At 45.0% G+C, this 57,671-nt stretch carries 55 protein-coding genes and 1 tRNA gene (2 of these 56 running past the window's edge); 26 read left to right on the top strand and 30 right to left on the bottom strand.

Going from position 1 to position 57,671, the window contains the following annotated elements; all coding sequences use genetic code 11:
- The 3 genes from V7723_RS02665 to V7723_RS02675 all read right to left on the bottom strand — a co-directional run.
- Nucleotides 1–521: the 5' portion of an MlaC/ttg2D family ABC transporter substrate-binding protein gene (locus V7723_RS02665; protein ID WP_335682871.1), read on the bottom strand. It extends 106 nt beyond the left edge of the window; 521 of the gene's 627 nt are visible here — the first part of the coding sequence; its start codon is at nucleotides 519–521; the stop codon falls past the left edge of the window.
- 131 nt (nucleotides 522–652) lie between these two features.
- Nucleotides 653–907, bottom strand: coding sequence for a hypothetical protein (locus V7723_RS02670; protein WP_335682872.1), 255 nt, complete (start codon nucleotides 905–907; stop codon nucleotides 653–655).
- A 127-nt stretch (nucleotides 908–1,034) separates the two neighbouring features.
- Nucleotides 1,035–1,122 (bottom strand) — tRNA-Leu (locus V7723_RS02675).
- Nucleotides 1,123–1,391: 269 nt separating this feature from the next.
- Between V7723_RS02675 and V7723_RS02680 the strand changes: the two genes are divergently transcribed.
- Entirely contained in the window at nucleotides 1,392–1,916 is a 525-nt protein-coding gene (locus V7723_RS02680; RefSeq protein WP_335682873.1) for a fasciclin domain-containing protein, read from the top strand.
- Between the two features lie 128 nt (nucleotides 1,917–2,044).
- Here V7723_RS02680 and V7723_RS02685 read toward each other — a convergent pair whose 3' ends face one another.
- Nucleotides 2,045–2,824 carry a competence/damage-inducible protein A gene (locus V7723_RS02685; protein WP_335682874.1) on the bottom strand — a complete coding sequence of 260 codons (780 nt, stop codon included), beginning with the start codon at nucleotides 2,822–2,824 and terminating at the stop codon, nucleotides 2,045–2,047.
- Between the two features lie 110 nt (nucleotides 2,825–2,934).
- Here V7723_RS02685 and sfsA point away from each other — a divergent pair, with 110 nt between their 5' ends.
- The 4 genes from sfsA (at nucleotide 2,935) to purB (ending at nucleotide 6,723) form a co-directional block, all read left to right on the top strand.
- On the top strand, nucleotides 2,935–3,636 hold the full coding sequence (gene sfsA, locus V7723_RS02690; protein WP_443024171.1) for a DNA/RNA nuclease SfsA: 702 nt from the start codon (nucleotides 2,935–2,937) through the stop codon (nucleotides 3,634–3,636).
- A 50-nt stretch (nucleotides 3,637–3,686) separates the two neighbouring features.
- Nucleotides 3,687–4,511, top strand: coding sequence for a type I methionyl aminopeptidase (gene map, locus V7723_RS02695; RefSeq protein ID WP_335682876.1), 825 nt, complete (start codon nucleotides 3,687–3,689; stop codon nucleotides 4,509–4,511).
- A complete protein-coding gene (gene radC / locus V7723_RS02700; protein WP_335682877.1) occupies nucleotides 4,501–5,280 on the top strand; it encodes a RadC family protein in 780 nt (259 codons plus the stop codon). Before map ends, radC begins: the two co-directional genes overlap by 11 nt.
- 147 nt (nucleotides 5,281–5,427) lie before the next feature.
- On the top strand, nucleotides 5,428–6,723 hold the full coding sequence (purB, locus tag V7723_RS02705) for an adenylosuccinate lyase (RefSeq protein ID WP_335682878.1): 1,296 nt from the start codon (nucleotides 5,428–5,430) through the stop codon (nucleotides 6,721–6,723).
- Between the two features lie 48 nt (nucleotides 6,724–6,771).
- Here the strand turns inward: purB and V7723_RS02710 are convergent, their stop codons facing one another.
- On the bottom strand, nucleotides 6,772–7,095 hold the full coding sequence (locus tag V7723_RS02710) for a DUF1476 domain-containing protein (protein WP_335682879.1): 324 nt from the start codon (nucleotides 7,093–7,095) through the stop codon (nucleotides 6,772–6,774).
- Nucleotides 7,096–7,393: 298 nt separating this feature from the next.
- Here V7723_RS02710 and purC point away from each other — a divergent pair, with 298 nt between their 5' ends.
- The 7 genes from purC to V7723_RS02745 all read left to right on the top strand — a co-directional run bounded on the left by purC (nucleotide 7,394) and on the right by V7723_RS02745 (nucleotide 13,093).
- Entirely contained in the window at nucleotides 7,394–8,158 is a 765-nt protein-coding gene (purC, locus tag V7723_RS02715) for a phosphoribosylaminoimidazolesuccinocarboxamide synthase (protein WP_335682880.1), read from the top strand.
- Nucleotides 8,159–8,197: 39 nt separating this feature from the next.
- Nucleotides 8,198–8,440 (top strand): phosphoribosylformylglycinamidine synthase subunit PurS, encoded by a 243-nt coding sequence (gene purS / locus V7723_RS02720; RefSeq protein ID WP_335682881.1) that lies wholly within the window; start codon nucleotides 8,198–8,200, stop codon nucleotides 8,438–8,440.
- 21 nt (nucleotides 8,441–8,461) lie between these two features.
- Nucleotides 8,462–9,151 carry a phosphoribosylformylglycinamidine synthase subunit PurQ gene (purQ, locus tag V7723_RS02725; RefSeq protein ID WP_335682882.1) on the top strand — a complete coding sequence of 230 codons (690 nt, stop codon included), beginning with the start codon at nucleotides 8,462–8,464 and terminating at the stop codon, nucleotides 9,149–9,151.
- Nucleotides 9,152–9,159: 8 nt separating this feature from the next.
- Complete coding sequence (purL, locus tag V7723_RS02730) at nucleotides 9,160–11,361, top strand: phosphoribosylformylglycinamidine synthase subunit PurL (RefSeq protein WP_335682883.1); 2,202 nt, start codon at nucleotides 9,160–9,162, stop codon at nucleotides 11,359–11,361.
- Between the two features lie 12 nt (nucleotides 11,362–11,373).
- Entirely contained in the window at nucleotides 11,374–11,610 is a 237-nt protein-coding gene (locus V7723_RS02735) for a BolA family protein (RefSeq protein ID WP_335682884.1), read from the top strand.
- 30 nt (nucleotides 11,611–11,640) lie between these two features.
- Nucleotides 11,641–11,979: a Grx4 family monothiol glutaredoxin gene (gene grxD / locus V7723_RS02740; protein WP_335682885.1), complete on the top strand. Its 339-nt coding sequence runs from the start codon at nucleotides 11,641–11,643 to the stop codon at nucleotides 11,977–11,979.
- A gap of 88 nt (nucleotides 11,980–12,067) precedes the next feature.
- Entirely contained in the window at nucleotides 12,068–13,093 is a 1,026-nt protein-coding gene (locus V7723_RS02745) for an alpha/beta hydrolase (protein ID WP_335682886.1), read from the top strand.
- A gap of 119 nt (nucleotides 13,094–13,212) precedes the next feature.
- Here V7723_RS02745 and prfB read toward each other — a convergent pair.
- The 3 genes from prfB to V7723_RS02760 all read right to left on the bottom strand — a co-directional run bounded on the left by prfB (nucleotide 13,213) and on the right by V7723_RS02760 (nucleotide 18,131).
- Nucleotides 13,213–14,326, bottom strand: a protein-coding gene (prfB, locus tag V7723_RS02750; RefSeq protein ID WP_335682887.1) for a peptide chain release factor 2 whose coding sequence is annotated in 2 segments (ribosomal slippage) — nucleotides 13,213–14,262 and nucleotides 14,264–14,326 — 1,113 coding nt in all. Because the reading frame shifts where the segments join, the coding sequence is not laid out codon by codon here.
- A 55-nt stretch (nucleotides 14,327–14,381) separates the two neighbouring features.
- Nucleotides 14,382–16,814 carry a penicillin-binding protein 1A gene (locus V7723_RS02755; protein WP_335682888.1) on the bottom strand — a complete coding sequence of 811 codons (2,433 nt, stop codon included), beginning with the start codon at nucleotides 16,812–16,814 and terminating at the stop codon, nucleotides 14,382–14,384.
- A gap of 114 nt (nucleotides 16,815–16,928) precedes the next feature.
- Nucleotides 16,929–18,131, bottom strand: coding sequence for an N-acetylmuramoyl-L-alanine amidase (locus tag V7723_RS02760; RefSeq protein ID WP_335682889.1), 1,203 nt, complete (start codon nucleotides 18,129–18,131; stop codon nucleotides 16,929–16,931).
- 508 nt (nucleotides 18,132–18,639) lie between these two features.
- Between V7723_RS02760 and V7723_RS02765 the strand changes: the two genes are divergently transcribed.
- The gene (locus V7723_RS02765) at nucleotides 18,640–21,249 is read left to right on the top strand and encodes an Rne/Rng family ribonuclease (protein WP_335682890.1); all 2,610 of its coding nucleotides are present in this window, start codon (nucleotides 18,640–18,642) and stop codon (nucleotides 21,247–21,249) included.
- A 34-nt stretch (nucleotides 21,250–21,283) separates the two neighbouring features.
- Here the strand turns inward: V7723_RS02765 and V7723_RS02770 are convergent, their stop codons facing one another.
- A complete protein-coding gene (locus tag V7723_RS02770; protein ID WP_335682891.1) occupies nucleotides 21,284–22,426 on the bottom strand; it encodes a pyridoxal phosphate-dependent aminotransferase in 1,143 nt (380 codons plus the stop codon).
- Between the two features lie 33 nt (nucleotides 22,427–22,459).
- A complete protein-coding gene (locus tag V7723_RS02775) occupies nucleotides 22,460–23,986 on the bottom strand; it encodes a gamma-glutamyltransferase (protein WP_335682892.1) in 1,527 nt (508 codons plus the stop codon).
- On the opposite strand from V7723_RS02775, the gene V7723_RS02780 reads away from it, so the two are divergent.
- Nucleotides 23,967–25,313, top strand: coding sequence for a M48 family metalloprotease (locus V7723_RS02780; protein WP_335682893.1), 1,347 nt, complete (start codon nucleotides 23,967–23,969; stop codon nucleotides 25,311–25,313). The genes V7723_RS02775 and V7723_RS02780 overlap by 20 nt on opposite strands.
- Before the next feature lie 21 nt (nucleotides 25,314–25,334).
- Here the strand turns inward: V7723_RS02780 and mscL are convergent, their stop codons facing one another.
- Nucleotides 25,335–25,748 (bottom strand): large conductance mechanosensitive channel protein MscL, encoded by a 414-nt coding sequence (gene mscL / locus V7723_RS02785; RefSeq protein WP_335682894.1) that lies wholly within the window; start codon nucleotides 25,746–25,748, stop codon nucleotides 25,335–25,337.
- A gap of 230 nt (nucleotides 25,749–25,978) precedes the next feature.
- Here mscL and V7723_RS02790 point away from each other — a divergent pair, with 230 nt between their 5' ends.
- The gene (locus tag V7723_RS02790; protein WP_335682895.1) at nucleotides 25,979–26,764 is read left to right on the top strand and encodes a DsbA family protein; all 786 of its coding nucleotides are present in this window, start codon (nucleotides 25,979–25,981) and stop codon (nucleotides 26,762–26,764) included.
- Nucleotides 26,765–26,779: 15 nt separating this feature from the next.
- Here V7723_RS02790 and hppD read toward each other — a convergent pair whose 3' ends face one another.
- The gene (hppD, locus tag V7723_RS02795; protein WP_335682896.1) at nucleotides 26,780–27,838 is read right to left on the bottom strand and encodes a 4-hydroxyphenylpyruvate dioxygenase; all 1,059 of its coding nucleotides are present in this window, start codon (nucleotides 27,836–27,838) and stop codon (nucleotides 26,780–26,782) included.
- Between the two features lie 98 nt (nucleotides 27,839–27,936).
- Between hppD and V7723_RS02800 the strand changes: the two genes are divergently transcribed.
- Nucleotides 27,937–28,386: a MarR family winged helix-turn-helix transcriptional regulator gene (locus V7723_RS02800; protein ID WP_335682897.1), complete on the top strand. Its 450-nt coding sequence runs from the start codon at nucleotides 27,937–27,939 to the stop codon at nucleotides 28,384–28,386.
- Here V7723_RS02800 and V7723_RS02805 read toward each other — a convergent pair.
- Nucleotides 28,383–29,141, bottom strand: a complete 759-nt coding sequence (locus V7723_RS02805; protein ID WP_335682898.1) for a DUF3750 domain-containing protein — start codon at nucleotides 29,139–29,141, stop codon at nucleotides 28,383–28,385. The two genes, V7723_RS02800 and V7723_RS02805, sit on opposite strands and share 4 nt — an antisense overlap.
- Before the next feature lie 255 nt (nucleotides 29,142–29,396).
- Between V7723_RS02805 and aroQ the strand changes: the two genes are divergently transcribed.
- Genes aroQ through aat form a run of 4 tightly spaced genes read left to right on the top strand, consistent with a single transcriptional unit; the run spans nucleotide 29,397 to nucleotide 32,337 of the window.
- Nucleotides 29,397–29,837 (top strand): type II 3-dehydroquinate dehydratase, encoded by a 441-nt coding sequence (aroQ, locus tag V7723_RS02810; RefSeq protein WP_335682899.1) that lies wholly within the window; start codon nucleotides 29,397–29,399, stop codon nucleotides 29,835–29,837.
- Nucleotides 29,838–29,857: 20 nt separating this feature from the next.
- On the top strand, nucleotides 29,858–30,316 hold the full coding sequence (gene accB, locus V7723_RS02815) for an acetyl-CoA carboxylase biotin carboxyl carrier protein (protein ID WP_335682900.1): 459 nt from the start codon (nucleotides 29,858–29,860) through the stop codon (nucleotides 30,314–30,316).
- A 15-nt stretch (nucleotides 30,317–30,331) separates the two neighbouring features.
- Complete coding sequence (accC, locus tag V7723_RS02820) at nucleotides 30,332–31,672, top strand: acetyl-CoA carboxylase biotin carboxylase subunit (protein WP_335682901.1); 1,341 nt, start codon at nucleotides 30,332–30,334, stop codon at nucleotides 31,670–31,672.
- Between the two features lie 14 nt (nucleotides 31,673–31,686).
- Complete coding sequence (gene aat, locus V7723_RS02825) at nucleotides 31,687–32,337, top strand: leucyl/phenylalanyl-tRNA--protein transferase (RefSeq protein WP_443024164.1); 651 nt, start codon at nucleotides 31,687–31,689, stop codon at nucleotides 32,335–32,337.
- On the opposite strand, the gene V7723_RS02830 is transcribed toward aat, so the two are convergent.
- Genes V7723_RS02830 through V7723_RS02840 form a run of 3 tightly spaced genes read right to left on the bottom strand, consistent with a single transcriptional unit; the run spans nucleotide 32,274 to nucleotide 33,583 of the window.
- Nucleotides 32,274–32,696, bottom strand: a complete 423-nt coding sequence (locus V7723_RS02830; protein WP_335682902.1) for a DUF2155 domain-containing protein — start codon at nucleotides 32,694–32,696, stop codon at nucleotides 32,274–32,276. The two genes, aat and V7723_RS02830, sit on opposite strands and share 64 nt — an antisense overlap.
- Nucleotides 32,697–32,720: 24 nt before the next feature.
- Entirely contained in the window at nucleotides 32,721–33,170 is a 450-nt protein-coding gene (gene mlaD / locus V7723_RS02835) for an outer membrane lipid asymmetry maintenance protein MlaD (protein WP_335682903.1), read from the bottom strand.
- Between the two features lie 38 nt (nucleotides 33,171–33,208).
- Entirely contained in the window at nucleotides 33,209–33,583 is a 375-nt protein-coding gene (locus V7723_RS02840; RefSeq protein ID WP_335682904.1) for an NADH:ubiquinone oxidoreductase subunit NDUFA12, read from the bottom strand.
- Between the two features lie 455 nt (nucleotides 33,584–34,038).
- Here V7723_RS02840 and V7723_RS02845 point away from each other — a divergent pair, with 455 nt between their 5' ends.
- Nucleotides 34,039–37,686 (top strand): vitamin B12-dependent ribonucleotide reductase, encoded by a 3,648-nt coding sequence (locus V7723_RS02845; protein ID WP_335682905.1) that lies wholly within the window; start codon nucleotides 34,039–34,041, stop codon nucleotides 37,684–37,686.
- 221 nt (nucleotides 37,687–37,907) lie between these two features.
- On the opposite strand, the gene V7723_RS02850 is transcribed toward V7723_RS02845, so the two are convergent.
- Together V7723_RS02850 and aspS are read right to left on the bottom strand one after the other, a co-directional pair.
- Nucleotides 37,908–39,590: an EAL domain-containing protein gene (locus tag V7723_RS02850; RefSeq protein ID WP_335682906.1), complete on the bottom strand. Its 1,683-nt coding sequence runs from the start codon at nucleotides 39,588–39,590 to the stop codon at nucleotides 37,908–37,910.
- A 143-nt stretch (nucleotides 39,591–39,733) separates the two neighbouring features.
- Nucleotides 39,734–41,515: an aspartate--tRNA ligase gene (gene aspS / locus V7723_RS02855; RefSeq protein WP_335682907.1), complete on the bottom strand. Its 1,782-nt coding sequence runs from the start codon at nucleotides 41,513–41,515 to the stop codon at nucleotides 39,734–39,736.
- 202 nt (nucleotides 41,516–41,717) lie between these two features.
- On the opposite strand from aspS, the gene rnd reads away from it, so the two are divergent.
- The gene (rnd, locus tag V7723_RS02860; protein ID WP_335682908.1) at nucleotides 41,718–42,869 is read left to right on the top strand and encodes a ribonuclease D; all 1,152 of its coding nucleotides are present in this window, start codon (nucleotides 41,718–41,720) and stop codon (nucleotides 42,867–42,869) included.
- Here rnd and V7723_RS02865 read toward each other — a convergent pair.
- The 8 genes from V7723_RS02865 to V7723_RS02900 all read right to left on the bottom strand — a co-directional run bounded on the left by V7723_RS02865 (nucleotide 42,853) and on the right by V7723_RS02900 (nucleotide 51,473).
- Nucleotides 42,853–44,367, bottom strand: coding sequence for a Ppx/GppA phosphatase family protein (locus V7723_RS02865; RefSeq protein ID WP_335682909.1), 1,515 nt, complete (start codon nucleotides 44,365–44,367; stop codon nucleotides 42,853–42,855). The two genes, rnd and V7723_RS02865, sit on opposite strands and share 17 nt — an antisense overlap.
- Nucleotides 44,368–44,401: 34 nt before the next feature.
- On the bottom strand, nucleotides 44,402–46,561 hold the full coding sequence (locus V7723_RS02870) for an RNA degradosome polyphosphate kinase (RefSeq protein ID WP_443024172.1): 2,160 nt from the start codon (nucleotides 46,559–46,561) through the stop codon (nucleotides 44,402–44,404).
- 114 nt (nucleotides 46,562–46,675) lie between these two features.
- Nucleotides 46,676–47,107, bottom strand: a complete 432-nt coding sequence (locus V7723_RS02875; RefSeq protein WP_335682911.1) for a DUF2147 domain-containing protein — start codon at nucleotides 47,105–47,107, stop codon at nucleotides 46,676–46,678.
- A gap of 27 nt (nucleotides 47,108–47,134) precedes the next feature.
- Entirely contained in the window at nucleotides 47,135–47,914 is a 780-nt protein-coding gene (locus tag V7723_RS02880; RefSeq protein WP_335682912.1) for an SDR family oxidoreductase, read from the bottom strand.
- Between the two features lies 1 nt (nucleotide 47,915).
- The gene (locus tag V7723_RS02885) at nucleotides 47,916–48,593 is read right to left on the bottom strand and encodes an HdaA/DnaA family protein (protein WP_335682913.1); all 678 of its coding nucleotides are present in this window, start codon (nucleotides 48,591–48,593) and stop codon (nucleotides 47,916–47,918) included.
- Between the two features lie 36 nt (nucleotides 48,594–48,629).
- Nucleotides 48,630–49,715, bottom strand: coding sequence for an AI-2E family transporter (locus V7723_RS02890; protein WP_335682914.1), 1,086 nt, complete (start codon nucleotides 49,713–49,715; stop codon nucleotides 48,630–48,632).
- 41 nt (nucleotides 49,716–49,756) lie between these two features.
- On the bottom strand, nucleotides 49,757–50,284 hold the full coding sequence (locus V7723_RS02895) for a CDP-alcohol phosphatidyltransferase family protein (RefSeq protein WP_335682915.1): 528 nt from the start codon (nucleotides 50,282–50,284) through the stop codon (nucleotides 49,757–49,759).
- Nucleotides 50,285–50,321: 37 nt separating this feature from the next.
- Nucleotides 50,322–51,473 (bottom strand): DUF2066 domain-containing protein, encoded by a 1,152-nt coding sequence (locus V7723_RS02900; RefSeq protein WP_335682917.1) that lies wholly within the window; start codon nucleotides 51,471–51,473, stop codon nucleotides 50,322–50,324.
- Between the two features lie 66 nt (nucleotides 51,474–51,539).
- On the opposite strand from V7723_RS02900, the gene purM reads away from it, so the two are divergent.
- The 4 genes from purM (at nucleotide 51,540) to V7723_RS02920 (ending at nucleotide 54,802) form a co-directional block, all read left to right on the top strand.
- Nucleotides 51,540–52,622, top strand: a complete 1,083-nt coding sequence (purM, locus tag V7723_RS02905; protein WP_335682918.1) for a phosphoribosylformylglycinamidine cyclo-ligase — start codon at nucleotides 51,540–51,542, stop codon at nucleotides 52,620–52,622.
- Nucleotides 52,610–53,272 (top strand): phosphoribosylglycinamide formyltransferase, encoded by a 663-nt coding sequence (gene purN / locus V7723_RS02910; RefSeq protein WP_335682919.1) that lies wholly within the window; start codon nucleotides 52,610–52,612, stop codon nucleotides 53,270–53,272. The genes purM and purN overlap by 13 nt, the downstream gene beginning before the upstream one ends.
- A gap of 106 nt (nucleotides 53,273–53,378) precedes the next feature.
- Nucleotides 53,379–54,449, top strand: coding sequence for an ABC transporter substrate-binding protein (locus tag V7723_RS02915; RefSeq protein WP_335682921.1), 1,071 nt, complete (start codon nucleotides 53,379–53,381; stop codon nucleotides 54,447–54,449).
- 122 nt (nucleotides 54,450–54,571) lie between these two features.
- Nucleotides 54,572–54,802: a DUF202 domain-containing protein gene (locus tag V7723_RS02920; RefSeq protein WP_335682943.1), complete on the top strand. Its 231-nt coding sequence runs from the start codon at nucleotides 54,572–54,574 to the stop codon at nucleotides 54,800–54,802.
- 73 nt (nucleotides 54,803–54,875) lie between these two features.
- On the opposite strand, the gene rpsD is transcribed toward V7723_RS02920, so the two are convergent.
- The 4 genes from rpsD to cimA all read right to left on the bottom strand — a co-directional run.
- A complete protein-coding gene (gene rpsD / locus V7723_RS02925; protein ID WP_335682922.1) occupies nucleotides 54,876–55,493 on the bottom strand; it encodes a 30S ribosomal protein S4 in 618 nt (205 codons plus the stop codon).
- A 95-nt stretch (nucleotides 55,494–55,588) separates the two neighbouring features.
- The gene (locus tag V7723_RS02930; protein ID WP_335682923.1) at nucleotides 55,589–56,500 is read right to left on the bottom strand and encodes an alpha/beta fold hydrolase; all 912 of its coding nucleotides are present in this window, start codon (nucleotides 56,498–56,500) and stop codon (nucleotides 55,589–55,591) included.
- Nucleotides 56,481–57,242 carry an RNA methyltransferase gene (locus V7723_RS02935; RefSeq protein ID WP_335682924.1) on the bottom strand — a complete coding sequence of 254 codons (762 nt, stop codon included), beginning with the start codon at nucleotides 57,240–57,242 and terminating at the stop codon, nucleotides 56,481–56,483. Before V7723_RS02935 ends, V7723_RS02930 begins: the two co-directional genes overlap by 20 nt.
- A gap of 7 nt (nucleotides 57,243–57,249) precedes the next feature.
- Nucleotides 57,250–57,671, bottom strand: partial view of a citramalate synthase gene (gene cimA, locus V7723_RS02940; RefSeq protein WP_335682925.1) — the 3' portion only. The gene runs 1,186 nt beyond the window's last position; the window shows 422 of its 1,608 coding nt (coding positions 1,187–1,608); its start codon lies beyond the right edge, outside the window — the gene reads right to left on this strand; the stop codon is at nucleotides 57,250–57,252.

Consider the following 57,671-nt stretch of genomic DNA (forward strand, 5'->3'; position numbering starts at 1 on the left):
CTCAATGCGACGCTGATATCGTCGATCATTATATCAATAACGTAAGGTTTTCCGTCATATTCGCGTATTCGCCAACGGAGTGTTACCGGGCTTCGTTTGGGTCGAAGCAGTTGCGCCCTAATAAAGCTGTCTCGGGTTCCTTTTTCAGCTGAGGATTCAATTTTAAATTTGTCGCCGGGATATCCACCTAATTGGCTACCATATGCTTGAAGAAAGAAATCACTAAACAGTTTGATGAAAACACTTTGTCGAGCTTTACTTAAAGTTTGCCATTTAGGGCCAACAACGAATTCACTGATCACCTCGAAATTAAATTTGTCTTCAATAGTTCTGGCGAGCCGAGCCTCGCGCTCCGACAAGCTGTCATCAGGTGAAGAAAGAATAGCCTTTGCTTGCTCGGACAGTTCTAGAATAAGCCGTTCAGCTCGATCAGACCTGTCACCTGCAGCCGCTGTCATTGCCGAAGTTTGGACAAGAAGTATACTTAGAATACTAAAAAATACGATACGAAGAACGGTCAACAACTGATCCTTTTTTAGGACATGTGAGCTAATGTTAATTTCTTGTTTTGTATTTTGGGGCTTTTATAGAAAATTGCAAACGACGTTCTCGAAAATGTGAACGCATGCTGCACATTTATCTAGCAAATCCGTTAATTTGGCTTTTGATTTGCAATTTCTTTTTCGAGTTTTGTCAATCGCTCTTCAATGTCATAAATTTGTGTGTCCCGTTTTGCCAGGATCTTTTTTAAGTCACCAATATTGAGATTTGCGAACCCAGATAGCCAATTTTCCAAGTCCTCAACCCGTTCACCATTGCTGTCTTCTCGCAATAAATCCAGTACCTTGGACAAGACATCCTTTTGTTCTGCGGTTACGCGGACATTCATTTGAATTTTGTCAGTCATCTGCTTTCCTTTTGGCCAGACTAAGCCCCGCAAAACGGAGATAGTAGCAACGCATAGCAATAGCTATACATGAAAAGCGTAACCAGACTCCTAACGAGTCCGAGGGAATATTTACTGACGTTTCGGATGGTGCCCGCACCCGGACTTGAACCGGGAAGCCCTTACGAGCGGCAGATTTTAAGTCTACTGTGTTTACCAAATTTCACCATGCGGGCAGCGGGGAACAACCTAATGCCAGCTGCTTGCGGAAACAAGTGGATATTGTCGCAAAAGTAATTTTTTTTTTACATTCATTTAGAAGTTCTTTTTGCCCACCTTTCTAAGGCTAGTGCTCGTTGTTCAAATATTATTTATGGGCAACTCTGGAAAATAATATTTTTTAAGTGATCTGTTTCGATCTCCCCGGCGTAAATATTTCAAAACACACTTCGCGAATGAGTTTTTTGTCAGTTCAAATACTTACTAAATACCTGAGGAGGGTTACATGTCACGTTTACTTAAAAACCTATCGGCTTTGTTAATTGTCGGTGTTTTCGCAGTTGCCTGCGCAAAAGACGATAAAATGGCCGATAAAAAAATGGATGCACCACAAAAAGATATCGTGGTAACAGCAATTGATGCGGGTCAGTTGACAACATTGGTTGCTGCTGTGAAAGCTGCCGGTCTAGTGGAAACGTTACAGAGCCCCGGCCCTTTTACAGTTTTTGCCCCAACAGACGAAGCCTTCGCGAAATTACCAGCCGGTACCGTAGAAACTCTTTTGAAGCCAGAAAACAAGGATAAACTTGTTGCTATCCTGACCTATCACGTTCTTGCCGGTGAAGTTCCTTCATCTGCGGTAGCAGGCAAAAAGCTCGATCCTGCAACAGTTCAGGGTAGTACAATCATGGTAGATGGCACCGATGGTGTTATGATTAACGGTTCAGCGAAAGTTGTTGCGGCCGATATTATGGCAAGCAATGGTGTAATTCACGTGATTGACACCGTTCTACTTCCACCCAGCAACTAAATAGATTGCGTTCTTGCTAGTAAGCTAGAGCACATTAGATACCGTGGCTCAATTTACCAGAAAAAGTTATTGTTCCCCCAAGAACTTTTTTGAAGAAATGGGTCGCGGTATTAACTTGTAAAAGTGAATTATGTTGTTTCAGTAATTTCCACTTTCATTTCAATTAATATTTCTTCGAGTTTTTTAAACGCATGATCTAGATTCGTTTGATCAATGGACCTTAAGACCAAATTAGTTCCAACCGATCCTTGTCTAAAGAATGGATAGGAACCCATGGACACATCTGGATATTCTTTTTGCAAAGCACCCAATTCACCTGCGATTTTCCCTTCTGGCAACCCGGCACCAATTGTCCTGCTTAACATTTGAGCGCCGCCACTGATCCGCGAAATAATTCCGTCAAACATTGCTTGCATTATTACGGGTACGCCTGCCATAACAAAGACATTTTCAATTTGAAAACCTGGCGCTTTGCTAACAGGATTATCAATTAATTGCGCCCCGTCCGGAATGCGAGCCATTCGCTTTCGTGCCTCATTGAATTCAATACCGCTTGTTTCGTAATGTCGCGTCAGTATTTCCATGGCCTCCGGGTGATGCCCGATGCCAATGCCAAAAGCGGCTGCGATAGAATCGGCTGTAATATCATCATGCGTCGGGCCAATTCCGCCCGTCGTAAAGACATAATCAAACTTCTTTCGCAGCGAATTTACGGCCGCCACAATTTCAGTTTCAATATCCGGAATTATCCGCGCCTCGCGTAGTTGGACACCTTGTTCAATTAGTTGCTCGGCGAGATAAACCATATTCTTGTCCTTCGTGCGTCCCGACAAGATTTCGTCTCCTATGACGAGAACAGCACCAGTTACTATCTTTAAGTCAGACGTTTTCTGATCTTGGGTGCTCATCGTAATCTCCAAATATCCGAGGTGTTATTTAAATCTATTTTTTCTTGAAGATAAACAGTTTAAAATGAATGTATATAGAGTAAATCCAGCCATTAATGTTAAAGGTTCTTATGCATTTTCCGTCTCCCCTATTCCGTGGCCAACTTATCAAACGATACAAAAGATTTCTGTGCGACATAGAGCTCGAAAGCGGCGAAATCGTCACAGCTCATGTTGCAAACTCGGGATCAATGATGGGTTTAAAGGAGCCTGGGCTTACTGTTTGGTTGTCTCCGGCAAATAATCCTAAACGAAAACTTCAATATAGCTGGGAGCTTGTAGAAATAAATCAGGGTTTGGTTGGTATAAATACAGCCCTGCCCAATGGGATTGTGGCTGAGGCTATTTCAACGTCGAAAGTTCCCGCGCTATCGGGATATGATACGCTTCGCCGTGAAGTTAAGTATGGCGAAAATTCACGCATAGATATTCTTCTTTCGGACAGTAATAAGGCCGATTGTTATGTTGAAGTAAAAAATGTCACATTGAAACGTGGTGAAAAATATGCAGAATTTCCCGATGCTGTTACGTCTCGAGGAACTAAGCATTTAAAAGAACTTGGCAACATGGTCCGCGACGGCCATAGAGCAGTAATGTTTTACTTGATACAACGGCAAGATTGTGAAGGTTTCAAACTTGCCAAGGATATTGATCCTGTTTATGCAGAAGCCTTTACGGTTGCACGAAAAATGGGCGTTGAAATATTATGCTATGACTGTCATATAACGACCAACAATATAGTAATTGGAACAGCCCAGCCGGTAATTGAATAACTTTTTTTTCGCGGCAAAATAGGGTAATATTCTGAAAAAGATGAGTCATTATGAAATATGTAAGTAGCAAAGATACACCTGAACGCAACACTGGCGTGATAAAACTTCATGGCCCCGAAGGCTTTGAAGGAATGCGTAATGCCGGCCAGCTCGCGGCTAAAACCTTAGACATGATCACGAAACATGTAGTCCCTGGAGTTACAACCGACCAACTCAATACTCTTTGCCATGACTTCATTACGGAACGCGGTGGTATCTGCGCCCCTTTGAATTATCGAGGCTTTCCAAAATCTATCTGCACGTCGATCAATCACGTGGTTTGCCATGGTATCCCCGGCCCTAAAAAGCTGAAGGAAGGAGATGTATTAAATATCGATGTGACCCCTACTTTAGAGGGTTGGCACGGTGACACTAGCCGTATGTTTGCGGTTGGAAAACCAAATGTTAAGTCCTCGCGCCTTATTGATATTACGTATGAATGTCTAATGCGCGGCATAGATGTTGTTAAGCCTGGTGCAACCACCGGAGATATAGGTTATGCTATTCAGAATTACGCAGAAGGCAAAAGATGTTCCGTCGTTCGGGATTTCTGCGGGCATGGTCTCGGACAGGTTTTCCATGATGTCCCTAACATTGTTCATTACGGAACTCCAGGTGAAGGAACCGAATTACGATCGGGGATGATTTTTACGATCGAACCCATGATCAACCTTGGAACCTGGCAAGTTAAGGTTCTAGAAGATGGCTGGACTGCAGTAACAAAAGATCGGTCCTTGTCCGCACAATTCGAACATTCTTTAGGTGTCACAGATATAGGGTATGAGATTTTTACTAAATCACCACGTGGCCTTGATTGCCCACCCTATGCCATCTAAACGGAAAACAGCTGAAGAAAAATTCCAACTCAAGGAACTTGAGCCTACTCGATATGATTTCAGGCTTGAGGAAGAGAAAACTGAAACACCAAAAGATAATTTTGATAAGATTGGCCATCGTGAGCGAATGCGCACACGAATACTTACGAACGGTGCTGACAGCCTCGCGGACTACGAAATTCTCGAAATGCTGCTATATGCGGCAATTCCGCGTCGCGATACAAAATCATTAGCCAAATTACTTCTTTCGGAATTTGGAGATCTTGCCAAAGTATTATCCGCAGAACCTCATGACCTTAGAAAAATAGATAGAGTTGGAAACGCTGTTATTGCTTCGCTAAAAGTTGCAGAGACATTGGGACAAAAGTTACTTCGCCATAAAGTCGAAAAGAAAAATGTCCTGAGCTCCTGGCAAGCCCTTCAAGATTATTGTCACGCAGTTATGCGGGACAAAAAAATCGAACATTTTAGAATTTTATTTCTTAATAATAAAAATCACCTGATATCTGACGAAGTACAACAAACCGGAACGGTCAATCATACGGCAGTGTATCCGCGCGAAGTAGTGAAGCGAGCACTTGAGCTTGGGGCAACGTCTCTGATACTAGTTCATAATCACCCGTCTGGCGACACCAAGCCCTCCAAAGCAGATATTGAAATGACGAAAGAAATTGTCATTGCGGCAAAGACCCTCAATATTAAAATTCATGATCATTTGATCGTCAGTAGTGAAGGGCAAACGAGCATGAAAGAGTTAGGCCTCTTCTAAACGCAATTGGCTGTTGAAAAACTTCTATTCTTAGAATTTGATGACAAGGTGTTGAGATTGTGAAGCATCTCTGCTAGTCAGTCACTCAATCGTCCAAGCCATTGAAATGGCGTTTTGTGCTTTTTTCTTTTCATAAGGTACCACATTATGATTCCCCGTTATGCCCGCCCCGAAATGACAGCCATTTGGGAGCCTGAAAGTAAATTCCGTATTTGGTTTGAAATTGAGGCCCATGCTTGTGATGCGCAGGCTAAATTAGGTGTCATACCAGAAAGCGCGGCAAAAGCGGTTTGGGAACGCGGCCAATTTGATATTGATAGAATTGACGAAATTGAGCGGGAAACGAAACATGATGTTATCGCATTTTTAACAAACCTCGCCGAGTATGTTGGAGACGAAGCACGGTTTGTACATCAAGGTATGACCTCTTCTGACGTTCTGGATACATGTCTTTCAGTACAGTTGACGAAAGCGACAGACATTCTTCTCGAAGATATGGATAAACTTCTCGAAACGTTAAAAGCCAAGGCAATCAAACATCAAAATGATGTATGCGTTGGCCGTTCTCATGGCATCCATGCTGAACCTGTTACATTCGGTCTTAAAATGGCGCAGGCCTATGCAGAATTTGACCGGAACCGAGCTCGGCTTTTAAATGCGCGCGAAGATATTGCCACATGTGCAATCTCCGGCGCAGTAGGTACCTTCGCCAATATTGACCCCTACGTCGAAGAACATGTAGCAAAGGCCCTAGGGCTCACTGCTGAACCAGCTTCTACGCAGGTTATCCCACGGGACCGGCATGCGATGTATTTTGCAACACTCGGTGTTATCGCCAGTTCCGTTGAACGGCTGGCTGTCGAAATTCGTCATCTGCAAAGAACAGAAGTGTTAGAGGTCGAAGAATTTTTCGCGCCCGGCCAAAAGGGCTCATCGGCAATGCCTCATAAGCGCAATCCAGTTCTCACAGAGAACTTGACTGGACTTGCTCGGTTAGTCCGTATGGCAACTATTCCAGCAATGGAAAATGTGGCGCTTTGGCATGAAAGGGATATTTCCCATTCATCCGTAGAACGCGGCATTGCGCCTGATGCGACTATTACTTTGGATTTTGCCCTTGCGCGATTAACGTCCGTTATTGAAAATCTGGTTATCTATCCAGAAAATATGATGGCAAACATGAATAAGCTAGGAGGTCTAATCCATTCTCAGCGGATCCTGTTGGCATTGACACAAGCAGGTGTTAGTCGCGAAAATTCTTATCGACTGGTGCAACGCAATGCTATGCGGGTCTGGCGCGAGGGGGCCGATTTCATGGGTTTACTTAAATCCGATGAAGAAGTTATGGACGCATTGTCAGAAGAAGATATTGAAGGTGTATTCGACTTGGAATACCACACCAAGCATGTATCAACTATTTTCAAACGTGTATTTGGCGAATAGCTAAAATGGAGCGCAGATGTTCTGCGCTCCGTGAATTCTTTCGATAGCCTAGCTGTTGTTCATCACTTGATCACGTGCGGTTCCCATCAACTCTTCCATTTGTCGACGAATTCTGTGATCGGACATTTCGATATTCTTCTCAGTCAAGTCACCTCGAACTTTCCGAAAAACATCATCGTCACCTTTTTCTTCAAGATCAGAAATAACAACTTCTTTGGCATAGGCATCTGCGGCATCACCTTGGATATCCATTAAATCAGCAGCCCACAAGCCCAACAATTTGTTACGACGTGCCATGACTTTGAATTCAAGATCTTGATCATGAGCAAATTTACTTTCGTGGCCTTTTTTGAGATCGTCTAAACCTGCCATAACTTCTTTCCTAGCATTTCAATAATTCTGTAAACTTAATTACTTTCAATCTGTTAACTAACCTTATACCTAAGATGGCGTTCCCCGCCTAGTGCTACAAGATTTTTTTTAAAAATAATCACGCTTTTCACCCTCGCCAATGGTTGTATTTACTGTATATCTGAATTATGTTCCGCTTGCCTGAAACTAATATTTTAGGCAAGACGACGACGAATTACCTCTGTTGGTTTCATATCGACGATGTCTTAACCGTAATTCAGGCGGAATTCCGCCTCCTCAATGAGTTGGAGTAACATCCATGACCCGACGTAGACGAGTCTACGAAGGCAAGGCAAAAGTTCTTTTTGAAGGACCAGAGCCTGGCACACTTGTTCAGTATTTTAAAGACGATGCCACTGCGTTTAATGGCGAAAAAAAATCGACGGTTACAGGCAAAGGCGTTCTGAACAATCGTATTTCAGAGCATCTGATGACGAAACTGTCTGATATCGGCATTCACAATCATTTTATTCGCCGTCTAAATATGCGCGAACAATTGATTAAAGAGGTAGATATTATTCCAGTTGAAGTCATTGTTCGGAATGTTGCAGCGGGTTCCATCTGCACAAGACTTGGAATCGCAGAGGGAACGGCCCTGCCTCGCACTATCGTGGAATATTGCTTTAAGTCCGATGAGCTTAATGATCCGATCGTATCTGAGGAACATATTACGGCATTTGGTTGGGCGAACCCGCTTGAGCTAGACGATATTATGAGCCAAACCCTTCGCGTAAATGACTTCTTGTTAGGTCTGTTCACTGCGATCGGCATTCGTTTGATCGATTTCAAACTGGAATTCGGACGGCTTTATGATGGCGAAGAAGTTCAAATTATTTTGGCGGATGAGATCAGCCCCGACAATTGTCGGCTGTGGGATGCCACGACGGATAAAAAACTTGATAAAGATAGATTTCGCCGCGATCTCGGCGGTGTTGAAGATGCATATCAAGAAGTCGCACGTCGCCTCGGTATTATGCCGGAAAGCGGACCTGGCGATTTAAAAGGTACAACTGCAATCCAATAGGCGCATCACAGCGCCTTTTTCTTTTTAGGTGAGTATGAAATGAAAGCACGTGTCCATATTTCATTGAAAAATGGTGTTTTAGATCCTCAAGGTAAGGCGATATCAAATTCTCTTCACGGGCTTGGTTTTGAATCTGTTCTCGATGTCCGCCAGGGAAAGACGATTGAACTGGATCTTACCGATATGAACAAAGAAACGGCTGAAACAGAAATTGACAAAATGTGTCAACAGCTTCTCGCTAATACCGTGATTGAAAATTATTCCATTGAATTGATTGATTGAAGAAAGAGGAGCCGCCTCACCATGAAAGCTTCTGTTATCGTATTTCCCGGTTCGAACTGCGACCGTGATTTAAAAGTCGCCCTCACCGCGTCTATGGATACCGAACCCGACATGGTTTGGCATGGTGACAGTGACCTCCCAGAAACTGATTTGATTGCGATTCCGGGAGGTTTTTCTTACGGTGATTACCTTCGATGCGGTGCCATGGCAGCCAATTCTCCAATCATGCGAGAAATCGTCAAAAAAGCGCAAAATGGAACACCCGTTGTTGCTATATGCAACGGTTTCCAGATCGCCACAGAAACAGGAATGCTTCCAGGTGCTCTCCTCCGCAATGCTGACCAAAGTTTCGTCTGTAAGGATGTGGATTTACTTGTTACATCAGAAAACAACCGGTTTGTTGGTGCGTTTCAGCAAGGTCAAGTCATTCGATTTCCAGTTGCCCATCATGACGGTAATTATTTTGCCGACCCGAAAACCCTCGATGAGCTAGAAGGCGAAGGACAGGTTGCCCTTAAATATGCGATGCAAAGCGGTGATTTAACTGATGAGGCAAACCCCAACGGGTCTTTGAATAATATTGCGGGAATATACAATAAGGCCGGCAATGTTCTTGGCCTAATGCCCCACCCCGAACGATTAATTAGCGATGCCCTTGGTGGAACCGACGGCAAACGCTTTTTCGATAATCTCGTGAATTCTATCGCCTGAGTAAAAACATGAATGAAATCACTAAAGATATTGTTGCTGAGCACGGCCTTACTGAAGGCGAATATGAAGAGGTTCTCTCAATTTTGGGCAGGACGCCTAATCTAACAGAATTGGGTATATTCTCTGTTATGTGGAGCGAGCATTGTTCATATAAGTCGTCGAAAAAATGGTTAAAAACGCTCCCTACAGAAGCACCATGGGTTATTTGCGGTCCTGGCGAAAATGCCGGAGTCATCGATATAGGTGATGGCCAGGCTGTCATTTTTAAAATGGAAAGTCATAATCACCCTTCCTTTATTGAACCTTACCAAGGCGCCGCTACGGGTGTTGGTGGAATTATGCGGGATGTTTTCACAATGGGTGCTCGGCCAATTGCAAACATGAATGCATTGCGCTTTGGGAGTGCGGACCATCCAAAAACACGGCATTTGTTGGCGGGCGTTGTCGCTGGTATTGGTGGTTATGGAAATTGCATGGGCGTTCCTACGGTAGGTGGTGAAACGAATTTCCACTCTTCCTATGATGGAAATATTCTTGTAAATGCCATGACCGTCGGCGTTGCGGATACGGATAATATTTTTTATTCCGCCGCTGCTGGTGTCGGAAATCCGGTTGTTTATGTGGGTTCTAAAACTGGCCGCGATGGTATACATGGGGCGACAATGGCCTCTGCTGAATTCGATGATGATAGTGATGAGAAACGTCCTACCGTGCAAGTTGGTGACCCATTTACAGAAAAACTCTTGCTTGAGGCGTGCCTTGAATTAATGGCAACGGATGCAATTGTCGCAATTCAGGATATGGGCGCAGCAGGACTAACCTCTTCTTCTTTCGAAATGGCGGACAAGGGAGGCGTCGGAATCGAACTAAATCTTGATTTGGTGCCGGTGCGCGAAGAAGCCATGACACCCTACGAGATTATGCTGTCAGAAAGCCAGGAGCGGATGCTTATGGTCCTGAAACCTGGCCGGGAAGAAGAATCTCGCAAAATATTTGAGAAATGGGAATTGGACTTTTCTGTAATCGGGAAAGTCACTGATACGGGTAGAATGGTCCTGACGATGCATGGCGGAACTGTTGCGGATCTTCCTGTCGCGCCTCTTGCTGACGCAGCTCCCGAATACGACCGCCCTTGGGTAAAAACTGAGACGCCGCCTGTCTTACGTGCTGAAGATGTCGACGCTCCAGGTGATCTAGGTCAGGTCCTTCTCAAGATTATGGGATCTTCCGAAATCGCTAGTCGAAAATGGATATGGGAACAGTATGACCATATGGTTATGGGCGATACAATCCAGCGTCCAGGAGGAGATGCTGCTGTTGTCCGGATACATAATACGGATAAGGCGCTTGCGATCACAACAGACTGTACACCACGGTACTGCTTTGCCGATCCAAAAACTGGCGGAGCGCAAGCCGTCGCGGAAGTTTGGCGCAATTTAACGGCGACTGGCGCGCAACCCCTTGCAATAACTGACTGCCTCAACTTCGGAAATCCAGAACGTCCCGATATCATGGGGCAGTTCGTCGGATGTATCGAAGGTATGCGTGAAGCCTGCGAAACGTTAGATTTTCCGGTAATTTCGGGGAACGTGTCTCTCTATAATGAAACAAACGGACAAGGCATTCACCCAACGCCAGCAATTGGCGGTGTTGGATTGCTTAAAGACACGTCGAAAATGGCGACTTTGGCTTTTAAAGATGAGGGGGACTTGGTTCTTTTACTTGGAACGCAAACCGGTGACATGGGGCAATCTATTTATCTGCGAGAAATTGAAGGCAGAGAAGAAGGCGCGCCGCCGATAGTTAATCTGTCAGATGAGCGCAAAAACGGTGATTTTCTAAGACAGATTATCGGCTTGGGAATAGTAACAGCGGCGCACGATATCTCTGACGGGGGTCTGGCCGTCGCATTATCTGAAATGGCGTTGTCTGGAAATATGGGCGCAGAAATCACTCTTTCGAGTAAATTACCACTTCATGCTACGCTTTTTGCTGAAGATCAAGGCTGTTATGTGATAACGATAAGCCCTGAGAATTGTGATGATGTTCTCAAAAAGGCCAAAAATGCTGATGTTTCGCTTCAACGAATTGGAACGATCGGTCATAATGAATTGAATATTGCTGGTGCTTTGACCATATCAATTGATATGTTGAGGCAAGAACATGCAAACTGGATGCCTAATTTGATGGCAAGCCAGTCACGTAAATAGGAGTTTTTGTCCATGGCAATGGATGCAAGTGAAATAGAGCGTTTGATAAAACAGGGTATCCCGGATGCCAATGTAGAAATTACGGATCTACGTGGTGATGGTGATCATTACGCAGCGATGGTTGTTTCGGCTAGTTTTGAGGGTTTACCGCGAGTTCGACAACATCAAATGGTTTATGAAGCCTTGCAGGGAAATATGGGCGAGGCTCTACATGCTTTGGCATTACAAACCTCTGTACCCAAGGCCTAATTAAGATTTTACATACAAAAGGATAAGCAAATGATTGATGAAGTTACTAAAGATCGCATTGGCCAAGAAGTCACTAATGGTGATGTCGTCCTCTTCATGAAAGGGTCAGCTGTCTTTCCTCAATGCGGTTTTTCTGCCACCGCTGTTCAAATTTTATCGCATCTGAACATCAAGTTCAGAGGCGTAGATGTTCTTAGTGATCCAGTTATTCGCGAAGGCATCAAAGAATACAGCCAATGGCCAACTATTCCGCAACTCTATGTTAAAGGTGAGTTTGTTGGCGGATGCGACATTATGAGAGAAATGTTTGAGACCGGCGAATTGCAGGAAATTTTTGCTGAAAAACAGGTTGCCTTAGCTTCTGCCTAGCCCGATAATCGATAATTATTAACGGCGCCGATAAGCAGGCGCCGTTTTTGTTGGTCGTTTCGGATCTTTAGAACAGTTTGGGCAAATTATGATCCAAGAGCTTCTTTTAAAATTGATCATGCACTTGCCGACGGGCTTTTTCGATCTGCTTTATATCTTTAGGCGACGACAAATTGACGGGTTAATTCTTGATAATAAGGCGCGATTTTTATGCTTTCTGGATATTTTATCATCAAAGCCTTTAAATCCTGAAACCTTGGATGCAAATCGGGAAAGCATGGAAAAGCTCGCTCGATCCCTGAGTGGTCCCATACCATTTGTCAATTCGATTTCGAATTTTACTGTTCCAAGCACAGCAAGTGGAATAAACGTCCGTTGTTACAAGCCGAGCACTAATTTTCCTCTTCCCGTTCTAATCTACTTTCATGGCGGTGGTTATGTTCGTGGATCTCTGGATAGCCATCATGACTTATGCTCGAGATTAGCGACGTATGGAGGATTTGCAGTTCTCTCTGTCGATTATCGGCTCGCGCCAGAATATAAATTTCCAGCAGCGACAGAAGATTCTATTGCTGTGTTTAAATGGGTGCAGTCTCACGGTGCAGAAATTGGGCTCATGCAAGACAAAATTGCCATCGGAGGCGATAGTTCTGGAGGATGCCTTGCTATCGTGACCGTGCAAGAAGCCAAACGGCAACAGTTAGCATTACCTGTTTTCCAACTTCTCCTATATCCAACGACCACGGCTTATTTCGATAGCCCCAGTCATCAGTATTTTTCAAAAGGTTTTTTTCTTACTACAGAGCGAATGGAAAATTACCGTGATTTATATCTAAATTCTGCGGCGGAAAGAGATGATTTTCGAGCTTCTCCACTGCTCAATCCAGATTTGGCTGGCTTGCCACCGGCTTTGGTAATTACTGCTGGGTTTGATCCTTTGCGCGACGAAGCGGAAAGTTATGCTAAAGCCCTAAGTGATAACAATATTCCGGTGGGTGTCATTCGCTACGACGGCATGGTCCATGGTTTTGTTTCACTAACCGCTGCATTACCTGCCGCAGACAAAGCCCTTCGTCAAGCGGCAGAGGCGCTAAATCATGCATTTTCCACGTAGCGTGTAGAATTTCTTCGAGGCTTGGATTTATATCTTCACTATTGATCAATTGGCCGGTGTGGAATTTTACATTCAAGTTCGAGAAGCATTTCGTCAATCCAGCCAACAATATTTACTATTTACTCTACATTTCCCCCGCCTACTTTTTGTGCGAGAGCTGCAGCAAGATAGTCATCAAGGTCGCCATCCAAGACACCCTGGGCATTTCCTTTTTCAACACCGGTTCGAAGGTCTTTCACCATCTGGTAAGGGTGAAGTACATAGGACCGAATTTGATGTCCCCAGCCAATATCTGTTTGGCCATCTCGGGTTTCCTGAGCTTCTGCTTCCCGCTTTTGAAGCTCCAACTCATATAATCGAGATTTAAGCATCTTCATGGCTTCCGCACGGTTTTTATGCTGCGAGCGGTCATTCTGGCACTGCACGACGACATTGGTTGGAATATGGGTGATACGAATTGCTGATTCTGTCCGATTGACGTGCTGACCACCTGCGCCCGAGGCTCGGTAAGTGTCGATCCGTAAATCTTTTTCATCAATATCAATGTCAATTTCATCGTCAATAACTGGATATACGCCGACAGAGGAAAAGCTTGTATGGCGACGCGCATTTGAATCAAAAGGAGATATACGAACCAGACGATGTACACCGGTTTCAGTTTTGAGCCAGCCGTAAGAATTAAGACCTGAAATTTCAATGGTTACGGATTTTAGACCGGCCTCCTCCCCATTGCTTTCTTCCAGAGTTTTTATTCTACATCCATGTTGATCGGCCCACCGCATATACATGCGCAAAAGCATCTGGGTCCAATCTTGAGATTCTGTTCCACCGGCGCCAGCATGAATTTCAACATAACAATCATTCGCATCGACTTCGCCAGACAACATACTTTCCAAACGCCGACGGTTCACTTCGGTTTGTAACTCCGACAACGCGATTTCCGCATCATTGACAGTCTCTTCGTCCGCTTCTTCTTCCGCCATTTCGATAAGATCTATATTATCTTGAAGGTCCTGTTGTATGCGATTGTAGGCGTTTAAAGCGTTTTCCAGGCTAGTTCGCTCCCGCATGAGATTTTGAGCTTTGGAAGCGTTATCCCAAAGTTTAGGATCTTCTACCAATGAATTCAGTTCTTCTAATCGGCGGGTCGCATTGTCCCAGTCAAAGATACCTCCTCAGCAAGGCCATGCCCTGCTGGATTTCATCGACGGTAGATTGATGTTCGGCCCGCATATTAATACTCCACTCTACTGAATTGCTTTTCGCGAAAATAGGCGCAATTAGGTAATCAGTAAAGGCCGCCTGTACCCGAACGAATAGACTTTTTTGATTTCCCAGTAGATACCGAGGAAAAACCACTATCGGACCCGTCAAGCACAGCTCGTTTGCGTTTGTTTCCTGTGGAAGTCTTAAAGGCTTCCAAGATGACTTTGTCACCGCGACGGGCCAATGCGCCGGTCAGAGCATTGATGCGAACGAGTCTAATTCCTTCAGGTACACGGAACGGTGTCGCGGGTTGGTCGGCAAGCGCTTCCATCATGAAATCTTTGAAAATGGGTACAGCAACAGTTGGTCCACTTTCCTTATTACCTAAGCTTTTTGGGTTATCAAATCCTACATAAACACCCACAGTCAAGTCGGCGGAAAATCCGACAAACCAAGCATCTTGGCTGTTATTCGTCGTACCCGTTTTCCCACCAAGAGGCTTCCCTATCGAGCGAATACGAACGCCGGTTCCGCGTTTGACGACACCCTCAAGCATGGAGACAATCTGATAAGCAGTTGTTGCAGGCAATATCTGCTCGCGATTATCTGGAAGTACAGGCTCTTCCTGATCATTCCACTCTTCAACATTGCAATTTTCACAAGGGCGATCATCATGTCGATAAACGGTCAAACCGCGACGATCTTGGATGCGATCTATTAATGTTGGCGTGATTTTTTTTCCGCCGTTTACTAATTCTGCATATGCCGTCGTTAGCTTCAAAAGCGTGGTTTCACCAGCCCCAAGTGACATAGAGAGGGTCGGCAAAAGATCTTCGTTGATCCCGAAACGAGCTGCATAATCTACAATAGGATCCATCCCAATAGCTCGCGCAAGTCTTACGGTCATCAAGTTTCGGGATTTTTCAATCCCTAACCGAAGAGTGCTTGGGCCATAAAATTTCTTTGAATAGTTAGACGGTTTCCAGCGTTCTCCATTTGGTTGGTTGAGAACAAATGGTCCGTCCATCACTTTATCTGCAGGTGTAAAGCCATTGTCCAACGCAGCGGCGTACACAAAGGGTTTGAATGCTGACCCTGTTTGACGATTGGCTTGAACGGCTCGATTAAACTCCGAAATTTCGGGACTCCATCCGCCAACTATCGCGTAAACCCGTCCGGTATGCGGATCCATGGCAACAAGGCCACCCGATACTTCAGGTATTTGTTCCAAACGGTAATGGTTATCGTTTGTGTTTTCACTTATGTCAGGATCTGCTGCAACGACATCTCCTACTTTCAAAACGTCGGATGCATTTTCGATAGGCGGCCCTTTTTCGTCAATATCTATCTGCGTCCGCGCCCACTTAAGGTTTTCAAGGGGAATAATTCCTTTCTCGCCATCAACGAAACCAATTTCCACAGTTTCCTTGTCCACGCCGAGTACAACGACCGTTTCCCAAACACCAAGCCCTTTTGGACGTGGAAATTGAGCCAATGTTGAAGTCCAGTTTCCCGTTATTTCGATCGTGCCCATTGGGCCGCGCCAACCATGCCGGCGATCATACGTGCGCAATCCCTTCTTGAGGATTTTTTCGCCAATCTTCTGTAGCGAAGTTTGCATAGTGGTTCTAACGGATAATCCGCCGTCATACAGGGCGGTTTCGCCATAGATATTGTAGAGTTCCCGGCGAACTTGCTCGACAAACCATTCCGCTTTAATAACCTCGGCGTCACCGCCTTCTTGAGCTAATAGCGCTGAATTAGTCGCCTCCTCGGCTTGCTCCGGCGTGATATAATGTTCTTCTAACATTCTGCCGATAACCCAGTTCCGCCGCGCGAGTGCTTTGTCGTACTTCCTGAACGGATTATAATTATTGGGGGCCTTCGGAAGAGCACCTAAATAAGCGGCTTCTGCAATCGTCAATTTATCAAGAGGTTTGTCAAAATAGTAAAGAGCTGCGGCCGCGACGCCATAAGCACGATGTCCCAGGTAAATTTCATTGAGATAAAGCTCCAGAATACGATCTTTAGACAAAGCCTTGTTCAAACGAAGCGCAAGGATTGCCTCCTTGGCCTTTCGTTCATACGAGACCTCGTTGGTCAGCAACATGTTTTTTGCCACTTGTTGCGTAATCGTCGATGCCCCTACAAGTCGTCTACCTTTGCCAAGGTTTTTAACGTTGGTGACAAATGCTCTGGTGATACCTTTGTAATCTATTCCCGGATGCTCATAAAAGTTTTGGTCCTCTGCAGCAAGAAATGCTTGTTTTACGAAAACCGGTATCGTGTCGACCGGGACAAATAGACGTCTTTGATGAGCATATTCAGCGATTAAGCTGCCATCCCCTGCATGAACCCGGGTCATAACCGGCGGTTCGTATTCTGCCAATTGTTTAAATTCCGGCAATCCCTTACCAAAATGGTAAAAGCCATACATTACTACGCCGACGCCAACGACGCCGAAGAATAGCAACAACGCAAACGTCAACGACAGAAATTTGAAAAAACGTCTCATGTGACAATATTTCTCAAAATAAGATTACCAGTTTGTAAATGATCAGCCAACTATAGCAGAATTAAGGAGGAAGATGGCATTCTTAAGAAATAATGCAATAGACTTATGACGAAATTATGGGTTTTGGGCTTTAAAATAAGTGCTTATAGCATTTGCAATTGATGTCGCGAGTCGAGTTTGGCCTTTGCTTGACTTTAATATCTTCTCATCCTGTCTATTAGAAAGATATCCGAGTTCGACGAGTACTGAAGGTACATCAGGCGCTTTCAAAACCCGAAACCCAGCAAAACGGTGGGAACGTCCGCTTGTTTTCAAGCCAGATTTTGTAATTTCTGGAATCAATGTTTTTGCAAATTTAACGGAAAAGTTCATGGTTTCACGTTGTGCGAGATCAACTAGTATTCCTTGCACGGTGTCGTCTTGCTCTTCCAAGTCTACGCCAGCTATCAAATCAGATTTATTTTCTCTTCGCGCTATTTCTTCCGCTTCGTCATCCGACGCGGTTTCTGAGAGAGTATAAACCGTTGCCCCGCGAAAATCGGGCCTGCTAATCGAATCTGCATGTATTGAGATAAAGAGATCCGCCCCCGCCTCTCTTCCTACATCAACACGTTCTCGCAAACTCAGAAAATTATCCGAAGACCTTGTCATGACTGGACTGTAAAGCGGGTTCTTATCCAGAATTTTATAAAGCTTCTTGGCAACTTCCAAGGTTAACTTTTTTTCGTAGACACCGCTTTTTCCAATGGCTCCGGGATCAATACCGCCATGGCCAGCGTCAATGACGATAGTATATTTTTGCTGAACAGGTTTCGGGAGTTTGGGAGGCGTCGAAACAACTACTTCGGTCGTGTTCTTTTTCTTTCGACGTTTTTCAACTTCTGCCATAAAGCCAGCTACGTTTGTTTTTTGGATATCTATATAGAATCTAAAGGGCTTGCCAGAATGAGGTGGAAGGAGAACCGTATTTAGGATACGAACAGGACCGCTTACATCCAGGACTACTCGGGAAGTATTTTGTTTATACAATCCAGATCGATAGTTTTCGACCACCCCCTTCTTCCGAGCCGTATTTTTGTCCACTTGCCAGTTTAACTCCGGCATATCAATAACAATTCTATACGGATCCGGAAGCAAAAAAACGTCAAAAACCGGCTTCTTACTTAACTCCATGACAAATCTTGTTTTGTCTTTGTGAATTCCCAACCGTGCTGAAAATACGTCAATGGCTTCGTTAGCCAGAGTGGCATTAGATGGCGCTTGAACTGGCAGTAATAGTAATGCCAGGAAGCAAATTCGGAAAAAGCGATGTAACATATCCATATCCGGTATCACGTAACTTTGAAGTTGCCAGCAATCGCGTAATTTCTATTTCTGGAGTGCCTTAACCTAACTGTTTCAAGACGTTCAATCAATCCGCTCATTGATTTCAAATAGAAATTATTTTTCGGTTGTGTCATTATTCGTTTGGTAACTGAGTGTGAAAGAAGCTACTATACACTTGTGAGTTCCTGTGGTCAGTCCCGAGATCTTGTTTTGGTCAGGGCGGCGCCGTTTTCGACAGCTTTTTGTAGGCATTGGATATATATTTCAATCCCCGGAGCGTCTGGAAGCAGCGCTTAAGACAATGCAGTGAATTAAGTGAAACAGAAATCGTTCTCTTTGTCGATACTGACAGAGAGCTCCGGCAGCCAGAAGGCCAGGTAATTTAAAATATAGCTTGGCATGTTTCTCATTTCGAGAGATTTGGAGCGCCGACGGTTTCCACAAAAACAGACTGTCCGTCCCCTTCTCACATGGGGATTTCGCAGTCACGGAGCTAGTTATGGCTACGCGTATGTTAGTCGACGCATCTCATGAAGAAGAGACTCGTGTCGTCATTGTTAAAGGAACCCGTCTCGAAGAATTCGATTATGAGACGGCATCGAGAAAACAACTTAAAGGCAATATTTATCTTGCAAAGGTAACGCGGGTTGAACCTTCGTTACAGGCGGCCTTTGTTGAGTATGGCGGTAATCGTCATGGATTTCTTCCCTTCAGTGAAATTCATCCGGATTATTATCAGGTGCCGGTTTCTGATCGGGAAGTTCTCTTAGAGCAAGAGGCTGCTGCAGAAAAAGAAGCGCATGCCCAAGAAGAAGCTGAAGATGATGCAAAATCTGTCGATGATGACAATTTGGATGCAACGACGGAAGAGCCTGCTGCCGAAGCGATGAAGGATGCAGTCGCCACTGATGACGAAGAAGGTGTTGTCGACGATGTCGACGATACCATCGGTGGCCTTGAAACTGTTGGCGAAGATGGCGAAGAAAACTACGTCGAAAATCTTGGCGGAGAAGATGACGTTGAACCTCGACGCAAAGCCCCTACCCGCCGGCACTACAAAATTCAAGAAGTCATTAAACGCCGGCAAATCCTGCTTATCCAAGTTGTTAAAGAGGAACGGGGAAATAAGGGCGCAGCCTTAACCACCTATATTTCACTTCCAGGTCGGTATAGTGTTCTTATGCCTAATACAGGTCGTGGTGGCGGGATTAGCCGAAAAATTGCAAACCCGGCAGATCGTAAACGACTAAAGAAAATTGCAAATGAGCTAGATGTTCCCGAAGGTGTTGGTGTTATTATTCGCACCGCCGGTATGAGCCGGACGAAAGTCGAGATCAAGCGTGATTACGAATTCCTGATGCGTGTTTGGGATGATATTCGCGAGCTTACGTTAAAATCCATGGCGCCCTATTGTGTTTATGAGGAAGCCAATCTGATTAAACGCAGCATTCGTGACTTGTACACAAAGGAAATTAGTGAAATTCTCATTGAAGGAGATGATGGGTATAAACTTGCTAAGGAATTCATGCGCAAGTTAATGCCGAGTCACGCGAAAAAAGTTCAACCTTATAAAGACAAAATTCCATTATTCCATCGGTTTCAGGTAGAGCAACAATTTGCGTCTATGTACAATCCGGAAGTTCAATTGAAATCAGGTGGATATATTGTCATAAATCCGACAGAAGCTTTGGTTTCAATTGACGTAAACTCCGGCAAGGCGACTAAGGAACGCAATGTTGAAGATACAGCGACAAAAACTAATCTAGAAGCGGCCGAAGAAATTGCTCGTCAACTCAGATTGCGTGACCTAGCCGGTTTGATTGTCATTGATTTTATCGATATGGATGACAACAGAAACAATAAGGCTGTTGAACGCCGCATGAAAGATTGCCTCAAATCTGATCGTGCCCGTATTCAGGTCGGACGTATAAGTCCTTTTGGGCTTATGGAAATGTCCCGCCAGCGTTTGCGCCCAAGTTTCCTCGAAACTAGTACAAATATTTGTCATACTTGCGGCGGATCTGGATTTGTACGTTCAATTGAATCAACAGCACTGCTCATAATTCGAACACTTGAAGAAGAAGGTGTTCGCGAACGCAGTGCCAAAATTACGATTACGGTGCATACCGATGTCGCAATATATCTTCTCAATCAGAAACGATCTGTCATTCAAGAGTTGGAAAATATCTATGGGATGACAATCCTCATTCTTGCTGATCCAACTACAAATCTAAATGATCATGAGATTTTGCGTGAAAAAGGAAAACCGGGCGATCTGACTCCGATTGTTCGAGAAACAGTCAGCACGGAAATTTCTGATATTGATGGTGAAATAGCAGAAACTACTGCCACTGAAACGACAGAGGAAGATCAGGAAAGCAACTCCTCTAAACGCCGCCGCCGGCGTCGGCGTAGGAAGCCACGTGAAGACACTGCTGCTCAAACAAATGAAGATGAATCAGAAAATAAAGCGGCCGATAGCGAAGAGCCTGCTGTCACTTCGGAGGCGACAACTGACGACGACGACGACAATGGTGAGCCGAAACGACGGCGTCGAGGCCGCAGAGGCGGACGCCGCAGGTCTCGCTCCAATACTTCTGATGAAAACACTTTAGATGAAAATGCAGAATCGTCAGATTCGACGTCGGATGATCAGCCTTCAGGTGATACTGAAGTGGTTGTTATTCCTATTACTATTACACCAGTGGAAAACACCGCTACGGTTGATGCAACGGAAGAGAGTGTTCCTGAAGAGCCTAAGAAGCGTACGCGTAGGACCCGAAAAAAACCAACAGTAGTTGCAGTAGACACTGATAGTGCAAATGAGACTACAGAAAAGACTGAATCAACAGTAGAGGTTACTACTGTTGATTCATCCGAAAATACGGATGAAAAACAGGTGCGTCCCCGAAGACGCAGGACAACCCAAAAGAAAGTTGAAGAGACTGCTCAAGTCGCTGCAAAAGCTGATTCAGTAGTTACAGCTGTGGATACTGTTGAAGTCAAACCGGAAATCACAGCGAAACCCAAAACAACGCCGGCTGTTGAAGCCGTTTTTGACGAGAAACCAAAAGTTAAGCGAAGTGGCTGGTGGCGGCGCGGAAGCTAACAAGACATAAAAAGGGAGCTTTTAAGCTCCCTTTTTATTCAAGCCAATTCGCTAGGCTCTTAACTGCAGCCTCGATGGTTGTAGTTGACCCGGCAAAAGAAAATCGAACGTAACCTGAACCACGATGTGGATCAAAATCAAGCCCAGGAGTAGCGGCTATACCTGTTTCAGCCAACATTTTCTGACAGAATTCCATGGAATCGTTCGTCAAATGCCGCACGTCTGCGTAAATATAAAAGGCGCCATCGGCTGACGCCAGTTTAGTGAGCCCCATTTTGGGAAGTTCTCTTAACAGTATTTCGCGATTGCGGGCATATATATCCACATATCCCTCCAACTCTTCTATACAATCAAATGCCGCCACTGCTGCATGCTGACTGATTGCCGGTGGCGAAATAAAGAGATTTTGAGCCAATTTTTCTACCATTGAGACTAGTCTCTCAGGCAAAATCATCCATCCAAGCCGCCAACCCGTCATCGAGAAAAATTTCGAAAAAGAATTGATGATGATAGCATCATCACTCAATGTCAGTGCAGTTGTTGCTGGTGCACCGTAAACAACCCTATGATAAATTTCATCGGAAATAAACTGCATCTGGCGATCTTGGCAATAGTTAATAAGTGCCTGAAGTTCATCTTTGCTTATCATTGTTCCTGTTGGGTTTGATGGGCTCGCGACCAGCAATCCATGCAAATCCCCATTTAGGCGTTCCAAAAGTTCGGGGGTAGGTTGAAAATTAGTTTCAAAGTCGCACGGCAACCCAACCGGATCCATATGTAGGGATTTTAGAATATTGCGGTAAGCTGGATAGCCAGGTTCAGCTAAAACAACTCTATCACCTTTGTTAAAAGCAGCCAAAAATGCTAACAGGAACCCGCCGGATGAACCTGTGGTGACGACGATCCGCGAGGGCGAAATATCGACATCATAGGTCGTTCCGTAATAGTCAGATATTGCCTTTCTTAAGGCTGGAATACCCAGAGCATCGGTATAGCCAATTTTCTCATGAAGCAGAGTTTCCTGGGCTCTTTCAATTACCTTCGAAGGGGCAGATTGCGCGGGCTGCCCTACTTCCATGTGAAAGACGGGATCGCCGCTTAATTCTCGTTCATTGGCCGCCTTCATAATTTCCATCGCAATGAAGGGTTGAATGTCGTTATCTATAGGAAATGTCAAAGCAGTACCTGCAACATTATTTTAATTAAATTTCTAATTTTCTATGAGAGAAAGTCCAAATCCTCGAGGATCATGTCGTGATACACAATTTTGAACTTTACCGTTCCGGCAATAGATAGAATTAACAACGGCCAACCGATCAACCTCAACCAAAATTGGGAAATCGTTATTTAGGGTAGAAATATCTTCTTCGGACATCGTCCCCTCATATAATAATGGAGAGGATTGGCTCGTGGTAAAAAGTCGCGGGCGACTCATAGCCACATCAAGGGAGACGTCATCTCCAAAGATATTGATCGCCGTGCCAATTGAAGCGGTTGTTCCTGCTGCGCCACCGGAAACTGCGCTAGCGTAATAGAAGTCTTTGTTAGGCAAATTTACGACTAGAAGAGGAGAATTAAGAAATTCGCTCTGATGATCCAAAATTGTAGGCGCAAGTACTATGCCGGTTATGTTTCCAATTTTACCAGTTCCAAAAGGCTTCCTCATACTGACAACACACGCCACTGCGTTGCCTAAATTATCTGTCGTAACAAATGATGTTGAACCGTGGCTAGAAAAAAGGGAAACAGAATTTATGCTTGTGAAAACGCTTGCCGTTGCTTTTGCTAGCTCCATCTGTGGAACTTCTACACGTGTCCTCAGAATATTTTTGCCTTCTCCAAAAATCTGACTCCATAATTGAGCATAAAGATCACCAGGCATTTTCGTAGAAACTCCAGCTATATTATCATCTACGCGAAATGTCTGAGCATCGATCCAAACTGGTTTGTAATTGACGAGATCAGTTAAGGTTACTTTTCCTCCTGCATTATTTGCATCTTCAACAAAAGTACGGGCCCAATTCCCGCTATAGAAGCTGGCACCTCCTTCAGAACGCAATACAGACAACAAGCTCCCTAGCCTAATTTGTTGAATACGTGTTCCCTCCGCCACAAACTCACCACTATTTTCCTTAAAGATATTGGTTAATGTATAATCAAGGGATAGTTGATCTTCATTTAGAATCATCGCAAGATGCTGCGCGCGTGAGAGAGGTTCCCCAAATGTTGCGATTTTTTCCGCGGCGGTTAATACGGTCCGCCACTCCAGTTTACCGTATCGAGCTTGAAGTGCAGCCATTCCTCGAATATTTCCAGGAATTGAAATGTCACCGCCTGCAGCTGGTACGCCATTAGGAAACTGAAGGTTTTCGATTTTATTGATTTCGGGACTATAAACTAAACACTCCCCGCCACCACCAAGGGAAGCGGCGATCGGATAGGTTACGGATAACGCAAAATACAAACCAACGGCAGCATCTGCTGCGGTACCACCCGCGGAAAGGATATCTTCAGCCACCAACACCGCTCGTGGCTCGTCAGCAGCAACACCACCTAACGGCCCTTCAACATTGCCTATTGAGCCGAATGGAATTTCTGCACCACCGCAAGCACTCAAAAACAATATCGGTGCTGTTATTAACGAGAGGACGCGAAGCCTCCATTGACGATCGACTAAACTGTTCTTAGATTTACGGTGTAACAAAAGGATATCTTTCTTGAAAAAACGTTGCCTCACGCTTGTTTCCATGCTGTTAGTTTTACTTCTGCCTATTCACTTGGCTTATGCTAAACAGACGGGGCCTTCGTTTATACGTGACGCCGAAATTGAACATACACTTCGTTCATACGCTATTCCCATATTCAATGCCGCTGGCTTGAACGGGAACGATGTAGCAATATATATCATCAATGACCGCTCTTTAAACGCCTTTGTTGCTGGTGGGCAAAGATTGTTTATGTTTACGGGATTGTTGGAGCGGGTGGACACCCCTAATCAGTTAAAAGGCGTGATTGCCCATGAAACTGGACATATTGCAGGTGGCCATCTGGCAAGAACTCAGGAGGCTCTTGAAAACGCTACATTTCGCTCAATTATTGGAATCTTATTGGGGGCGGTTGCCATAGCAGCAGGTGGCGGTGCCGCCGGCGGTGCGGTCATTGCAGGTTCCGGCGACGTGGCCACTAAATCGTTTTTGGAGTATAGTAGAACGCAAGAATCTTCCGCAGACCAAGCGTCTATTACTTACCTAGATAATACCCAACAATCTGGACGGGGAATGGTCGAATTTCTGGAAATACTGGATCAGACAAACCGAAGCTATAATACGGGTTTTTCCTATTATAGAAGCCATCCCATTACTAGCGAACGGATTGCGGCGTTAAGGCAGAGAGTAGAAAAATCACCGTATCGTGACAGACAGGATTCGCCAGAATCAGTGGGGGAACTCAATCGTATGCAAGCCAAATTATTTGGCTATACCAGAACGTTATCGCAGACACTTCACAAATATCCTGTAACAGATCAAAGTATTCCCGGGCGATATGCCAGAGCCATCGCCTATTTCAAGTACCCCGATCTAGATAAGGCGTTAAAGGAAGTTGATAGTCTTTTAGCCGAAGCGCCAACGGATCCTTACTTCCATGAACTAAAGGGACAGTCACTATACGAAAACGGGGATCCACATGGTGCTCTGCCATCCCTTGAAACAGCCGTAAAATTAGCGCCGCGTGAACCATTGATACTAACCCTATATGGAAAAGTGTTAAACGCGACTGGAAACATTGCGGATAACAACAAGGCAATTGAAGTTCTAACGGAGAGCCTTGCACTTGATCCCAACAACGCAGAAAGCTGGGATCAATTGGCAATTGCCTATAGCCGTAACGGCGATACAGGTATGCTCGCCTTGGCAAGTGCAGAGCGCTATTTGCTTGGCGGCAAATATCAAAAGGCAATATTTCACGCCAAACGCGCTCAGGATTTTTTTAATGCCGGGACGCCTGCCAATCTAAGGGCGGAAGATATTATTACCCTTGCTGGAGAGGCGTCCCGGAAAAAGTAAAAAAATCTATCCGAGCTTTGATTATTTTTTCAAAAGATCCCGAATTTCTTCAAGTAACACTTCTTCGCGAGGTGGTTCTGCGGGTGCAGCAGGTGCTTCTTCTTCTGTTTTTTTCATTTTGTTCATTTGCTTGATCAATATGAAAATTGCAAAAGCGACAATCAGAAAGCTAATAATCGTATTTATGAAAGAACCATAGTTCAATGTTACAGCACCGGCCTCTTTAGCAGCAGCTAGTGTGGCATAGCTTCCATCGGATAATGTCACAAAGAAATTGGCAAAATCGACACCTCCAAGCAGCATACCAATAGGCGGCATGATAACATCAGCCACGAGTGATTTAATTATGGTCCCAAAAGCGGCACCAATGACGATACCTACTGCCATATCGACTACATTGCCGCGCATAGCGAAATCTTTAAATTCTTTAAGCATGTTGCCCCTACTTCCAAACTATTACTTATATTAAGTAGCGCCCTACTTAACCAAAACATAATTTAAGCGTATGGGATATTAGCTATTTTGCGAATGGTGTCAAAACTTTCAGTTATATTTGAAGGGCCTCTTGCATTCCGGCCCGACGCGCATACTTCACATTAAAGTTCCTTGGAGAAAATGCGATTTACAATCATAATCTAGCTCCGCGCTAAAATGAAAGAAACTCAATGGCAACCAATAGTAAGTTAAGTGTTCTCAGTATCGGTTCTATAATCGCTCTTGTCGGATTGATCGGATTTGGCATTTACCAATATGGTCAAAAAGTGACCCCTGCACCGGTTGCTGACGCGGAGTTTGGTGAAAAAGTCCGGGGATACTTGATGGCTAATCCCTTTGTTCTTCGCGAAGTAATTGAAGAATTGCAAGCTCAAGAACAACTTGCTACGTCCCAACAACAAAATGCAACCCTTGCGTCCTTGTCCGATGACTTGAAAAACGATCCGGCAAGTTATGTTGCGGGTAACCCCGATGGCGATGTAACAATCGTTGAGTTTTTTGATTATCGGTGCGGATATTGTAAGAGAAATTTTCCTGATCTCATGAAAACAGTCGAAGACGACGGCAATATCCGCCTTGTATTGAAGGAATTTCCAATTTTAGGTGATGATTCCGTTTTGGCGTCGCAAGCGGCGATCGCATCAATGTCTCAAGGGAAGTATATGGAATTTCATACTGCTCTTATGGCGGTTCGTGGTGGATTAACAAAGGATCGAATTTTGAATATTGCTTCTGATGTCGGACTGGATATCCCTAAACTCGAAGAAGAAATGCAAGGAAGTGCTGTTCAAGAGATCATTAGGAAAAACTATTCCATCGCTCAGCAACTAGGCGTCAATGGTACACCGGCCTTTGTTATCGAGGATACTCTCTATCCCGGGGCGGCAACATCAGAGCAAATGGAGAAATTAATAGTGGCCGCGCGCGAAAGAAAGAAAACGGCAGCCACTAACTAATTTCTCTAGAGATTTTCAGATGACCCCTCGCCGTATTTGATCCATTTCGATCGATTCAAAGAGGGCCTGGAAATTACCTTCTCCAAAGCCTTCATTACCCTTGCGCTGAATAATTTCGAAGAATATTGGCCCAATCACATTTTGCGTGAAGATTTGCAATAATAATCCTTGATCTTCGGTTGGAGCGCCGTCTACGAGTATCTGCAACGCCTTCAGTTGATCTACGTCCTCGTCATGGCCTTTAACACGATCATTAAGTTGCTCGTAATATGTATCTGGCGTGCTTTGAAAAACGGATCCTGTTTTCAACATTGACTGGACCGTTTGATAAATATCACCGGTGCCTAGAGCAATATGTTGTATACCCTCACCCCGATACGCATTTAGATATTCCTGAATTTGTGATTTGTCATCGGAACTTTCATTAATTGGAATACGGATTTTACCGCAAGGACTGGTCATTGCCTTGCTTTTTAGTCCCGTCAGTTTGCCTTCAATATCGAAATACCGAATTTCTTTAAAGTTGAATAATCGCTCATAAAATTCTGACCATTCATCCATTCTACCGCGATGAACATTATGGGTAAGATGATCGATGTAAGTAAGACCTGTACCAGCGGGATGGCGTTCCTCGCCTTCAATAGGGACAAAATCCACATCATAGATAGATCCTTTTTCACCGTACCGGTCGACCAAGTAAATCAGAGAGTCTCCAATTCCTTTTATGGCTGGAATATTGAGTTCCATGGGTCCTGCATTTGAGGGCACAACCCATGCACCAAGCTCTTCCGCTTTCAGTATTGCTTTAGAGGAATCTTTTACTCTAAATGCCATTGCACAGGCACATGGGCCATGAATTCTCGCGAAAGATTGAGCAAAACTATCAGGTTCCGCATTTACGATAAAATTCACATCACCTTGTCTATAGAGTATGACATTTTTGGAGCGATGTTTTGATACCGGGCGAAACCCCATTGATACAAATAATTCGCCCAAAGCTTTTGGATCGGGTGCAGCATACTCCACAAATTCGAAACCGTCCGTCTCCATTGGATTTTCCCATAAATCAGTCATAATATCCTCTTGAATCTATAAATTAGTTTCAATTGAAACTACATTGCCCTAAGATGACTTTCTACAACCACAAAGTCAAGATCAAAAACGGAACCACAATGCTTAATTTGCCGCGTTTTCTGCCCTATCGATTGACGAAATTATCTGGTTTTATTAGCCGAGACCTGGGTGGCATTTATTCTGAAAGGTTTAATTTAACTATCACGGAATGGCGTATTATTGCACTTTTAGGATCCGAAGATGGTTTGACGGCGCAAGTCATAGGAACCCGAGCTTCACTTGATAAAGTGCGAATAAGCCGCGCTGTAGATAGGCTGGTAAAAGCCGGCCGTGTAAAAAAACAAACGCATAAGACTGATCGACGATCTTCATTACTACATCTGACAAAATCAGGGCGCGCAATATTAGAAGAGATTGTTCCCTTGGCCCAGGACTATGAAAAAAGACTTCTTAAAGAATTTAGTCCTGAAGAAATAGAGATTCTGGATGGTTTTCTAAATAGGCTCGATTCTAAAGCCGAAAGCCTTCAGAAGGATAATCACCGCTAATTGACACTAATTCGTCCAAACCCTGGTAATTTTAAGTCGTGATCATCAAAATCATACCCTAATGTAAGGCCTAACAGGTGTAACTCGGCCCCTTCTACAGGGCTGAATGTAAAACCTCCGTATCCGAACAAGGATACCTGAAGCCCCTGCCCGCTTACAGCTGTACTGGTAAACGGTTCGCCGACAATATAATCTTTGCCAATTGCTGTCGGCGGTAAATCAAGCGCCAACTCAGGGATATTCCGGCCTATGTGGGCGACGAAACTGTTGGAATTCGGTCCCGGCCACAAAACATAGTCACTCTTATGTGGATAAGCATCAACAAGAGCTTTAATTTTTACGATTATGTTTTCTGCTGCGGGCCCTCTAACGTCACTTAGTACTTCTGGGGGATTGCCGTGCCAGAAATTGTCTGGCGCACCTGTTCGGTAGGATAGCGCTTGTCCGCCGTTGTAAGCACGCCAGCCAATTACTTCGTATCTTTCATAGGCCGCCGCATCGCGTCTTTTTATGGAAATCCAAGTATGAACAGCAAAGTTTCCGCGCCAACCCCACGTTCGAGCACCAAAAATTTGGACAATGGCTTCAGGGTGATTGTCGGGCGATGGAGATAAATCGGCACTATCCCGCCTCGCCTCCCACCAAGTGTTTTTGGGATTACCTATGTTTTCTGCAAATGCAAGCATTTGCGGAAAAGCAAATAACAGAAGTAAAATTAACACTGCAAATAGACTATTTCGGAACAATCTGATCACATACCTTTCCAATGGCACAGGTGTTCAATAATACGCGGTTTCAGCGGAATTTCATATCACTCTTGCGCGAGTGCAAGCCCGTTGAGTCCAAATTGTCGTGTTGCATAATGCTGATACTAGAGCAAAATTACGCTTCCTTTGTGTTTTATTGCCGTAAGTCTTTCGTCAAAATATCTGTAACACTGCTTTTATATCTCGATAAAGTTCATTATAAGAAAGTCTGTCGAGAAATATGTATGTCAATCAGGATCAAATATGACGGCGTCAGTATTAGTGATTAATGGTCCAAATTTGAATCTCTTAGGAACAAGAGAGCCGGAAGTCTATGGTTCTGTCACATTGAAGGATATTGAGAATACCGTTAGAACCCACGGTGATAGCCTTTCCCTTGGAACAGAATTTTTTCAGAGTAATGTCGAGGGTGAACTAGTCGCTGCAATCCAGACGGCCACAGGTAATCATGATGGAATTATTTTGAACGCTGCCGCGTACACACATACTTCAATTGCTCTTATGGACGCTATAAAGGCTACAGGAATACCGACTATTGAAGTTCATTTATCGAATGTGTTTGCGCGAGAAGACTTTCGTCATCACAGCTACATTTCACCAGTTGCCGCAGGTGTCATCTGCGGTTTTGGCGCGAAAGGTTATATTTTAGCTTTAGACGCGCTTGCCGACATTTTTGACGTGTAAACAAGAGAAACAAGAACATTATGAGTAAACTAGACATCGATAAAAAAGCAATCCGTGAGCTTGCCGAGATCATGAACGAAACAGGCCTTGGTGAAATTGAAATAGAAACAGACGATCATCGTCTTCGCGTTTCAATGTCGACATCTGTCGCTGCGCCAGCTCCACTCGTTCATGCCGCCGTTACCGCCGCTGCCACGATGGCCGCGGTTGCTGAACCGGCTGCCCCTGCAGATGTCAGCAACCATCCAGGAGCAGTTAAATCGCCCATGGTAGGTACTGCGTATATGTCTCCTGAGCCCACTGCTCCTGCATTCATTCAAGTTGGTGATACTATTTCCGAAGGGCAAACTTTGCTTATTGTTGAAGCGATGAAGACCATGAACCCTATCGCCGCACCGAAAGGTGGAAAAGTATTGGAAATTCTCGTTTCAGATAAAGAACCCGTAGAATTCGGCCAACCCCTAGTAATTGTTGAATAGGCGACTGTAAATTTAATGTTCGAAAAAATCCTGATTGCTAATCGTGGTGAAATCGCCTTGAGAGTACATCGCGCTTGCCGTGAAATGGGTATAAAAACGGTTGCTGTACATTCAACCGCAGATGCAGATGCCATGGATGTCCGGTTGGCCGATGAAAGTGTCTGCATCGGACCGCCAAGTTCTGCAGAAAGCTATCTCAATATTCCGTCGATCATCGCTGCGGCAGAAGTGACCAATTCAGATGCGATACATCCCGGTTACGGATTCCTTTCGGAAAATGCGAACTTTGTTGATATCGTTACGGCCCATGGCATCAAGTTTATTGGCCCAACAGCGGACCATATCCGGTTAATGGGCGATAAGATTGCCGCTAAAGAAACCATGATAAAACTTGGTGTGCCGTGCGTACCCGGCTCGGAAGGTGAAATAACCAACATAGCTGATGCGGAACGCGTCGCTGCCGATATCGGATATCCGGTGATCATTAAGGCATCTGCGGGTGGTGGTGGACGCGGTATGAAAGTAGCGACAGGCCCAGATACTATTTCCGAAGCTTTCTCTTCAGCCCGATCCGAAGCGAACCTCGCTTTTGGTAATGATGCAGTTTATATCGAGAAATATTTGAGCGGCCCCCGCCATATCGAGATCCAGATTTTGGCCGATGGCAAAGGTAAAGTTGTGCATTTGGGAGAGCGCGACTGTTCTCTTCAACGGCGACATCAAAAAGCTCTCGAAGAATCCCCTTCTCCAGCACTCAGTGACACGGCTCGCGCCAGGATTGGTAAGACTGTTTCAAAAGCGATTGGCGATATGAAATACGAAGGTGTAGGAACCATTGAATTTCTTTATGAAAATGATGAATTTTACTTCATTGAAATGAATACACGATTGCAAGTGGAGCATCCGGTAACCGAAATGGTTACGGGTATTGATCTCGTCCAGGCACAAATTAATGTTGCTGCGGGGGTACCAATGACGCTTACGCAAAAAGATATTACGTTTTCGGGTCATGCGATTGAATGCCGGATAACAGCAGAAGATCCTGTTACCTTCGCGGCGAGCCCCGGCCCCGTAAATGAATTTCATGTTCCCGGGGGTTTAGGTGTACGCGTAGATTCCGGCTTATATGCGGGATATATGGTGCCGCCTTATTATGACAGTTTGATCGCCAAACTGATTGTCCATGCAAATAGCCGGGAAGAATGTTTGTTGCGCTTGAATAGAGCTCTCGAAGAATTTGTTGTGAGTGGTATCAAAACGACATTGCCACTACATCAAGAGCTTTTGCAAAACGAGGAATTTCAGAAGGGTGAATATAACATCCATTGGCTGGAAAAATTCATAGAGAACCGGTAGACTTCTAAACTACCATGATGCCTCTCACCGCCGATATTATACTCAATGCCTATGCGAATGGCATTTTTCCGATGTCTGACGCCCGGGATGATCCAGAACTATTCTGGGTAGATCCCGAACGACGTGGCATTTTTCCGCTTGAAGCTTTCCACGTTCCTAAGAGTCTCGCCAAAACCATACGACGGGCGCCTTTTAAAATAACTGTTGATCAGGATTTTGGTCAGGTCATGCGCGAATGCGCAGCTGCGACAACTGACAGAGACAGCACCTGGATCAACCAAACAATTTTGGATTTATACGCAGAGCTGCATGGCAGAGGGTTTGCGCATTCTATTGAGTGCTGGCATGACGGAAAATTAGCCGGCGGTTTATATGGTATTTCACTCGCCGGTGTCTTCTGTGGCGAAAGCATGTTCACACGGGTTACCGATGCAAGCAAAATTGCACTCACCTACCTCGTTGCGCGGCTAAAACATGGTGGGTTTACACTCTTGGATGCCCAGTTTATGACAGATCATCTTGCTAAATTCGGTGCGATTGAGATTGATAGAGAAGATTATCACAGGCGTTTGGACAAAGCTTTGAAAGTAAAATCGAATTTTTACTCTTTGTCTTTGGATGCATCGGGATCCGATATTCTGCAATCAATCACCCAGACATCATAAACTGGGTGCTCTAGAGCATTGATTGCCGGGCTTGATGCGAACATCCAGCCACTAAATAATCGAACTGGCTCGACGCCTTCGTTTATTTCTGTAATTACGAGAAACGTCGATGTTTCCGGTGGATCTTCGGGAGGTCGCTTCAAGCATTTACGTGGATGGATAGACAGGCTGCCAAAGGCCACCATTTCGTCTATCGGGACATATAAATCCAGAGTGCGGGCCGTAATTTTGTCGAGGGCGCGGAGAACGACAATATCTCCTTCAATTGACCCCTCTCCCTGCGCGGTAGCCGTCACAAAAGAGGCCGCTAGAAATAGTACAAGCACGGACAGTGTTTTAACAACCGACGTCTTGCTCATACTCAAAATACCAGAAATCATTGATTACTTTTTATTACTACTGAAAATCGCTTGCCCAATAAGATCCTGAAGATTTACAGCTCCTTGTGTGTAGGAGATTGTTCCGCCGTCTTTCAGCATATCATCTGATCCGCCAGGCTGTAACGCAAGGTAGTTGCTACCCAGCAGGCCATCTGATGTAATTTTTGCAGAACTGTCTTCCGGCAACTGGATGTCGTCATTCAGGTTAATATTGATCACCGCACGGTAAGTTTTCAGATCTAGCATCTGAGATGTAATCGCGCCAACTTTTATTCCGCTCATCCTCACGTCACTACCGACATTCAGACCATCTACATTATCAAAGGCAGCGGTCACGTTAATGCCACTACTTCGCGGTCCAACATCAGCGGTGCGATAAGCAAATACCAGAAATATTGTAGCAAATGCCAGAACCACGGCCCCTATTACAGTTTCTACAATATTACTGCTCATACTTTATCTCCTGCCACATTCCATAAATCCATGATGGATTATTCATCTAATTTCGGTTTCCAAGCTTCGTAATCGCCGGACCCTTTTTGTCGATGACCAACCTGATTTATTGCGCCACCGGGACGATAGGCGAATTCCGTTCCTGTCAAATTTGGCAAATGATCTTCTTGCCAATTATTCTGCTCCAATTCCTGTTGATCGGGCAAATTATCAGTCGTGTAATGCAGCCATATATGCCACGCTGGCGGTACCTTGGATGCTTCCGGCTTTCCTTTGTAGACAACCCACCGACGTGTGCGGCCAACAGGTCCCGTAGCTTTACCCTTTTCTTTATAGTAGCGGTTGCCAAACATGTCTTCTCCGACTTGCTCGCCACTCCACCACGTAAACAACCGTGTTCCAATCGTTGCCATGTGTCACTCTCTAGCCAACTCAACATAATCAATTGCCCGGAATATGGCATTCTGCACCCGTTTCGTCCAGTGTAACTTTCATTCGCGCCAACATAACAGGCCGCAATCAAGCTCGCGGTTATGTGGATTTGATTCTGTTCATAGAACTCGAAGAATGGATCCCTGTTGTTTTTGTGCAACCCTTCACCACAATAATCGAAAAGACACAACATGGAATTGCCATAAAACTGCCACATATCGATTAGTCAAGACAATTTGCTACAATATATTGTGCCTGATCTCTTGACTTCAATTTTCTGTCGCGGCACGATCCTAGCGCTTAGAGGGGGATCAGCTACTATATGTAGTGTTTGACAATCATCCGGAATGGTAAATTAACCATAATTTCGGCCATTGATTTTCTTTATCCCGAAGCCAGTAAAAGTGATTAACATGCGATTGGAAGGTAGTTAGAAATGCGTATTGAGCGGCGATTTACAGATGAAAAGTCTTCACCTTACGCCAGTATAGAATTTAGGCAGACGACAAGTGAAATACGAAATCCCGATGGATCAATTGTATTTAGGCTTGAAAACATCGACGTTCCTGCCAGTTGGTCACAAGTTGCCTGCGATATTATTGCTCAAAAGTATTTTCGAAAAGCCGGTGTCCCTGCAAAACTAAAGCCTGTTTCTGAATCTGATGTCCCTGAATGGTTATGGCGACAAACTGCGGATACAGAAGCCTTAGAGGCTCTTGACGACGATGATCGGATCGTTGGCGAGAAATCTGCCACCCAAGTTTTTGATCGCTTAGCAGGCACTTGGACCTATTGGGGATGGAAAGGTGGTTACTTCGACACTGAAAACGATGCTCAGGCCTATTTTGATGAAATGCGGTTTATGCTTGCGAGCCAAATGGGCGCACCGAATTCACCGCAATGGTTTAATACAGGCTTGCATTGGGCTTATGGTATTGAAGGGCCCGCTCAAGGGCATTCGTACGTCGATTTCCAAACGGGAAAGCTAAAAAAGTCTGTCAATTCCTACGAGCATCCGCAACCTCATGCCTGTTTCATTCAATCCGTCAGTGATGATTTGGTGAATGAGGGCGGCATAATGGACCTTTGGGTGCGAGAAGCGCGCCTATTTAAATACGGTTCGGGTACGGGAACAAATTTTTCTAATCTGCGAAGTGCAGGAGAAAGCCTGTCTGGTGGCGGGAAATCATCAGGTTTGATGAGTTTCCTGAAAATCGGCGATAGAGCAGCGGGTGCCATTAAATCAGGCGGGACAACGCGTCGCGCTGCAAAAATGGTCACTCTGGATGTCGATCATCCGGATATCGAAGAATATATCGGCTGGAAAGCGATTGAAGAGCAAAAAGTGGCGGCATTAGTGGCCGGATCGAAACTTTGCAATCTTCACCTTAACAACGTAATCAAAGCTTGTGGTGAACTTGATGGAGACGAAGCATTTAATCCTTCAGAAAATCCTGCATTACGTAAAGCCATAATTGGTGCCCGAAAAGCAATGGTTCCGGAAAATTATGTTCAACGTGTAATTCAGTTCGCGCGGCAAGGCTATACTGAGATTGATTTTCCAACGTATGACACAGATTGGGACTCAGATGCCTATTTAAGCGTTTCTGGACAAAACTCGAATAATTCAGTTCGTATTACCAATGAATTTGTTCAGGCTGTGCTGAAAGATGGTGACTGGAACCTGATCCGACGCACGGATGGAAAGGTTGCAAAATCGATCAAGGCTCGTGATCTATGGGAAATGATTGGCGAAAGTGCCTGGCAGTCTGCCGACCCAGGATTGCAATATGACACGACAATCAATGACTGGCACACCTGCCCGCAAGACGGTCGGATAAATGCGTCGAACCCCTGTTCAGAATATATGTTTCTTGATGATACTGCATGTAATTTGGCATCACTTAATCTGATGACCTTTCGTCATAAAGACAAAAGCTTTGATGTTGAAGCTTTTGAGCACGCCGTGCGCGTTTGGACTATCACGCTAGAAATTTCTGTCCTGATGGCGCAGTTTCCTTCGGATGAAATTGCCAAATTAAGCTACAAATTCAGAACACTTGGTCTCGGGTTTGCCAATATTGGCGGTCTGTTAATGGCTCAGGGCTTATCATATGATTCTGATGAAGGCCGCGCTCTTTGTGGAGCAATTTCAGCGGTGATGACCGGAGTTTCCTATAAGACAAGTGCCGAAATGGCTTCAGAATTGGGTGCGTTTCCCGGATATAAGAAGAATTCAAAGGATATGCTTCGGGTTATTCGTAATCACAGGAATGCCTGTTACAGCATGACTGAAGGATATGAATCTCTTTCTGTAACCCCCGTCCCTCTTGATACTGAAAATTGTCCGGAAGCCGACTTAATCTTATCCGCCCGCCAAGCTTGGGATCAAGCATTGGAATTAGGCCAAACCCATGGTTTTCGTAATGCGCAGACTACCGTCGTGGCACCAACAGGAACCATTGGTCTCGTGATGGATTGTGACACAACTGGAATTGAGCCAGATTTTGCAATTGTGAAATTCAAGAAACTGGCTGGAGGCGGTTATTTTAAGATCATTAACCGCACGGTTCCGGAAGCCTTGGCACATTTGGGCTACAATAGATTAGAAGCGAAGGCCATTGTCGATTACGCCGTGGGTCATGGTACGTTGGAGGCTTCTCCCGGAGTTAATCACGATGCATTGCGGGATAAAGGGTTCACAGATGAAATCTTGATGCGCATAGAAGCGGATCTCGCTACCAGCTTCGATATCAAATTCGCCTTTAACAAATTTTCGATTGGCGAAGATTTCTGCCGACACACCTTGGGGCTCAAGGAAGATGATCTAAACGACTATAATTTCAATATGCTGGCAGCCCTTGGATTTAGTAAAGTCGAGATAGAAGCCGCGAATAATTATTGCTGTGGTGCCATGACATTGGAAGGTGCTCCTAAACTAAAAGACGAGCATTTACCTGTATTTGATTGTGCCAATCCGTGCGGACGAATAGGCAAACGATTACTTTCGGTTAATAGCCATATTAAAATGATGGCGGCCTCCCAACCATTCATCTCTGGTGCCATTTCAAAAACTATCAACATGGCTAATAGTTCGACGGTTGAAGATTGCAAAGAGGCTTACTTGCTGTCTTGGAAGCTTGGACTTAAAGCAAACGCGCTATATCGGGATGGTTCTAAATTAAGCCAGCCTTTGAGTGCATTGTCTTTCGATGAAGATGATTTGGAAGATTTAAACGATGAGGTGAGATCAGCGCCGGTTACAGCGACTAACGTCATCGCGGAGCGGATTGTTGAACGCTTGGTATCGGACCGTAAAAAGCTCCCAACCCGCCGAAAAGGATACACACAAAAAGCTGTTGTCGGCGGCCACAAAGTATATCTGCGGACCGGTGAATATGATGACGGTGGTTTAGGTGAAATCTTTATCGATATGCATAAGGAAGGCGCAGCTTTTCGGAGTTTGATGAATAATTTTGCGATCGCCATATCAATTGGCTTGCAGTATGGCGTTCCACTTGAAGAATTTGTAGAAGCCTACACCTTTACGAGATTTGAACCCTCTGGAATTGTGGAAGGAAACGACGCCATTAAGATGTCAACGTCCATCCTTGATTACTTGTTCCGTGAATTGGCAATCTCTTACCTGGGCCGCAATGACTTGGCTCATGTATCAGTTGATGATTTATACACGGACAGCCTTGGAACTGGTGACGCCCAGGCAAAAATTACGGACGATGAAATTTCGCAGACTCAAATGCCTTTGGACAATGTCATCAACTTGGCGTCTACCGGATATGTTCGATCCAATAATTTCGAAGTATTGCAAGGTGGCTTGTCAACAATGTCCATGAACATGGCACAAGCACAAGCGGCAGGAGGATCATCTGTTTCGACACCCCCAGCAGCAGCCACCCAAGCATCGCGGTCAAGTAGCGGTGCCAGTAAAATTGATCAAGTCATGGAAGCCAGAATGAAGGGATATGAGGGGGATAGTTGCGGCGAATGTGGCAACTTCACTTTGGTTAGAAATGGGACCTGTATGAAATGCGATACTTGTGGGTCAACAAGCGGATGTTCGTAACATGTAAGTGACGTCAATTTTGTTTTTTAAGTTGTTGAAATAGTAGTATTTTGTAGCGTACCCAGTAGTGTAAAAGAGTAGCGTAACTAGTAGCGTAAATTTACGTATGAGTAACAAGTGGAATTAACGAATGACCTGCAAATCATTTGTAAATTTCAAACCTGTTTATTGTACTCCCTTAGAAAAGAGCATGTGTCCGGAAACATGCTCTTTTTTTTGCGTCACGACCAAGAAGTCGCAAAGCCTTTTCTCTTGATATTCATCGAGATACCTCGGGATTTTCGTTTGGTTTCGATATCTTTTTGCGGTTTACCAAAATACCAACCTTGCCCATAATTGACCCCAAGAACTTTCAAGATATGCAGTTGCTCCTTGGTTTCTACCATTTCGGCAATTGTTCCAATATCCAGTTCCTGGCAAAGACGTGACATGGATTTTAGAATTGCTGCATCTTTCTTATTCGTCTGCACTTCCTTTATATAGGTGCCATCGATCTTTATGTAATCAACGGTCAAAGCACGAATATATTGAAAAGAAGACGATCCGGCCCCCATATCATCGAGGCTAATCTCCATCCCGTTGGACCGAATAGTCTGAAGTACCCGTTCCGCACGATCCAGGTCGCCGACCCTGGCGGTTTCGGTAATTTCTAGACTAATATTCTCACGTATTTCTGTATCGTCTTCGTAAAGCGCAAGCAGACTATCGACAAAACTATCTGATTCCAAAGACAATCCAGAAATATTAATCGCTAGTTTCGGAAGAATATCTCCACGCTTTTGATACTCTGTTAGCTTGTCTTTTGCCTTCTTGGCAACCGCGAGATCAAGGTCGTGAATGATGCCTGTTTCTTCCGCAAAAACGACCGTTTCGTAGGGCGACTCACCGTCTTTAAACCGAGAAAGAGCTTCATAATGATGAACTTCTCCGTCACCAATTTGAACTATCGGCTGATAGACCAGATTGAATTTGTAATTTTGAAACACAGACTTGAGAGCTAGCATCCGGTTCATCGTCGTTTCTAATCGATTTTCCATACCATCCGATAGAGATTTTATGTCGAAAGTTTCTGTCTCACTGCTGACAAATCGATTAATGACGTACATCAGTGCCTGCGTCGCATTATTGGCAGACATCTCATTTTTTTCTAGTTCAAGTGAATTATGGCTGATGTCTAGTTCGCTTTTTGGGTCAGATTTTTTCGATAATTCTGAAATTTTTTCTTCAAGTAATTTTCCATCAATTGACGGACTGTGCACGACGCCGTATTTGTCAGAATCCAATCGACCAGCGGAATCACCGCCTATGGAGTATCTCCGAAGAATCGTTCCGACCTGCTCCAAAAACTCTTCCATTTCGGATTCGTCGATCCGGTCTTCCATGCTGGCAAGTCCATTTAAATGCAGCAAAGTAAGTTCGACTTTTTGACCGGTTTCAGCCGTTAGTTTCATTTGTTCGTCAGCAAGCTTGAGAAAATCATTTCGATCTAATAGGCCAGTATCGCCATCACGGTGCTCCATAATTGATCTGACAGCCGTTGAACCAGATACGTTTAGGGCAAGAAAGATATGACCATGCGTGCGAGGTAATTTGCAAGCACCTACAACAACTGAAACGCCAGTCTTGTCCATCTGCGCGGCGACAGGGGTTATCCGGTCTCCTTCTTTCATGGATTCCAAGACATATTCGACGACACGGCGATCTTTTGATGCAACGAGATTAATAAATTTTTCTTGTTTTAGATCACTTGTATCCAAACCTACGAGCCCTTTGGCCGCGCCGGAAATATAGCAAATCTTACCATGAGCATCTAATTCGATCAACAAGTCAGCTGCTGCGAAAGAAAATGCTACAAAGCGCTCCTTTTCTGTTCGAAGATTCTCAAGTTTTGTTTCTTGTGTCAAAGTTACACCTCTGCTGATGAAGCAAGAGAATACATTTGCAATTATTAACAAATTCAAAAAAAAGCATAAAAATCTTGTAAAAACGTACTAAAAAAGCCCATATTTCTACGGGCTTTTATAACTTTCAATATGTATCAGGCCTATTAGTCTTTCTTTGGCTCCGGTAAAACTGTTCGCATGTGCAACTCCCGCAAGTTCTTTAATGGTACTTCCGCCGGCGCCTGCATCATCAAATCTTGAGCCTGTTGGTTCATAGGGAACAGGATCACTTCCCGAATATTTGGCTCGTCAGCGAGAAGCATAACAATCCGGTCAACGCCAGGAGCTATCCCACCATGAGGCGGGGCGCCATAACGAAAGGCATTCAGCATACCGCCGAAACGGTCTTCCACTACTTGCGGCTCGTAACCGGCAATTTCGAAGGCTTTCATCATAATATCCGGACGATGATTTCTGATGGCACCCGAAGACAATTCTATACCATTGCAAACGATGTCGTATTGATACCCTTTGATGTCTAGCGGGTCCATGGTCTCTAGAGCCTCGAGGCCTCCTTGCGGCATGGAGAATGGGTTATGACTGAAATCGATTTTCTTTTCATTCTCGTCATATTCAAACATTGGAAAATCGATAACCCAACAAAACCGAAAAACATTCTTCTCACATATATCGAGATCGTTTCCTATCTTTACACGAGCCTTGCCCGCCAAATCGGCGGCACCCGCTTCTTTATCGCAGGCAAAAAATACAGCGTCTCCGTCTGCGACACCTGTCATTTCCTGAATTTTAGCAATCCGTTCCTCGTCCAAATTTTTCGCGATTGGGCCTTTTGCTTCTCCATCTCTAAAGATGATATATCCAAGGCCGCCGGCTCCTTCTTTACGCGCCCAGTCGTTCATTTTATCGAAGAAGCTCCGTGGCCGGTCACCGGCACCGGGAGCAGGTATCGCGCGTACAACCGATCCTGACTCAATAGATCGGGCAAACAATCCGAAGCCAGAACCCGTAAATGGTTCTGTCACATCAACCAATAAAATTGGGTTTCTCAAATCTGGTTTGTCTGTACCGTATTTAAGCATCGCATCTTCAAAAGGGATGCGCTCAAACGGTGCCACGACTTTTCGGTCGCCGGCAAAATCCTTAAATACATTTGTCAATACCGGCTCAACAGCTTGGAATACGTCTTCCTGGGTAACAAAGGCCATTTCAATGTCGAGCTGATAGAATTCACCTGGGCTACGATCTGCACGGGCATCTTCATCCCGGAAACACGGTGCAATCTGGAAATATCGATCAAAACCAGACATCATGATAAGCTGTTTGAATTGCTGCGGTGCCTGTGGAAGAGCATAAAACTGACCTGGATGAATCCGGCTAGGCACCAAAAAATCTCGTGCCCCTTCCGGGGAAGAGGCTGTCAAAATTGGCGTTTGAAACTCCATAAATCCTTGCGCACGCATTTGATCCCGCAAAGCGCCGATAATTTGCGACCGTAATATAATGTTGTTGTGAAGACGTTCCCTACGTAAATCCAAATAGCGATGACGCAACCGAATGTCTTCAGGATATTCTTGCTCACCAAAAACTGGCATTGGCAATTCATCTGCCGCTGATTGAAGTTCGAAACTTTCGATATCAACTTCAATTTGACCGGTAGGAAGGTTTGTATTGATAGTCTCATCACTCCGGGCAACCACCTTCCCCGTAACCGTAATGACGCTTTCGGAGCGAACACTTTCAACCTGATCAAAATTATCGACATCTGTTTCGATAACACATTGGGTAATGCCATAATGATCCCGCAGATCCACAAAAAGAAGGTTTCCGTGATCGCGCTTACGATGAACCCAGCCCGAAAGACGGACGGTTTCTCCAACATCGCTATCGCGCAACTGTGCGCAAGTATGGGTTCGGTAGCTGTGCATGAGTGCTCTCTTACTTTATTTACGGTCAGTCGTGACCTAGAAGGTTTTGAAGCGCCTGTATTACATGGTTTTTCAGCGCGCGCCAACCTTCCTTTCCTTGGAAAAATCGACTAGTCTGCAATTTGTTAAATGAATGTGTACTTGTAATCGAAATTTGGACAGTGAACGTGGCCATTTTTCCTCCAAAATGGCTTGATGAATAATGCAAATAATCACGAATACATCGGATCTCGCTGCTCTTGTGTTGCGGCTTAAAAAGCATCCTCACGTAACCATCGATACTGAATTTTTAAGAGAAAGCACATTTTGGCCCATCCTGTGCCTTATCCAAATAGCAAGTGAGGATGAATCTGCTATCATTGATCCGATGGCAGATGGAATTGACCTAAAGCCGCTCTTCGAGTTAATGCAAAATGAAGATGTTTTAAAAATCTTCCATGCCGGTCGGCAAGATTTAGAGATTTTCTTTCATTTGAATGGCAAGGTTCCAACACCAATATTTGATACTCAAGTTGCCGCCATGGTTTGCGGTTTTGGTGAATCTGTTGGGTATGACACGCTGGTTTCAAAAATCGTCGGTAAATCAATCGATAAATCATCTCGCTTTACGGATTGGTCTCGACGCCCTCTTTCCGAAAAACAACTTACTTACGCAGAAGCCGATGTCACCCATCTGCGCGATGTTTATAAATTCCTTGCCGCCAAGCTAGCAGAAACTAGTCGTACGGAATGGGTAAAATCAGAAATGGAAATACTGAAATCTGCAGAAACCTATTTTACCCCGCCGGAAAACGCCTGGAAGCGTATAAAGTCTCGCAATACCCATCCGAAATTTCTAGGAATTTTGCAGGCTATCGCTGGATGGCGGGAAGAACAGGCCCATAAACAGAATATTCCTCGCAGTCGTGTCTTGAAAGATGAATCTCTTCTTGAAATAGCGTCCAACCCTCCTTCTTCACCGGAAAAGCTTTCACATGTGCGTGGAATTGGGCAACGGTTTTCCAACGGTAATATGGGAAATGGTTTACTTGAAGCGGTAAAGAAGGGAGTCAATTTACCCGCAGATCAGTGCCCAATTGTAAAGAAAAAAGAGATGGCGCCTAAAGGAACGGGACCTCTCATGGATTTACTGCGGGTCGTTTTGAAACAGTGCTGCGAAGAGAATGACGTCGCACAGAAACTCATTTGCAATGCAGCAGATTTGGAAAAAATCGCCATTGACGACGACGCAGATGTTCCCGCACTTAAAGGTTGGAGACGAGAGATATTTGGTAATCTAGCGCTTCAACTTAAAATGGGTAAAATTGCCTTGGCATCGGAATCCGGAAAAATAAAAATTATTCGTTTGGAATAATACTGATTTTATATTCTTTTTCAAAGGCATGGGCTAAAGCCTTCAACCGACCGGACACATGAACGCCGAGCAAGTTAGATAAATCTTCGGGTACTTCTAAAATGATCTCCGTCGGCGCCACCCGAAGTTTTGTTCGGCTAAGTATTCCCATTGTTCCGCCACTTAATGTATGAGAAAGCCGCAAGGCTAAACCGAGTGTCAAAGCGTCTTTTGCCTCAGATTCACTCAGCAATGTTAAGCTATTATCTGGCGCGCTACCTGAAAAATTGCCTCTGTATCGCGCGTAGACAGCAAGAGCTACAATTGCCCGCCCTCTATGGCCAATTCCATTGAATGGCGCGCGAAATATCCTTCTGAAGGCTTGTGCCGCACGGTAATCAGGGCTTACCCACCATGCAATATCACTTAGCGTTGATGCCGCCAAAGCTAAATAATTTCCTTTTACGTCAGCATTTTCGACGAGGTCCTGGATCCACTCATAAATTTCTTCCCCATGTTCTGCGAACCGGCCTTCCCGGGCAGCCATATCACGGCAAGCCTCCATGAGAGGGTCGCGTTTTCGAACTGATTTTTTCAGTTCAGAAAAAAGCATCCCTTCCCGCAAGCCGTTACCTGAAAAAATAACATGTTTAGGGGTGATCTTTTCAAGGACGATTTGCATGATGATCGCGGAGGTTTTCAATGTACCGGCCCGGCTTTTCGCAATACCCGGTGTCGAGGCCAAGGTTTCATCGTCCATTGCAATGATTTCGTCCAACAAATCAATAATATCTGGCAGAGACAATCTATAATTGTGCACTATATTCAACGGATAGCCAGTTTTAGAAATATGATATTTGGCTAAGCTTCTCCAGCCACCACCCACGACATAAAAATTCCTTGTCGGAATAGGTTCCAACCAGTCAACACCGTCAATTTTTTTGGTAATTGCCTTTCTTAATCTCTTATCCGACATATACATGTTCGATAATCTCAACGCGCCAAGTGGTAATGTGGCAGTTTCGTTAATACGACCGCCAGATAAACCAACAAGTTCCAAACTACCACCGCCCAAATCGCCGACCACACCGTCCGCATGAGGTATTCCCGAAAGTACACCCAGTCCCGCATATCGAGCTTCTTGTTTTCCGCTCAGAACCTGAACGTTAAGATCACACTCCTGTTCGATCTCTGACACAAATTCTGATCCATTTATGGCTTCGCGCACAGCAGCTGTCGCTGCGACCATAACGCGTTCTATTCCCATCTGGTTTACCAAGGCCGAGTATCGGCGAAGAGCCGTAATAGCGTCTTTCATGGCTCCCTCACCCAGGAGTCCTGTGGTTCCAAGATCCTGTCCCAGGCCGCAAAGCACTTTTTCATTAAATTTTGGAAGAGGTACACGCTTAGGTCCATCAAAAACTACTAAACGAACAGAGTTTGAACCGATATCAATGACCGCAGTAGATCTATCCGACTGTTTTACAACAGGATCTAAGTCTCTGTCCCGATCTTCCATTTTTATCAACACCTATAACATAACAAAGGTAAAATTAACTTGGTGGAACAAGTTTGGGTACAGGATCCTTTACCCTCAATGCTTTGCCGCGTCCAGATAAAGACGGGTTAGTCATGAAATAATTATGGGCTGAAAAAGGTTTTTTTCCACCGTCGACCCGCCGATATATTCCGTTTTCCGCCAGACGCCAACATTGCGCCGTGTCTTTCAAACAAGCGACCATAATCTGGTCTAAGACTTGTTGATGTACTGTTGGATTAGTCACAGGTACCAATGTTTCCACACGTCGGTCAAAATTTCTCTGCATCCAGTCCGCCGATGAAATAAAAACCTTTGCATCCGGAGACGGCAGTTTTTTACCTGCTCCAAAACACACCATACGTGAATGTTCGAGAAACCTTCCGACAATGCTCGTTACATGGATATTTTCTGACAGCCCTTTTATTCCGGGTCTCAGGCAACAAATACCGCGAATAATCAATCTGATTTCAACACCGGCATTGCTCGCTTTATACAATGTATCAATAATTTTTGGATCAACCAGCGAATTTAATTTTGCCCAGACACCGGCAGGTTTACCTTGTTTCGCAAACTTAATTTCATCTTCAATCATGTCGATCAATGAATCGCGCAAACTGTAAGGAGATAGAATTAATTTTGTCAGTCCTTTTGGTTTTGCGTACCCCGTAATGTAGTTAAACATCAAAGAAACGTCTTTCGCCAGTTCAGGGTCCGCAGTAAAAAGCGAAAGATCCGAATACACCAATGCGTTTACAGGATGGTAGTTCCCTGTTCCAAAATGCATGTAAGTTTTTAGGAATTTCCCTTCCCGTCGTACAACCGCCGATACTTTTGAATGCGTTTTTAGGTCTAAGAATCCATAAATAACCTGAGCTCCTGCCCGTTCAAGGTCACGCGCCCATTTGATATTTGCCGCTTCGTCAAACCGTGCTTTCAATTCAATTAAAACTGTTACAGATTTTCCGGATTCAGCCGCTTCAACCAACGCACTCACAACCGGACTGTCAGATGAAGTTCGGTAGAGCGTATGTTTTATTGCAATTACATTTGGGTCTGCGGCAGCTTGCCGTATAAAATGTACCACGGCATCAAAACTCTCATAAGGGTGATGCACGACAAAATCTTTATTGCTTATCGCTGCAAAAATATCGCCGCCGGTTTCACGTACACGTTCAGGATAGCGCGGCGTATGTGGCGTGAAACACAAATCAGGCCGTTCATCGGTGATCAGTTTTGACGTATCTGACAATCCCAATAATCCATCGACAACGACAATTGCGCGTCGATCCAATTCCAGTTCTGCGACCAGGAAGTCAATAAAGGACTGGGGCATATCAGCGTCGACTTTAAGGCGAATGACGCTTCCCCGTCTTCGGCGTTTGAGAGCGGTCTCAAACAGGCGGACCAAATCCTCTGCCTCTTCTTCAACTTCAATATCGCTGTCTCTTACCAAACGAAAGAGACCCTGACCAGCGACAGTATATCCTGGGAAAAAGTGGCCTAGAAACAGAGTCACGATATTTTCCAGGCTTATATATCTTATCTCGTCTCCAGGTAATCGTGTAAATCTAGCCAGCGTTTGAGGTAACAAGAGTAGAGCCTTGAGTTTGCGTTCGTCATTTTTACGAACGAGTTCCAGAAACATTCCAAAGCCCAAATTCTGAATAAAGGGGAAAGGATGCGCCGGATCCAATGCCATCGGGGTTAGAATGGGATATATTTGTGTTTCGAAATGGCCTTTAAGCCAGTCTAAATCTTCTTTATTTAGCTCGTCATGGGTAACAACCGAGACGCCTTCAGCGCGAAGCTCTCCAAGTAGACTTTTCCACTGCACTTGTTGTTGATTGATAAGTAGTTTCGCTTGGTAATCTACTTTTTCCAATTGTTGGATTGGAGTAAGCCCGTCATCACTCAGTGTTTTAATATGTGCTTTGATTTGGCCCCAAAGACCCGCCACCCGGACCATATAAAATTCGTCAAGATTAGCCGCAGAAATGGACAAAAAACGCAATCTTTCAAGTAACGGGTGGGCCGTATTGGCGCCCTCCTGAAGAACACGATCATTGAAGGAAAGCCACGAAAGTTCACGATTGATGAACCGACCTTTACTTTCCATCAAATTTTCCTGCTCAGGAGTTTCCGATACGATGTCTGACGACGGAGCCATTACCATTTCCCACAATAAACCGATTGTCCCATACAATATCAATCAACATGTCACGATTTTATGACAATTAAGCTGTTTCCTTTCAAATAACTAATGAAGATAGCCCAAAAAGGTAAAAAATCATTCTACCTTCTTCCAAACCTGCGTTTTGCACAAAAACAAGACACAGCCTTCAACCTCAAGCACGCCTGACTTTGCAATTGTCAAAGTAGAGCTGTAAGTTTTTCCGTCTTCCGGATTGTAGATTGTCCCATCTTCCCATTCCGTCTTGGATTCTGGTGTAAAACCACTTAATAGTTCCAAGCCTAGAATTGGGCGGGTTTTTAGAGATTTTTCCGTATTATTAAGATCCTTTTTTGGCTTGCCTTCCGGATTATTTGGCTCCTTCAACCAAACAATTTTACCGCAAAACTTATCCCCGCAAGGTTCAATTTTAACATGGCTCTTGCCTTCAACAGTTGACCAAACGCCAGTAACATCAGCTGATGCCACCGATGCCAGAAGCGAAAGAGAAGCCACACCTGCTAAAAGTAATCCCTTATTAAGCAACATTTCGTTTTCTCCACAAAATTATTACACTTACAAAGTGCCCGGAAACGCCCCGCCATCCAATAATAGATTTTGACCGGTAATAAACCCGGCCTTGTCACTACATAAAAAAGCGCAGGCCGCCCCGAATTCTTCTGCTGTCCCAAATCGCCCGGCCGGATTTCCCGCTGCACGTTCTTTGCGCAATTGTTCGATAGGCTTTCCAGAAGATTTTGCCACAGTTTCAAAATTACTTTTTAGTCGATCAGTGTCAAATGGTCCGGGAAGGAGTGCATTAATCGTCACGTTATCAATTACCGTTTTTCTTGCTATACCTGCTACAAAACCTGTTAATCCGGCTCTAGCCCCATTCGACAATCCCAGAATATCAATGGGCGCTTTAACGGCGGCAGAGGTAATATTTATAATGCGTCCGAATTTACGCTCTCGCATGCCACCAACTGTTGCCTTTATCAGTTCAATCGGCGTGAGCATATTGGCGTTGAGTGCCTTCATCCAATCATCGGTTGACCAATCTTGAAAATCTCCGGGAGGTGGCCCCCCCGCATTATTCACTAAAATATCAGGATTTGGACAAGCATTAAGTACGTCGCTTCGACCTTCTGGGGTTGTTATATCACCCGTGAGCGCCTTTACCTCGACATCCCATTTGCCGCGAATAAAAGCGGCCGTTTCATTCAAGGTAGACTCGGTGCGCGCGGTAATAACAAGATTGACGCCCTCTTCCGCCAACGCTTCGGCACATCCACGGCCCAAGCCTTTGCTTGATGCACAAACAATAGCCCATTTACCAGATAATCCTAAATCCATTTCAATTTCCCTGTTCTTCCAATAAGACTTCCCGTATCAGGGGAATGCTAATTTTTCTTTTTTGTGCGAGCGCCCGCTTATCCAAAATTGAAACTACCCTCGCAATTTCGGCAAAAGAACGTTCAATCCTAACAAGTAAATACTGAACGACATCTGGTGTTACCGCAAGCTGTCGATCAGAAAAATGTTTGACGACCAATGCTGCAAACAATTGATCGTCCGGTTCACCAATCTTGGCAATTGGTATTGTTCCTATTCGAGATTTCAAATCCGGTAGAGTTAGATTCCATTGTTTAGGTGACTTGCCGGCAGTAATGAGCATACTATTTTTGTTTTCGACCAATAAATTAAACAGATGAAACAACTCTGTTTCTGGCATTCCCACATCCGCATCCTCGCACAACACAGGCGTAGACGCGATGTCTGTTAGTTCCTCTATCGTCAACCCGGCCAAATCTGACGCCTTGAAATATTTGGCCCCGGACATTGTTTGCCACACACCGGCGAGATGTGATTTACCGCATCCTTTAGGCCCATTCAATATTAGGTGCCCGCCTGGCCATGCGGGCCACTTATCTATCCATCCTACAGCTTCTTCGTTCGGCGTCGCGACAAGGAAATCGTCCCGACCATCTGCCGAACGAAATGTGAAATTCATAGGAATTTGTGAAGCTTCCATAAGGTGCGTTCTTTTGTCGAGTTTTGGCGGTTAAGACTACTTTTTTTCTTCTTCTGGAACAGGTGGCGGGGCACCGTATAGTGGACTTTCCAAATACTGCCGTATGGAGAAACGGCTAAGAACGCCAACGACCGCAGCCATCGGAACCGCGATCAAAACACCAACAAACCCAAAAAGGCTGCCGCCTGCAAGCAATCCAAACATCACCCATACAGGATGAAGACCAACGCGTTCACCTACCATATTTGGCGTAAGGACATATCCCTCTAATACCTGTCCGACGACGTAGATAACCCCAATGATACCTATCATGAAAAAATCCGGCCAGAATTGCACTAATGCGATCCCAATAGAGGCGACAGCCCCGATAATTGCACCGACAAACGGTATAAAGGAAATCATTCCTGTTATTATTCCAATTGTCAGTCCGAATTCCAAACCAGAAACCATTAACGCAATGCCGTAGTAAAGCGACAATATCAGGCAGACCGTTGCCTGCCCGCGCACAAAACCTGCAAGAACGTCGTCAATCTCTTTTGCTAGGCGCCTGACCTCATGGGCATTTTTAACAGGTAGCCAACTGTTTACTTTTTCCACAATGCGATCCCAGTCTCGCAACAGGTAAAATGCGACGACGGGTGTAATGACCAAAAGAGTTATGGCATTAACTAACGCCAAGCCGCCACCGATGATATTTTTAGATAGTGTCCCGAGACTTTTAACGGCCTCTGCTGCGTAAAGAGCAAGAGATTTCTTAATTTCCTCGTTCTGTTGCAGGTCATTTACATCAACGAACCGCTCAACAATCGGCATGAGGAATGCATGTAGCCGCGCGATATAGCCGGGCAATCTATTTAAGAAGCCTAATAACTGCTCAATCAACACAGGAACTAACAAGATCATCATCAATACAACGAGCAATACAAAAACGCCGATTATAATAGCCGTGGCTATAGATCTATTGACACCAAGGTCTTCTAGTTTATCGGCAACGGGATCAAGAAAATACGCGACCGCCATTCCCAGAATAAAAGGAAGAAGGATATTGCTTAAAAGTAAGAGAAAGAGAACAAATAGTGTAACAAAAATAGCCCAAAATTTCATATGTTGTTTTAACGACATCGCAGGCTTTCTCCAGGTTAGGTTGTCAGTATTTTCTATCTCTAACTATTCTGCCGCGACCATTGCAAAATATAATTATGCCCAGAGAGGACAGTTGTTATGGCGACTGCGTAAATACAAATGACAATTATAAAACTGTCACCAAGATTCAACCCGCGATCCCCTAGAATCAAAGCCGCCAAAATAATCTGACAGAACGTATTAAATTTACTGATTTTCGAGGGAGCTATTTCAAGGTTTAGCTCCATTAAAAAGGTCAGCAATATCCCGCCGACGATCAGGATATCACGACTAACCACCAAAATAACCAACCAACTTGGAAGAAATTCTTGAATTCCCAAAGTAACGTATATGGATACCAGTAATACCTTATCAGCCAATGGATCAAGATACGTGCCTAATGGTGTTACTAAATCAAACTGTTTTGCTATTAATCCGTCCAGAGCGTCAGTCACACCGGCGATCAAGAACACGATAAAAGCCGCCAGCATCTGTTCACGTAAGATAAGCCAGACGATTACAGGCACGAGCATCATGCGAAACAATGTAATGCTATTGGGGATATTCACAGTAAGCCCTGTTCTCGAAATTAAAATTAGACTTCAATCAGTTCTGAGCAGAATCAAGTGTCCAATAGCCGCTATTGTCGACCAATTGAAGGTCTTGTTGCGCCAGTGAAACCTTCAGTTGATCCATACTCCCGAGAAAAGTGATATGCCAGAAAGCTTTTGCTATTGATAGATCAACAGTTCGAATGCCGCTTACCGAAGACAAGTTTTTCACCTTCTCCTGGATACGAAGCCAATCTTCTAGTCCAGTGATCGTCGTTGTAACCGCAAGAGTATTCTCAACACTGAAATCAATAATGTTTTGCTGTTTCCAGTCTTCCTGTTGTTTCTGCAAAATATCAAGAATAGCGCTTTGCATCAAAAAATCTGGATCATCAATACCTTTATACGAATCAATTACAGTGGCTGAAAATTGTCCGCTACGTTGCCTTGAAATGTCCAGAACAAGGCCTCCATCCTGATCTTCACGGAGGGTAGCGCTGATAACCAACGTACCGACTGTGTCATAAGTACTTTCAATGATACCAATTGCGTCTTCATCGAGGGAAGCAGCTTGTCGCGCATCAATAGCCTGGATATCGGCAAAATCACCGGCCGGAACAGTAACAGGTTGCGATAGCGCCTGAGCGGCATCATCAAGATTAACTTCCGCAATTTCTGGTCTGATGCCATAGTCGATGACATCTACCCAGGCAGTACGCCATGGATTGGGTTCTTCCCAGAGAACTTTTCGTTCGCCATTGTTAAAAATAGGAAGAACTAACAAGGGTTTTGCGACTGCTTCGGAAAATGGTAGGTTTGCACTTCGCAAAATATCCCGAATCTCCTGACGTTTAAATTCAAACGTCAGATCCGCAAGATAACGTTGCGGCGCCGTGCGCTCGCCCGCAACCTGAAACCCGGCGACCAAAGGTGTGATATCCTCATCCTGTAGGATAGGAATGTCCATATGGTAGGATGCGGGAATGAGTTTTCGCAGCAGAGCGTTTAAAGCCCTTCGCTGTCCGATAGTAATAGCCTTTGTCTGCGCTAGAGGCGTACTTGCCGCTGTCGCGTCGACGGCAATCCCTCTTACGGTATATTGCTCATTCTCAGCCGCATAAACTGGAAATGTTGAAAGAACTGCAATAAACAGCACGCAAACTGCCTGATGCATAATATTACTTAGAAATCGTTTGGTATCCGTCATTGCAAACCACTGGAAAAAAAGTATGTTGAGCCAAGCATAAACTACTGGTTGGGTGTAGCATATCTTATGAAGAACGATAGCTCCAAAAAAAGTTACAGTTACAAAGAAGCAGGTGTTGATATTGATGCAGGGAACTCCCTCGTTGATACTATAAAACCCCTTGCCGCGGCCACAAGAAGATCTGGAGCTAATGCCGATCTAGGTGGATTTGGAGCAATTTTTGATCCGAAAGCAGCAGGATTTAAAGATCCCCTTCTTGTCTCGGCCACCGATGGTGTCGGCACAAAACTGAAAGTTGCGATTGATATGGATCGCCATGATACAGTCGGTATTGATCTAGTGGCGATGTGCGTCAACGATTTGGTTGTTCAAGGCGCTGAGCCCTTGTTTTTCCTTGATTACTTCGCAACCGGTGGGCTTGATGTCTCCGCGGCGAGCACCATCATTTCCGGAATTGCGGAAGGGTGCAAACAAGCTGGCTGTGCCCTGATTGGCGGTGAAACTGCCGAAATGCCGGGTATGTATGCCGCAGGTGATTATGACCTAGCCGGTTTCACGGTCGGTGCTGTAGAACGAGATCAACTTCTTCAGGCAAACCAGTTGAATGACGGTGATATTCTTTTGGGCCTAGCGTCCTCGGGTGTCCACTCAAACGGATTTTCGCTAATTCGAAAACTTGTCGTGGATTTTGATCTGAATTACTCGGACACTGCTCCTTTTGATTCGCAACAGTCCCTCGGCGATGCGCTTATTGCTCCGACGCGAATCTATGTGAAGAGTTGTCTCCAAGCGATCCGGGCAGGACATATAAAAGCGCTATCGCACATTACCGGCGGTGGCCTTTACGAGAATATACCTCGTATCCTGCCTAAATCCTTGGTCGCGGAGATTGATGCAACATCCTGGGCCCTACCGCCACTCTTCAGCTGGTTGGCCCAAATTGGAAACATTGCTCCGCGAGAGTTAGCAACAACGTTCAATTGCGGCCTTGGAATGGTCGTGGCGGTTTCTCCTGAAAATGAGAAACAAGCCATTGAAATGCTGACAAATGCTGGAGAAACCGTTTTTTCCGTTGGCTATCTGCGCAAGCGCGTTGGTGATGAAGAGCAAGTAAACATGAATGAGTTGGAAACGACGTGGCAAAATTAAGGGTTGCGGTTCTCATTTCATCCCGTGGGAGCAATATGCAATCCTTGGTGAAAGCTTGTGCTGCTGAAAATTTTCCAGCTGAAATAGTCACCGTTATCTCTAATAATCTCGAAGCAGCCGGTCTTAAATTCGCGGCAGAGAACAGTATTTCTACGCGCGTAATTGATCACCGCGATTTCGAAGACCGCGAGACCTTTGAAGCCCAACTTACGGAATATCTTTCCGAACTGGATGTTGATCTCATTTGTCTCGCTGGCTTCATGCGTCTTTTAACGGCCGAATTTGTCAATCGCTGGCGGGACCGTATCCTGAATATTCACCCCTCCCTTCTCCCCGCTTTCAAAGGGCTCCATGTCCATGAGAGAGCCATTGAATCCGGAACCCGGTTTACCGGTTGCACTGTCCATTTTGTCCGTCCTGAAATGGATGACGGCCCCATCATCAGCCAGGCAGCCGTTCCAATTTTACAAGATGACACGGCAGATAGCTTAGCTGCCCGTATCCTGGAACAGGAACATCTAATTTACCCGCTTGCCCTTAAATTAGTGGCGGAAAAACGTGTTCGGATAAGCGGTGCCATTGCAATAATTACCGGCGCAGATCAGCCTACCCGGTCGCTGGTAAATCCAAAACTAGACATTTACGAGTAATTTTCAGTAATGTTGAACCCTGATTATGATTTCAAAACATATTTTTAAGACAGCATTATTACTAGTTGTCTTGCTAATAACGGCCTGCCAGAGAAGTGAGCAAAAAATGAACATTGGTGCCATTTATAATTTGACCGGTGACCAGCAAAATCTGGACATACCTTCTTCCCAAGGTGCTTTATTGGCTGTCGATGAATTAAACAGTATTGGCGGTATTTTAGGGAAAAATGTTAACCTTTTACTTGAAGATGGTGAAACCGATACGGTGGTCATCGCTAGGAAGACCGAGGCCCTGATTAGCAGTAATCCAGATATGCCGGTCATTATTGGTATGTCGGATACTGATGTCGTGCTTGCCGCCGCACATGTTGCTGCAAAACATAAGCGGACTTTCATAACATCCGGTGCAACCTCTCCGCTTTTGCCCGAACAGGTTCCAAACTACCTATTCCTTGCCTGTTATGGCGACAATGTTCAAGCCGCTGCCGCGGCGGAATGGGCCGTCAATACCTTGAAAGCGTCAAAAGTTGCTGTTTTGTATAAACAAGGCATGTCTTATACCGAATTGCTTAGAAAGTATTTTGTTACGCGATACATAGAACTTGGCGGCACGATTACCGTAGATAAAGGATATACGGTTGAAAGCTTCCCCGCGTTGCTTACAGATCTCGGTGATGCCGATTTAATCTATCTTTCCGCTTCTCCGAACGAGGTTATCTCTGAAGTTTCCCAAATAAGAGCGGCGGGCGTTACAGTCCCGATCCTGAGTGGTGATGGATTTGATATCGGCGAAGGCTGGCAAAAACTCCCGGACGAAGACAATAGCTATTTTACAACCCATGCCGATGTTGGCGCCGATAACAAATCTCCTGCGGTGATCGCTTTTCGCGCTGCTTTTATGAAAAAATTTCCGGGACATGAGCCAGATGCCTTTACGGCTTTAGGGTATGATACCGTCAAACTTGTCGCTGCGACCATCGAAAAGGCGGGCAGCACCGAGGCCCAAGCCGTGCGGGAAGCGCTTTCTACGATGCAAAAATTTCAAGGTATTACGGGAGAAATCAGCTTTACGGCGGGAAATCCTATTCCCGTAAAATCTGTCGCTTTGATGAGGGTCGACAGAGGCGCTGAGAAGCTTATTCAGGAAATTTTGCCAACAAGTGTCCCCTTACCTTAACATCAGGTGTATTTGCCTCTTGTCTTGACGGGTTCAAATTTGTTTAACTAAGCACAACCGTGTTAAGGAGAGTCACAATTACCCAGCAAGACAAGCGCAATATCGATACTTTTAAACTTGCGGTGCATAGAACAGAGCTGGCGAACCGGCGAACCCTCATGGCTTATGTGAAGACGGCCATTGCCCTGTGTGCGGCAAGTGTCGCCTTAATTCAATTGCTGGATGACAAGCTTTTGGGATTGTTGGGTTGGGTTCTGCTTCCCTTGTCCCTCACCGTCCTTTTGATCGGCCTTTATGACTACAACCGCGTCAAAAAATCCATCAACGAAGAAAAAAAAGACGGCGGACTGTAGCGGCCCTTATTTTTAGGTACAAAAAAAGCCGGGGAGATTAATCCGCCCGGCTTTTTTGTTTCTGGCTAACTAATTAGCGAGAATAGAATTCGACGATCAGGTTTGGTTCCATCAAAACTGGGTAAGGAACATCTGACAAATTAGGGATGGCATTAAACGTTCCCTTCATTTTCTTGTGGTCCACATCCAGATATTCAGGAATGTCGCGCTCTGCGCTGTCAGCAGCTTCCAGTACAAGACCCATCTGTTTGGACTTCTCACGAACTTCGACAACGTCGCCTACTTTAACCTGGTAAGAAGCGATATTTACTTTCTTGCCATTGACCGTAACATGGCCATGGTTGACGAATTGGCGTGCTGCAAAAACTGTTGGTACAAATTTCATGCGGTAAACAACCGCGTCTAGCCGGCGTTCCAGAAGACCAATAAGATTTTCGGACGTATCACCTTTCAGGCGAACAGCTTCGGCATAAAGACGACGGAAGCTTTTTTCCGTAATGTTACCGTAATATCCTTTGAGTTTCTGTTTGGCACGAAGATGGATACCGAAGTCAGAAATTTTGCCGCGGCGACCCTGGCCATGTTGGCCCGGTCCATATTCCCTGCGGTTTACAGGACTTTTAGGACGGCCCCAAAGGTTTTCACCCATGCGGCGATCAATTTTGTATTTCGCTTGAATGCGCTTGCTCATAAACTTAATCCAGTTCTATCGATATAGGAAAAAGGCATGCCGACGAGGCTTGCTCAAGCGGCGCACTATACTGATCAATAAAACCTTGTCAATCCTTATGTGGCGCCGGATTGGCCGGCTTGCTCATCGACAAATGACAAGATCTCTTTTGAGACAATATCAGGTGCTTCATGAGTAACCCAATGTGTCACATTTGGCAGCCGGATGATCTGCAGATCCGGCACCAATGCGTTCAATCCATCCAAATTTTCGGGAACCAGGGCATGATCTTTTTCCCCCCACATCACCAACGTCGGTACTTTGACCCCAAAATCATCGGGATTTAACCCAAACCCTTTGCCTTTATTCTCGGCGGTTGCAGGTGTCAAAGGCGAAGCCCGGTAATAATTCAACATGGATTTAAGGGCATTCGGCCGTGTCCAAGCCTCTTGATAGGCGTGCTTGTCGTCTTCGGTCATCTGTCCCGACGCAAGATGCGTCTCAAAAGTCCATTTCAACAACCATTCACAGCCATTCGCCAACATATCGTCTTCTATTCCCTCATTGCGGAAATAGGCCATATATTGGCTTTGCGCGATTTGTGTGTCATTTTTGGATAGAAGTTCTGAAAAGATATATGGATGGGGGCCATTCAGGATGATCAGGCCCTTTATTCTCTTCGGATGCGCAATGGCCATGGCCCAGGCAACGCCGGCCCCCCAATCATGGGCGACGAGGTAGAATTTTTCATATCCTAGTGCTTCAGCCAATCCAAACATATCTGCCATTAAGTAATTGATACGATAGGATTTAATACCATCGGGTTTATCCGACAGGTTATAGCCACGCATGTCAGGTGCGACCGCGTGATAGCTTTCACCGACGACCGGGAGTTGTTTGCGCCAGGTATACCAAAACTCCGGAAATCCATGCAGCATCAGGACAAGATCCTGATGTTCCGTACCACTCTCGGCGTAATGAATATTTATATCGCCGATTTTGACCGTATTATGATTTATTTCCGTCATCTTTCTTATCTTTCAGCTTCATACTCAGGCCTTTAACGCCGCCTTGGAAGGCCCGAACATCGGATTCCATTAATCCCAACCGTTGAAACATTGTGCGCATATTCCGCAATATAACGGGTTTTCGGTTGATAATCGGGTCAAAAAATCCGCGAGCGTCCAATTCACGTTCAATCCTGGCAAACAAATACGATAGCTCTTCCTTGGTTGCCGGCCTTTCTTCATTCAACATTTGATGAGCGGGGGTTTCATCTGCTGTTTGGAACCATTCGTAGCCCACCAATAAAACCGCCTGTGCCAGATTAATCGATGAAAATTCCGGATTCAACGGAACTGAAATCAAGCTGTCCGCCAACGTGACGTCATCGGCCGACAATCCAACACTCTCCTTGCCAAACAATATCCCCGTCGCTTTACCGGATTGAGCCTGTTTTCGAAGATCCGCCGCGGCACCATTTGGTGTCGAAACCTTCTTGATAACATCTCGCTGACGCGCCGTTGTTGCGTAAACATAATGGAGGTCTGCGACGGCATCTGCGGTGGTTTTAAAGATCTTGGTAGTTTCCAATACCCGATCCGCCCGGGACGCCATGGCGACGGCGCGTTCGTTGGGCCAGCCGTCTCTGGGATTGACCAGTCGCAATTCCGTCAACCCAAAATTAAGCATCGCACGCGCGGCCGCGCCTATATTTTCCCCCATTTGGGGTTCGACCAAAATGATGATTGGTTGGTTTATGACAGACACGATTTGACTATTTCAAACTGGCCGGCGCACCGGCTTTATAAAGCTTGTACGTAATACTATCGATCATGGCTGCAAAAGACGCATCGACGATGTTGGGCGAAACCCCAACCGTGAACCAGCGTTTATTTGAGCTATCGGTACTTTCAATCAACACCCGAGTCACAGCCTCGGTCCCGGACGTCAGGATACGGACTTTAAAATCCACCAGACGCAGGTCATCAAGATATTCGGAATATTTCCCCAGGTCCTTGCGAAGAGCCGTATCCAGGGCGTTGACCGGACCGTTTCCTTCACCCACTGAAAGATACCGTTCGCCATCGACCATCACCTTGACGACAGCGTCAGTAACAGAAACCAGTTCGCCCCGCACATTATGGCGACGTTCGACTTGCACCCGGAAACTTTCGACATCAAAATATTTTGGTATCT

The organism is Sneathiella sp., assembly GCF_036960985.1.
Taxonomy (GTDB): Bacteria; Pseudomonadota; Alphaproteobacteria; order Sneathiellales; family Sneathiellaceae; genus Sneathiella.

What these genes read in the sequence shown, in the direction of transcription:
- V7723_RS02670 (WP_335682872.1), bottom strand. Translation starts at nt 907, where the DNA reads ATGACTGACAAAATTCAAATGAATGTCCGCGTAACCGCAGAACAAAAG.
- V7723_RS02680 (WP_335682873.1), top strand. Translation starts at nt 1,392, where the DNA reads ATGTCACGTTTACTTAAAAACCTATCGGCTTTGTTAATTGTCGGTGTT.
- V7723_RS02685 (WP_335682874.1), bottom strand. Translation starts at nt 2,824, where the DNA reads ATGAGCACCCAAGATCAGAAAACGTCTGACTTAAAGATAGTAACTGGT.
- sfsA (WP_443024171.1), top strand. Translation starts at nt 2,935, where the DNA reads ATGCATTTTCCGTCTCCCCTATTCCGTGGCCAACTTATCAAACGATAC.
- map (WP_335682876.1), top strand. Translation starts at nt 3,687, where the DNA reads ATGAAATATGTAAGTAGCAAAGATACACCTGAACGCAACACTGGCGTG.
- radC (WP_335682877.1), top strand. Translation starts at nt 4,501, where the DNA reads ATGCCATCTAAACGGAAAACAGCTGAAGAAAAATTCCAACTCAAGGAA.
- purB (WP_335682878.1), top strand. Translation starts at nt 5,428, where the DNA reads ATGATTCCCCGTTATGCCCGCCCCGAAATGACAGCCATTTGGGAGCCT.
- V7723_RS02710 (WP_335682879.1), bottom strand. Translation starts at nt 7,095, where the DNA reads ATGGCAGGTTTAGACGATCTCAAAAAAGGCCACGAAAGTAAATTTGCT.
- purC (WP_335682880.1), top strand. Translation starts at nt 7,394, where the DNA reads ATGACCCGACGTAGACGAGTCTACGAAGGCAAGGCAAAAGTTCTTTTT.
- purS (WP_335682881.1), top strand. Translation starts at nt 8,198, where the DNA reads ATGAAAGCACGTGTCCATATTTCATTGAAAAATGGTGTTTTAGATCCT.
- purQ (WP_335682882.1), top strand. Translation starts at nt 8,462, where the DNA reads ATGAAAGCTTCTGTTATCGTATTTCCCGGTTCGAACTGCGACCGTGAT.
- purL (WP_335682883.1), top strand. Translation starts at nt 9,160, where the DNA reads ATGAATGAAATCACTAAAGATATTGTTGCTGAGCACGGCCTTACTGAA.
- V7723_RS02735 (WP_335682884.1), top strand. Translation starts at nt 11,374, where the DNA reads ATGGCAATGGATGCAAGTGAAATAGAGCGTTTGATAAAACAGGGTATC.
- grxD (WP_335682885.1), top strand. Translation starts at nt 11,641, where the DNA reads ATGATTGATGAAGTTACTAAAGATCGCATTGGCCAAGAAGTCACTAAT.
- V7723_RS02745 (WP_335682886.1), top strand. Translation starts at nt 12,068, where the DNA reads ATGATCCAAGAGCTTCTTTTAAAATTGATCATGCACTTGCCGACGGGC.
- V7723_RS02755 (WP_335682888.1), bottom strand. Translation starts at nt 16,814, where the DNA reads ATGAGACGTTTTTTCAAATTTCTGTCGTTGACGTTTGCGTTGTTGCTA.
- V7723_RS02760 (WP_335682889.1), bottom strand. Translation starts at nt 18,131, where the DNA reads ATGTTACATCGCTTTTTCCGAATTTGCTTCCTGGCATTACTATTACTG.
- V7723_RS02765 (WP_335682890.1), top strand. Translation starts at nt 18,640, where the DNA reads ATGGCTACGCGTATGTTAGTCGACGCATCTCATGAAGAAGAGACTCGT.
- mscL (WP_335682894.1), bottom strand. Translation starts at nt 25,748, where the DNA reads ATGCTTAAAGAATTTAAAGATTTCGCTATGCGCGGCAATGTAGTCGAT.
- V7723_RS02790 (WP_335682895.1), top strand. Translation starts at nt 25,979, where the DNA reads ATGGCAACCAATAGTAAGTTAAGTGTTCTCAGTATCGGTTCTATAATC.
- hppD (WP_335682896.1), bottom strand. Translation starts at nt 27,838, where the DNA reads ATGACTGATTTATGGGAAAATCCAATGGAGACGGACGGTTTCGAATTT.
- V7723_RS02800 (WP_335682897.1), top strand. Translation starts at nt 27,937, where the DNA reads ATGCTTAATTTGCCGCGTTTTCTGCCCTATCGATTGACGAAATTATCT.
- aroQ (WP_335682899.1), top strand. Translation starts at nt 29,397, where the DNA reads ATGACGGCGTCAGTATTAGTGATTAATGGTCCAAATTTGAATCTCTTA.
- accB (WP_335682900.1), top strand. Translation starts at nt 29,858, where the DNA reads ATGAGTAAACTAGACATCGATAAAAAAGCAATCCGTGAGCTTGCCGAG.
- accC (WP_335682901.1), top strand. Translation starts at nt 30,332, where the DNA reads ATGTTCGAAAAAATCCTGATTGCTAATCGTGGTGAAATCGCCTTGAGA.
- aat (WP_443024164.1), top strand. Translation starts at nt 31,687, where the DNA reads ATGATGCCTCTCACCGCCGATATTATACTCAATGCCTATGCGAATGGC.
- V7723_RS02830 (WP_335682902.1), bottom strand. Translation starts at nt 32,696, where the DNA reads ATGAGCAAGACGTCGGTTGTTAAAACACTGTCCGTGCTTGTACTATTT.
- mlaD (WP_335682903.1), bottom strand. Translation starts at nt 33,170, where the DNA reads ATGAGCAGTAATATTGTAGAAACTGTAATAGGGGCCGTGGTTCTGGCA.
- V7723_RS02840 (WP_335682904.1), bottom strand. Translation starts at nt 33,583, where the DNA reads ATGGCAACGATTGGAACACGGTTGTTTACGTGGTGGAGTGGCGAGCAA.
- V7723_RS02845 (WP_335682905.1), top strand. Translation starts at nt 34,039, where the DNA reads ATGCGTATTGAGCGGCGATTTACAGATGAAAAGTCTTCACCTTACGCC.
- aspS (WP_335682907.1), bottom strand. Translation starts at nt 41,515, where the DNA reads ATGCACAGCTACCGAACCCATACTTGCGCACAGTTGCGCGATAGCGAT.
- rnd (WP_335682908.1), top strand. Translation starts at nt 41,718, where the DNA reads ATGCAAATAATCACGAATACATCGGATCTCGCTGCTCTTGTGTTGCGG.
- V7723_RS02865 (WP_335682909.1), bottom strand. Translation starts at nt 44,367, where the DNA reads ATGGAAGATCGGGACAGAGACTTAGATCCTGTTGTAAAACAGTCGGAT.
- V7723_RS02870 (WP_443024172.1), bottom strand. Translation starts at nt 46,561, where the DNA reads ATGGTAATGGCTCCGTCGTCAGACATCGTATCGGAAACTCCTGAGCAG.
- V7723_RS02875 (WP_335682911.1), bottom strand. Translation starts at nt 47,107, where the DNA reads ATGTTGCTTAATAAGGGATTACTTTTAGCAGGTGTGGCTTCTCTTTCG.
- V7723_RS02880 (WP_335682912.1), bottom strand. Translation starts at nt 47,914, where the DNA reads ATGGATTTAGGATTATCTGGTAAATGGGCTATTGTTTGTGCATCAAGC.
- V7723_RS02885 (WP_335682913.1), bottom strand. Translation starts at nt 48,593, where the DNA reads ATGGAAGCTTCACAAATTCCTATGAATTTCACATTTCGTTCGGCAGAT.
- V7723_RS02890 (WP_335682914.1), bottom strand. Translation starts at nt 49,715, where the DNA reads ATGTCGTTAAAACAACATATGAAATTTTGGGCTATTTTTGTTACACTA.
- V7723_RS02900 (WP_335682917.1), bottom strand. Translation starts at nt 51,473, where the DNA reads ATGACGGATACCAAACGATTTCTAAGTAATATTATGCATCAGGCAGTT.
- purM (WP_335682918.1), top strand. Translation starts at nt 51,540, where the DNA reads ATGAAGAACGATAGCTCCAAAAAAAGTTACAGTTACAAAGAAGCAGGT.
- V7723_RS02915 (WP_335682921.1), top strand. Translation starts at nt 53,379, where the DNA reads ATGAACATTGGTGCCATTTATAATTTGACCGGTGACCAGCAAAATCTG.
- rpsD (WP_335682922.1), bottom strand. Translation starts at nt 55,493, where the DNA reads ATGAGCAAGCGCATTCAAGCGAAATACAAAATTGATCGCCGCATGGGT.
- V7723_RS02930 (WP_335682923.1), bottom strand. Translation starts at nt 56,500, where the DNA reads ATGACGGAAATAAATCATAATACGGTCAAAATCGGCGATATAAATATT.